Consider the following 55,737-nt stretch of genomic DNA (forward strand, 5'->3'; position numbering starts at 1 on the left):
TCTTTTGGCTCACCACATTTTGCAAGCTTTGCGCGTTAGGAACCTTTGAGAGCGCGGTGGTGATGCTGTTGTAAGTATTCCCTAATTCATTGTATCGGGATTTGAAATTCACCAAAGTGTCAGCGATATTCTCTGCTTGTTCTATTTGCTGCTCTTGAGTGCCAAAATGAGCGATGCTGTTTTTTAAATTCGTTATGGTTTGCCCCACATAGGCGCAACCGGAAGCGAAAGTTTGGGTGGTCACTGTGCCAGGAGCTGAACCTTGTGTGCCACCAGTGCCAGCTGTTGATTTGTTGTTGCATGTGGCTAAAAAGCCTGTAACAAAATTTTTAAAACTCCCGGTAAGATTGTCAGGGTTAATGGTTTGCCCCACTTGATGGGCTAAATTGAGCATTTTGACTTGGGCTTGAGCGTTAGCGAGCATGCCTTGCGCAAAGCTAGCGTCTGTGTAAGGGTTGAAAGGCTTGCCGTTACTACCGCCTACCGGGGTTGATTGTTCATTACTATTGATGACGCTCGTTTGGTTAACTAGCTCTTGCGCGTCCGTGATCATCTTTTGGATCGCGCTGATTTCTTCTGAAAAAGCGCCGCATATTTTCCCAGTAGTAGTAGTGAATTTTGGGGCATTAGCCTCATTACTATTATTAGCATGGAAATATGGGCATGCCGTGTTGATGGTGTTAATGAGCGTGCTCGCTTGCGCTAAGAGCGCTTGAGCGCTATCAGGCACACCGCTCAGACTGTTAGTGATTTCGGTGTAGGACACACCTTGTGTATTACCACTTGCTCCAGCATCAACCACTTTCGAACTGATCATGGTGGTCACGCTTTTGCCGTCTATGGTTTGGGTTTCAGTCTTGGTTCCGCCGTTTCTATTACTAGCTAGCACATCGCAGTTGTTATTGCCTTCCCCTGAACAAGTGTAAGTGTAGGTTACATTGACCGTGCCGTTATTTTCTTTGAGCGTTGGTAAGCCGTTTTTTAAAGCCTCTTGGAGGATTTGATAGGCTTCGTTAAGCTTTTTAAAATTCTCAATACTCATAGGGCCGTAGTATCCAGGATGATATTTGTTCAAAGAACAAGTGATGGAAGCGGATCGATACCCTGGCTCGTTGTTGAAGATGGTGGTTGAAGAGGTGCTTTCTTGGCCATTGGCATTACCCCCGCATTGCGTCACATAGCCTACGACATTCCAAAACCCTACCGCCGCATTAATCGCTAAAAGCACGGCTTGATACGCCGGGGAGTTGGCTTTATCGCCGATCAAATTCTTCGCGCTCGCGCCCAAATTTTCACGCACCGCATTAATCGCACTCGGGTCAGCGGACAATTTGATAAGGGTGTTTAGGGTGCTGTATCGGGTTAAAAGGTTGCTCAAGTTTTCATAACGATCTGAAAGATCTTGAATGCCTTTGGTGTTTGTTACCATTTGAGCGGCTTCACCGATTTGATAGCCCGCACTCATGTAAAAGCCGTCGTCTTCAGCGCTCAAAGTGGAAACTAAAAGCGAGCCTAAAGTTAATGAAAGGATGCGTTTTTTCATGTTTTCTCCTTGAGAAATTAAAATGGTTAGGTAAGTCTTTTAAAAAAATAAGATCTTATCACAAGACTTCGTTAATATAGCATGGATTGATAAGATTTTTGCGCTAATTTGGCGTTTTGTTGTTTCAAAAAAAAAAAAAAAAGGGTTTTTGGGGTGTTTGGAACCATTCTCAATTATTAAAAAGGTTTTAAAATTTGTTTTAATCAAAGATAGCGGTAAAAATTAGTTACTTGGTGGGATCGTTTTGGATTTGGCTACAAGACTCTTAAGGGGGCATTTTAAAATAACATTCCCACTAATGTCCTAATAACGCTTAAGAAACCACCGCTAAAATCAAGCTTTTTCATTTTATCATGAAGCACCCAAACACTAGAGATATTTGGGATTTCTGCTTGGGTGGTTTTAAGGGGGATTTTTATCGTTTTTACCGCTAGCACCCCATAAAAGCCAGGCCAAGATTAAATAAGATTAAATAAGATTAAATAAGATTAAATAAGATTAAATAAGATTAAACAAGATTAAACAAGATTAAACAAGATTAAACAAGATTAAACAAGATTAAACAAGATTAAACAAGATTAAACAAGATTAAACAAGATTAAACAAGATTAAACAAGATTAAACAAGATTAAACAAGATTAAACAAGATTAAAAGGGCGTGCCCCCTATCAGCCCTAAAAAATTTAGTGCTGTTTAAAAGGGCTATCCACGACCTTTTTCCTATCCACAATGTAGGGGATTAAAGCCATGTGGCGGGCTCTTTTGATCGCTACTTCCACCCTCTCTTGCCACTTTTTGCTATTGCCTGTCAGCCTCCTTGGCATGATTTTATAGCGCTCTGATAGCGTGTGCTTGAGCATGTCTAAATCTTTATAGTCAATAAAGCTGATCTTAGCTTCAGTGTATTTGCAATAGCGTTTTGAATAGCGTTTTCTTTCCATAATGTCTCCTTAATTTTCACCCTTAAAAGGGGATTTCTTCTTCATCAATATTGATTTCAGGCACGCTGTTTTGATACTTGGACGGCTGTGCTTGTAAATTCTCTTTAGCGTAAGCGTTTTGCGCATAACTTGGGGCTTGGTTAAAAGGATCTTGGCTGGGAGCGTTATGATTAGCAGGATAAGCGTTGTTGAAATTCTCATGCGTCATGCTATCTTGCATGGCGTTCGCTTGGGGATTGTCTGACTTTTTATCCATAAATTGCAACGAGTCCGCTGTGATAGTGTGGCGGGAATTTTTTTTGCCTGTTTGATCCATCCAGCTCTCATAAGTCAAACGCCCTTCTATCAAAACGCTTGAACCCTTGCTCAAATACTGGTTAGCGATTTCAGCCGTTCGCCCAAACAAACGCACATCTATAAAGCACACCTCTTCGCCTAGCGTGCCGTCTTGCTTTTTGAAACGCCTGCTTGTGGCTAAACCTATTGTAGCCACAGCCGAGCCGCTAGGTAAATATTTCAACTCCACATTCCTAGTCAAACGCCCTACCATAATCACTTTATTAAACATGATAAGCCCTTATTCGCTATGAGATCCTACGCTTTCTGCTTCCTCTGTGTGGTGAGAATGCGTGTGTTCGGTTTTTTCGTGTTTTTCTTTAGCGTGTGGTGGCTTTTTATTAGCCCTATCCACTAACGCATGCCACGCTTCTACCTCTTTTTTGCTTTCGTATTTGATCACAATGAAACGCAACACGTCTTCATTGATGCGATACAATCGTTCAAGCTCTAAAATCATGGACGGCTCTGCTTTGAAATACGCCACATAATAATAGCCTCTTTTGTGCTTTTTGATTTCATAAGCCAAATTACGCATGCCCATATCCAGGCTCGTTTCAATCACGCCGTGATGCTTAGTGATCACTTCTTTATAAAATTCAATTTTGGATTTAATCTCTTCTTCTACTAAAGTAGGTTTGAGAATAAACATTGTTTCATAATGCCTCATCCATTCTCCTTGTGGTTATATAGCCCTTTTTTTACTAAAAAAGAGCAAGGTCTAAAAAACTTTCGATTATACCTTGCTTTCGCTTGTTTTTGGATTAAATTTAGTTTTATTGAAATATTAAAACTCAAAACGAAAAACGCCTTAGGCATTTTTTAAGGGTTAATGATTTTTTGAATGGGGGTCAAATACAAAAAGCCCAATTCCTTTTGCCCTTGCATGCTTTGAATGTGCCATAACCTAAAAATTTCAAAAACCCTCTTATAGCCGGCTTCTTTCAAACGCAGGGCGTTTTTAGCGTAATTTTCAGCAATTTCTTTAGGAGGAGCGTAGCCTAAAACCTCTTTAGCGTCCATTAAACCGGTTGTTTTAATGTGGGCGAAAAATAAAAAAAGCTGGTAAAAATACCGCTCTAACCCCCTTAAAATATCCGCATCCTTTTTGCCCTCTTTTAACAAATAATCATAAATATCAAGCACGCTTTTTTTCAAAAAAAGCCCTAAAATGAGCTTTTGCAAATCCATATCCCCCGCATTGGAGCTTAATTCTTGAATGTCTTCTAAAGTGATGGGTGCATTTAGAATCGCTAGCTTATCTAAATCATTAAACGAAACGCCTAAATCTTCGTTATTAATTTCAAAAAGAGCGTTTAAAAGATGGCCGCTGATGTCTAAATGTAAAAGATTAGCCCTTTCTTGTAAGAATTTCAAACTCTCCCAAGTTTTAGGGGTAAAAAAGCGCACGCAGATCGCTTCATCTTTCAAGGGGCTTTTTTGAAAAGATTTAACGATAATTTCGCTAGTGTATTTGTATTTGGTGGTGTCGCTTTTAGCATTATAAAGCCCTATGATAAGCCTGTTATGGCTAGGCCGCTCTAAAGCTTTTAAAAAAAGATTGATATCATTTTCCTTAAATTTCTTATGCAGCGCAAAATCCAGTTTTAAAATGACTAAACTGCTCCCTCCAAATAAAGAATCCTGCTCTAAAAGGGTCGCAATCTGGCTTTTTTCATAATCGCTCGCATAAAAAAGCGAAGTTTCTGTGTCAGGGTTACTGAGCTTAAAAAGCGAACTAATCGTTTGAATATAATAATGGATAAAAAAATCAAACTCCCCATACAAAAACACCGCTTTAGGGAGTCGTTGTTTTAAATAATGGTCCAAATCTTTACGATACATGCTCTTTAATCCTTTCTGTGATTTCGCCTCTAACTTGCCCTAAAATCAAATCCGCATGCGTGATTGTAACGCGCACCTTTTCTAAAGGCTTAAAAACCTTGTTCGTTTTGACTAAAACTTTAAGCCCTATAAATTCTTTTAACCCCACCACCACCCAATCTTTAACCTCTAAAACAACGCCCAAAAACTCTTTTTCTAAAAACTCTAAAGCCAAGCGGGCGAATTTGCGCTTGATGAAATCCCTTTCAATCAAAGCGGCCTTTTTCTGTAAAGCGTTCAATTCAGTGCATAATTCAGGCGTTTCTTCTAACAAATACGAACAGCCTTTAGCCTGATGGAACAATAATTCTTTTAAAAGCCTGTGTAAGGCTAGATCGCTGTATCGTCTAATGGGCGAAGTGAAATGCGTATAGCTAGCAAACCCCAAACCAAAATGGCTTTCTTGCATGGGGCTATAAAGGGCTAAATTTTGAGATTTAATGATCAAGCGTGAAACTTCTCTTTCTATACTCTTTTCTTTGGCTATCTTTAAGGCATGCTCTAAAAAAGGAAAAAAGCCCATGTTTTTAGGGCGCACGATCTCATAATCAAAAAGCTTAGCGTAGAGGCGTTTTTGCTGCTCCAAACTCGGCTCTTTATGGGTGCGGTATATCCCTTTATTTTGAAAATGCTCATCTAATAACCCTGCGCTAGACTGGTTGGCTAAGAGCATGGCTTCTTCTATGAGGGTGTGCGCATCGCTTTCTTTTTCTGTTTCAATTTTTTCTATACGACCTTCTTCATTCAAATACAGCTTGTTTTCAAATGAATTGAAATTAAACCCCTTTTTTAAACGCTCCTTTTTTAACTTTAAAGCCATTTCTAAAAACCCTAAAAGGCTTTGTTGCAAATCTTTATCTAAAGAGCTTTGTTGGGCGCTTAAAAAATAATTGATTTCTTCATAAGTGCAATTAGCCCTAACTTCAATAACGCCTTGAGATAATCGGGCGTTTTTCAAATCGTCTAAAGGGATTTCATACACTAAAGCCAGGCGTTTTTCAAACGCTTTTAATGAGCATGCCCCTTGAGACAAACTCAAAGGCAGCATGGGATAGACGCTGTTAGGGAAATACACGCTAAAGCCCCTAATCCTAGCTTCTTTATCCAAACTGGAATGTTTCGGCACAAATTCGCTCACATCAGCAACCGCCACAAACAAAACCCTTTTTTCTTGATCATAAAAAATCGCATCGTCAAAATCTTTAGCGTCTTTGGGGTCAATGGTGATAAAAGGGATGTGAGAATAATTGATCCTGTCTTTAAAATCGCTCGCTTTAAGTTGCGCGTAATATTGCGCTAAATTCAAACAATCTTTTGAAAAATCCTTCACCCTATCAAAAAGGCTCAAAGAAAGGTTTTCATCTATTAAAGGGTCTTCTAAAGCCCCTAAAATTTCGCTGATTTCACGCTTTTTAAGATCGATCTTTATCACGCAATGCCTGGGCAATTCTAGTAAGGATTTTTGGCTGTGCTTTAAAGAAATGGGTTTTTTAAAAGGCTCTTTAAAAGGGATAGCTACAATCTGGTTTTTTTCTTTAGCCAAGTAAGCTATCATCGTGTCTTGCGCATCAAAAAGAGCGGCTTTAAAAAAGGCTATGGGGCGTTTTTTAGAACATTCTATTTGGCATAAAATCCAAGCGTCTGTTTTAAAAGATGGGGGTAAGTTTTTGATTAAAGGGTCTTTAGGGTAATTTTTCGCTAAAGAAATGAAAAACGCCTTATTTTTTACCCATTCAATCCTGCCTATATCAAAGCCTTCTTTTAAAAAATGGCGATCCTTGTTTGATTGAAGCGCTTCTTTTAAAACGCCCTTTTCTACTAGGGGAGCGAATCGTTTAGGGATCTTTTTAACCCCAAAAAACAGGCTTCTTAAAAACCCTTGCATCAAAAAACGCTTCGCATGACTTCAAACGCCTTTGAATAAGGGATTTGAGAAGCGCTGAATTTTTCAAAACTTAGAGAGGCTTGATAGATGAGCATGTCTTTCCCGTCTTGAAAAGGGGTTTTTAACTCTTTGGCCAGAGACAAAAAAGGCGTTAAAAACCCATACGCCAAATCATAAGCGAGCTTGCCCTCTTTAAAATACCCTTTCAAAACCTCTTTATTCAAAGGCAATTCGTTATTCAAACTCGCTGAAGTAGCGTTAATGATCAAATCAAAAGCGCTTTTAGGAGGATCCATAAAACAATCACAGCCCAAGCGTTGGAAAAAATCCAATCCCCTAGAAGAGCGGTTTAACACGCTCACCTTTAAGCCTTGTTTTTTTAATTCACACGCTAGGGCTTTAGCGCTCCCCCCAGAGCCTAAAATCAAAGCGTTTTGATAGTTTTTTTGCTTTAAAGAAAGATAAAACCCTAAAGCGTCGGTATTGTAACCCACAAGCTCATCATTTTCTAAAACAAGCGTATTGACCGCTCCGCATTCAAGCGCGATACCTTTGATCTTATCGCAAACTTGAAACGCCCTTTCTTTAAAGGGTAAGGTTACATTAGCCCCACTCAATCCCAAATGCAAAAACTCGTTTTTGATATGGCTTTCTAAAGGGAGCAATATGGGGTGGTAATGCCCCAAAAACCCTAATTCTTTTTGAAAAGTTAAAAAACAAGCGTTATGGATTAAGGGCGATTTGGAATGCTTAATGGGATTTCCAAAAACCCCAAAAGATTTTAATTTCATTATTCTTTCATTCAGCCTTTTTTAGAAGTTTTAAAAACACATAGCCCTTTGTTTTATTAGAAAATTCAATTTCAGCCCAATCGTTTTGGATTTCTAAAACTTTCACGCTTTTATTTTTTAAAAGCAATCCCAAGATTTTACCTTTTGTGCTAGGAAAAGCGCGCACATTCACGCCACTGACTGCGACTTTATACTCTAAAGGTTTTTTTCCCATTGTAGAGATTGTGGGGGCTTTTTGATCATTTTGAACGGGCGGGACGCTGTCTTGTTTAGACTCGTTTTCTTTTTCTTGCTCTTGTTTAGTTTCTTGTTTAGTTTCTTTTTCTTGTGCGGTCGTTTCTAAAGGTGGCGCTGTGTCTTTGGTGGGGCTTTCTTCTGTGGCGGTTGTGGTCGTGTTGGCTTCTTCTTTAGGCGAAAGCGCGCTGTTTTGACGCTCTATCTCGGTTTTTTCTAAATTCTGGTTTATTTGAACGCTGTCTTTTTTCGCATAAAAACCAAGCGCAGCATGCACTAAAGCATACAACAACATAAACCCTAAAACCACCAAAAAAGGCCGCATAAAAAGTTTTAAAGAAGATTTCATCTCAGTTTTCATTCCTACCCTCAACGCTTTTCAAAATCAATCCTAGGGTCAATCACCACGCAGAGCAAATCGCTTATCAAACTCGCTACCAAACCTAAAAGCGTGAAAATATAAAGCGAACCAAACACAACGGGATAATCCCTACTCACAATGCTTTCATACCCTAAAAGCCCTAACCCGTCTAGGCTAAAAACAATCTCTATCAACAAGCTTGAGCTAAAAAACATGCCCAAAAAAGCTTGCGGAAAACCCGCCACCACTAACAAAATCGCATTACGGAACACATGCGCATAAAAAATACGCCCCACTGAACAGCCCTTAGCCTTAGCGCTCAGTACATAAAGTTTGCCCATTTCATCTAAAAAAGAATTTTTCACTAAAAGCGTAAGGCTTGCAAAACCCCCTAAAGAAATGCAAAGAACGGGTAAGGTGATATGCCATAAATAATCCTTGATTTTGCCTAATGCGCTCAAACTTTCAAAATTATCGCTCACTAGCCCCTTTAAAGGGAACCAGTGCCAATAATTCCCTCCAGCAAAAAACACGATCAACACCACCGCAAACAAAAAGGCCGGGATAGCGTTAGCGACAATGATCACCACGCTGCTTAGCACGTCTAAAGGCTCGTTATTGCGTTTGGCTTTAAAAATCCCTAAAGGGATAGAAATAAGATAAATCAAGAGCGTGCTAAAAAGCCCTAACGAAATGGATACGGGCAATTTTTCCTTAATCAAATCTATCACTTTAATCTGGCGATAAAAGCTCTCCCCAAAATCAAATTGTGCGTATTTTTTGAGCATGAGAAGGTAGCGCTCCCCTATAGGCTTGTCAAAACCATAGAGTTTTTTTAAGTTCTCTATCAAATCGCTCTCCAACCCTTGAGACGCCCTATACGAACGCTCTTTAACAACGCCTTGAATCTCTTTGGACTGCGTGTTATTGATTTTAGCCATCATCTGCTCAATAGGGCCTCCAGGAGCGGATTGGATCAGAAAGAAATTAATGGTCATGATGGCTAATAAAGTAGGGATAATCAAAAGCAAGCGTTTAAAAATATAAGCAATCATTGAAGATCCTTTTCTTTTTTTATCCACCACAAATACGGCGAAAATCCATAGCTAGGGCTGACTTCAGGCATGCCAATGTAATTATACGCTGCGATCCTGTAATTAGGCAAATAAAAATGCGGTATCACATAAAACCCCCACAACAGCACCCTATCCATCGCTTGAATGGCGGCTAGTTGTTCCTTATAATCTTTAGCGTTAATGATTTTTTCAATCAAATCATCTACCGCTTTACTAGAGATTCCTGCATAATTCCTTGCGCCTTTTTCTTTAGCGCTCAAAGAGCCAAAATAAAAGCGCTGTTCATTACCCGGGAAAGACGATTGGCCAATCACTCCTACAATCATGTCAAAATCATAGCTTTTGACCCGATTGACATACTGGCTCAAATCCACTCTTTGGATTTTCATTTCAATCCCTAACACCCTTAAGTTTTTAGCAAAGGCTAAGGCTAGTCTTTCAAAGGCCGGGCTGTTTAAAAGCAAAGTGAAACTAAAGGGCTTGTTATTCTTATCCACCAAACGCATGTTTTTGTAAGAAAAGCCCGCGCTTTTTAAAAGGTTTTGGGCGTATTTTAAATTTTCCCTCAAATTATCGCCCAAAACATCAGCCCCATCGGTTCTAGGCACGACATAAGGCTCTTTAAAAACCCTTTCATCTAAACTCTTTTCATAAGGGGCTAACAGAACTTTTTCTTCAGGGCTTGGGAGTGGAGGGGACGCATAAACAGAGTTGCTGAAAAAACTGGTGGTGCGCTTGTATTGCGAAAAAAACAAATTTTTATTCGCCCATTCAAAATCAAACGCATAAAACAAGGCTTCACGCACCCTTTTATCCTTAAAAATTTCCCGGCGCGTGTTGAAGAAAAACCCTTGCATGCCGCTTGGCATTTTATGAGCGATTAAATATTTAGTGATTTTTTTATTGTCTATAGCTTTCCCCACATAGCCCCTAGCCCAAATTTTAGCCGTGCTTTCAATGCGCCAATCATACGCCCCGCTTAAAAAAGCCTGTAAAGCAATGGTTTCGTCTTTGTAATACTCAAATTTGATCTCATCAAAATTGAATTGCCCCTTTCTGCTAGGCAAATTCCTCGCCCAATAATTGGGGTTTCTTTGGTAGGTGATTTTCTTGCCCACATCAAAAGAAGCGATCACATAAGGGCCGCTAGAAACAGGAATGAGTAAGGGGTTTTTTTCAAAATAATCCTTTTGAAACGCTTTTTTGGAAAAGATTTGCAACTGCCCTAAAATGAGAGGCAACTCTTTATTTTCAGTGGTTTTGAAAATGAATTTAACATGGTGTTTGTCTAAAACAACCGCCTTTTTAACATCTTGGTAATACTGCCTATAAATGGGCGATCCTAATTTCATGATCGTATCAAAGCTAAACTTCACATCGCTCGCTAAAATGGGAGCGTTATTGCTGAATCTCGCTCTTTTATCTAAAGTAAAAATCACATAGCTGTTATCCTTAGCCACTTCTGCGTCTTTAGCGATCAAGGGGTATTCGGCAAAAGGTTCGTCTAAACTTTGCACCATTAAAGTGTCATAAATGAGATCCAAGCCTTCAGCTTTAGTGCCTTTAAGTGCAAAAGGGTTAAGGCTATCAAAAGTCCCTATAGCGTCATTTCTTAAGACACCGCCCTTTCTAGCGTTAGGGTTAGCGTATTCAAAATGCGTGAAATTGTCTTTATATTTAGGCTCTTCGCCCAAGTATAAATAAGGCGTAGCCTCAAGGAAACAAAACACCCCTAACCATAAACTTAAAATTTTCATCTAAACCAACCCCATCAATTCTTTAGCCTTTTGGTAAGTCGCCCTCGCTAAAGGCCTGGCTTTTTTGACGCCGTGATTTAAAACGGCTTTCACTTCATCGTCGCTGATTTCTTTGTATCTTTCTTGGATAGGCTTTAAAGATTGGATCACTACTTCAGCTAATTCCTTTTTAAAATCCCCATAGCCTTTATTTTTGAAACGCTCTTCTATGTTTTCTGGGCTTTCATCGCTTAAAAGCATGTAGATATTTAAAAGGTTAAAAATGCCCTCTCTTTTTTCATCAAATGCAATAACGCCCATAGAATCCGTGGCCGCTTTTTTGATTTTTCTTACAATCACATCCGGCTCATCTAAAAGAAAAATCGCATGGTTAGCCCCTTGATGCGATTTACTCATCTTCACTTTTGGATCGTCTAGCCCCATAACCCTTGCCCCCACTTTAGCGATCAAAGGCTCTGGCACTTTAAAGCAGTTCCCAAAATCCCTGTTAAATTTTTCTGCAATGTTTCGCGTGAGCTCTAAATGCTGTTTTTGATCTTCGCCCACTGGCACTAAATCGCTTTGGTATAATAAAATATCTGACGCCATTAAAATAGGGTAATTGAAAAGCCCCACGTTCACGCTTTTAGGGTTTTTTAAAGACTTGTCTTTGAATTGCGTCATTCGTTGCATTTCCCCCATAGACACCTGGCAATTTAATAGCCATGCTAAAGCTGCGTGCTCATCCACTTCACTTTGAATGAATAACCCCGATTGCTTAGGGCTAATCCCGCAAGCTAAAAGCAATTTGACTAACTCATAGGTTTGGGATTTTAAAAATGTAGGATCTATGGGTAGGGTGATCGCATGCGAATTGACGACGCAAAAAAGGTTTTCATATTCATCTTGCATCTCTACCCAATGCTTGATCGCTCCTAAATAGTTGCCCAAATGGATTTGCCCGGTAGGTTGGATGCCTGAAAAGACTCGTTTTTTTTGCATGTTGTTTCTCGCTCATTAGTTTAGCGTTTATTGTAACCACCTAATTTTAATATTTTAATTTATCTTAGTTTTTAAGAATGCTTGATCCCCGAAAAGAGTAACACTTCATAGCTCAATTTTTCAAACGCCATGTTTTGAAAAAAATGTTTTTTTTGCTTGAAACTCAGCGTTGAACCCCCCAAAAGACCGCATTTTTTAAGGTAATTCAAACAATCTTGTTTGCGGTTGAAATAAAGAGTAAAGCGCTTGTTTTCCAATTCTATTTGAAAATGTTTAAAAGCGTTTTTAATCAAAGATTTGAGCGTTTTGAGATCCCTTAAGGGCGAAGGCGTGCCTAAAAACTCATGCACTTCATGCAAACTAAAATCCGTATGGATAGCTAAAGCCACCTCCTTACTAGAAAGAGCGATTTTTTCTAAAACGCTTTTTAAATCCCTTGCCCATTGTAAAGAAGAAGAAGACACAACCAAATCATAATCGCAAAAAACATGCTCTTCAAAATCCGCATGCTCTAAAGAGATTTTTTGAATGTTAATAGATTGCGTGGGGTGTAGTTTGAGCATGTTCATAGAATTATCCAAAGCGATAAAGTCTTCAATCACAATATTTTGCCGCTCTAAAGCGTTAAAAACAGCCCCACTCCCCGATCCGAGATCCAAAACTTTATCGTAATGTTTTTGTTTTAAAAATTGGACAAGACAGATAGCGATTTGCTGTTGGATATGAGCAAAGAGGTGATAAGTTTTGGCATGCTTATTGAATGCATGCTGATTGAATGCATGCTGATTAAATGAATAAAAAGAGTCCAACACCACCGCCTTTAATACGCCACGCTTGAAATTAAAACTAAATTTTAGTGTATTCTTAGCAAATTTTAGATAGGATTAAGGGTAATTTTTTCTAAATTTTAGGCATTTAAGGAATCAGTGTTTATGACAAGCGCTCTGTTAGGCTTACAAATTGTTTTAGCGGTATTGATTGTGGTGGTGGTTTTGTTGCAAAAAAGTTCTAGCATCGGCTTAGGGGCTTATAGCGGGAGTAATGAGTCTTTATTTGGCGCTAAAGGGCCCGCGAGCTTTATGGCGAAATTGACCATGTTTTTAGGGCTGTTATTTGTCATCAACACCATCGCTTTGGGCTATTTTTATAACAAAGAATACGGCAAAAGCATTTTAGATGAAACCAAAACCAATAAAGATCTTTCACCCTTAGTCCCTGCCACCGGCACGCTTAACCCAACGCTCAATCCCACACTAAACCCAACGCTCAACCCTTTAGAGCAAACCCCCACTAACCCTTTAATGCTAAAACAAACGCCCGACGAACTTCCTAAAGAGCCAGCCAAAGCACTTTCTGTTGAAAGCCCCAAACAGAACGAAAAAAATGATGCCAAAGAGAATAATATAAAAGAGAATAGTATAAAGGGTATTGAAAAAACCAAGGAGAGTGCAAAAACGCCCCCAACCACCCACCAAAAGCCTAAAACGCATGCAACGCAAACCAACGCCCATAAAAACCAAAAAAAGGATGAAAAATAATGTTACAAGCCATTTATAGCGAAACCAAAGATCTAATGCAAAAAAGCATTCAAGCTTTAAACAGGGATTTTTCCACTCTAAGGAGCGCGAAAGTTTCAGTCAATATTTTGGATCACATCAAAGTGGATTATTACGGCACGCCCACCGCATTAAATCAAGTCGGATCCGTGATGAGCTTGGATGCGACCACTCTTCAAATCAGCCCATGGGAAAAAAACCTGCTCAAAGAAATTGAAAGATCCATTCAAGAAGCCAATATTGGCGTCAATCCTAATAACGACGGCGAAACGATCAAGCTTTTTTTCCCGCCCATGACAACCGAGCAAAGAAAGCTCATCGCAAAAGACGCCAAAGCGATGGGTGAAAAGGCTAAAGTGGCTGTAAGGAATACCCGCCAAGACGCTAACAACAAGGTAAAAAAATTAGAAAAAGACAAAGAAATCAGCGAAGATGAAAGCAAAAAAGCCCAAGAGCAGATCCAAAAAATCACCGATGAAGCCATTAAAAAAATTGATGAAAGCGTGAAAAACAAAGAAGACGCGATTTTAAAGGTCTAAACCATGGATATTAAGGCATGTTATCAAAACGCTAAAGCGTTGTTAGAGGGGCATTTCTTGCTCAGTAGCGGGTTTCATTCCAATTATTATTTGCAATCCGCTAAGGTTTTAGAAGATCCCAAACTAGCCGAACAATTAGCTAAAGAATTAGCCAAACAAATCCAAGAAGCTCATTTGAATATTGAATGCGTGTGCTCGCCGGCTATTGGGGGGATCTTGGCTGGGTATGAGCTTGCAAGGGCTTTAGGCGTGCGTTTTATCTTCACTGAAAGGGTGGATAATATCATGGCGTTAAGGCGTGGTTTTGAAGTCAAAGAAAACGAAAAAATTTTAGTGTGTGAGGACATTATCACTACGGGAAAATCCGCTATGGAATGCGCTAAAGTTTTAGAAGAAAAGGGCGCTCAAATCGTGGCTTTTGGTGCTCTAGCCAATCGGGGCATTTGCAAACGCGCTCATTCTCATTTAAAAGCCCAAGAGGGCGCGTGTTTACCTAGTCATTTGCCCCTTTTTGCTTTAGAAGATTTTGTTTTTGACATGCATAAGCCTAGCTCTTGCCCTTTATGCACTACTAGCGTCGCTATAAAGCCAGGAAGTCGTGGCAACTAAAAAAACCAAAAAAAATAAAACTCCAGAAAAAAAGCAAGCGTTAGAAAGCCCTTTAAAAGGGCTGTATCTCTCTTTGCGTTTGAAGGCCTTTATCACTGATATTTTTATGATTTATACCCCCATGCTTTATATAATGACTTATGCGATTTTAGGGAGCGCGAAGGATTTTAGGGAAAACCAGAGCGCGATTTTTTTATGCCTGCTTTTTTACGCCCTAACGCACAGCTTTTTTATCGCTTTTAAATCCCAAAGCCCTGGCATGCGTTACGCTCAGTTTAAATTAGTCAAAAATAATGGCGAAAAAGTGGGCTTTTTTTTGGCGTTGTGGCGCTTTGTTTTGTGGGTGTTGAGCATGGGGTTACTTGTAGGGTTTGTTGCACCTTTTATTTTTAAGTTTTTTTTGCATGACAAATTCAGTGGCACTCATATTGAAACCATCAAGGAGGAAACATGAAAAATTTAGTGATCCTAAGCGGGGCTGGTATTTCAGCAGAAAGCGGGATTAAAACCTTTAGAGACGCTGATGGCTTGTGGGAAGGGCATGACATCATGGAAGTTGCCTCGCCTTATGGTTGGAAAAAGAACCCGCAAAAGGTGTTGGATTTTTACAACCAAAGGCGCCGACAGCTTTTTGAAGTCTATCCTAACAAGGCCCATAAGGCTTTAGCGGAATTGGAAAAACACTATCAAGTCCATATCATCACCCAAAATGTAGATGATTTGCATGAAAGGGCGGGTTCTTCTCGCATTTTGCACTTGCATGGGGAGTTGTTGAGCGTTCGCAGCGAAAAAGATCCTAATTTAGTTTATAGGTGGGAAAAGGACTTGAATTTAGGCGACTTGGCCCAAGACAAATCGCAATTACGCCCCAATATTGTGTGGTTTGGCGAAGCGGTGCCTTTGCTTAAAGAAGCGATTTCTTTAGTCAAACAAGCGCATCTTTTAATCATTATTGGCACTTCTTTGCAAGTCTATCCGGCCGCTAGTCTCTACACGCATGCGCATAAAGACGCCCTCATTTATTACATTGACCCTAAGGCTAAAAACGCCCATTTACCCCAGAATGTCCAATGCATTAATGAAAGCGCGGTGCATGCCATGCAAGATTTAATGCCCAAACTCATAGAAATGGCCTCTTAAGAGATGTTGAAATAATTTTTATTTTTTCAGCTAACGATTAGCAAAAACATGGTTTAATTGACTTTGTCATTTGCTAGTAATTAAAGGAGTTTGAGAGTCTGATGCAACAAGCCGCAGAAGCATTGAATCACCCCTATTTTGGCGTTTTTGTTTTGTTGGTATTCACCTTTTGGGTGTTTAACTTAACCTTAAGGATTCAAAGGTTTTTAAGCCGTAAAATGGCTCAAAAAAAGGGCGAAAAGCTCAAGCTCGCTCCCTATGAATGCGGGCCTGTGGCTCTCAAGCAGCCTAATAGAGTGTCGCACCATTTCTATATCATGGCCATGCTTTTTATCTTATTTGATGTAGAAATCGTTTTCATGTTCCCTTGGGCGATTGATTTTAAAAAATTAGGTTTGTTTGGGCTCATTGAAATGCTAGGCTTTGTCTTCTTTTTAACCATTGGTTTTATTTACGCTTTAAAGCGAAACGCTTTGAGTTGGCAAAAATTAGAGGTGAAATAATGCAACAAGCACCGGTTATTCTAAGCACTTTGGATAAATTATTGAATTGGGGGCGTTCTAACTCGCTTTGGCCTTTAACTTACGGCTTGGCGTGTTGCGCGATTGAGATGATGGCGACAGGGGGTTCAAGGTTTGATTTTGACAGATTTGGCACGATTTTTAGAGCGAGCCCTAGGCAATCGGATGTGATGATCATCGCTGGCACGCTCACTAAAAAACATGCCGAATTCATGCGCAGACTTTATGATCAAATGCCTGAACCTAAATGGGTGATTTCTATGGGGAGTTGCGCTAACACAGGCGGGATGTTCAACACTTATGCGACCGTTCAAGGAGCGGACAGGATCGTTCCTGTGGATATTTACTTGCCCGGTTGCGCGCCACGTCCAGAAACTTTACAATACGCTCTTATGGTTTTGCAAGATAAAATCAGACGCTCTAAAGCGATCAAACAAGACGCTCCTAAAAGGTTAGTGTGATGGTAAGAAAACAATCCCCCTATGAAGATGTGCAAAAACAATCGCGCCAGCATGACCCCTATAAAATCATAGAACCCACCCCTAAAAAATATTTAGAAGGCAGCGCTTATGAGGTCATTTATAACCATCTTTCTTACAAGCATGAGATTTTAGACAAATACATAGAGACTAACACGGCGGTGTTTTGGATCAAAAAAGACGATATTTTTTCTGTCGCTACGACTTTAAGGCATTTGGGTTATGAGTGTTTGAGCGAGATGAGCGCGATAGATTTGTGCGCTAAAAAAGGGCATTTTGAATTGTTTTATCAATTCGTGGGTTTTAGCGATAGTTGTAAGAACCGCCGTAGGGTGCGCGTGAAATGCGTTTTGTTGCCTAATGAGAGCGTGGATTCTTTGAGTTTTTTATACCGATCGGCTAATTGGAGCGAGAGGGAAGCGTATGACATGCTTGGTATTGTGTTTGACAAACACCCCTATTTGAAACGCCTTATCATGCCGCATGATTGGGTAGGCCACCCCTTGTTGCGCTCTTACCCGCTCAAAGGCGATGAATTCGCTCAATGGTATGAAGTGGATAAAATTTTTGGCAAAGAATACCGAGAAGTGGTGGGTAAAGAGCAGAGAGACAGCGCGAGAGTGGATGAAAAAGACACTTTCAATTTTGCAAAAATTGGCTATGAGCAGGGCAAGGGTGAAGAATTAAAAGAAGTAGAAGAAAAGCATGCGTTTAAGAAAATCCCTTTTGTCAAAGATTTGCACAAAATCGCCCCCACTATCTTAAAAAAGAGGCTATAAAATGGCTCAAAATTTCACGAAACTCAACCCCCAGTTTGAAAACATCATTTTTGAACATGACGATAACCAAATGATTTTAAACTTTGGCCCTCAACACCCCAGTAGTCATGGGCAATTGCGCTTGATTTTGGAATTAGAGGGCGAAAAAATCATTAAGGCTACCCCTGAAATTGGCTACTTGCATAGAGGCTGTGAAAAATTAGGCGAAAACATGACCTATAACGAATACATGCCCACTACCGATAGATTGGATTACACTTCTTCTACCAGCAATAACTACGCTTACGCTTATGCGGTAGAGACCTTGCTCAATTTAGAAATCCCTCGCCGAGCGCAAGTGATCCGCACGATTTTACTAGAGCTTAACCGCATGATTTCACACATCTTTTTTATCAGCGTGCATGCTTTAGATGTGGGGGCGATGAGCGTGTTTTTGTATGCGTTTAAAACGAGAGAATATGGCTTGGATTTAATGGAGGATTATTGCGGGGCCAGGCTCACGCATAACGCTATAAGGATTGGGGGCGTGCCTTTGGATTTACCCCCTAATTGGCTAGAGGGCTTGAAAAAGTTTTTAGGCGAAATGAGAGAATGCAAAAAACTCATTCAAGGCTTATTGGATAAGAATCGCATTTGGCGGATGCGTTTGGAAAATGTGGGCGTTGTAACGCAAAAAATGGCGCAAAGCTGGGGCATGAGCGGTATCATGTTAAGAGGGACTGGGATCGCTTATGACATTAGAAAAGAAGAGCCTTATGAGCTTTATAAAGAGCTTGATTTTGATGTGCCGGTGGGCAATTATGGCGATAGTTATGATAGGTATTGTTTGTATATGTTAGAAATTGATGAAAGCATTCGCATCATTGAACAACTCATTCCCATGTATGCTAAAACCGATACGCCTATCATGGCCAAAAACCCGCATTATATTTCTGCCCCTAAAGAAGATATAATGACGCAAAACTACGCCTTGATGCAGCATTTTGTTTTAGTGGCTCAAGGCATGCGCCCGCCCGTTGGGGAAGTGTATGCCCCCACAGAAAGCCCTAAAGGGGAATTAGGGTTTTTTATCCATTCAGAGGGCGAGCCTTACCCTCACAGGCTAAAAATCAGAGCCCCTAGTTTTTATCACATTGGGGCTTTAAGCGATATTTTAGTAGGGCAATATTTAGCGGATGCGGTAACCGTGATTGGCTCAACCAATGCGGTGTTTGGCGAGGTGGATAGATGAAACGCTTTGATTTACGCCCCTTAAAAGCGGGTATTTTTGAACGCTTAGAAGAATTGATTGAAAAAGAAATGCAACCTAATGAAGTTGCTATTTTCATGTTTGAAGTGGGGGATTTTTCTAATATCCCTAAGAGCGCTGAATTTATCCAATCTAAAGGGCATGAGCTCCTCAATTCCTTGCGTTTCAATCAAGCGGATTGGACGATTGTCGTGAGAAAAAAGGCTTGATTTTGAGCGGCTTTAACCCCTTAAATTCTCCCTTAATCGCAAGCTCTTCTCTTAGCTTGAAAGAAGCTTATTGCTTAGAAAAATTATCTCTTCAAAAAGGGTTTGAAATCCATTACAAGATGACAAAAGATAGCTTAAGCCTTTTAGAAAAAAGCGATTTGTGCGTTTTGTTTGGGGGGTTTTCAAACGCTTGTTTGAATGAAAACGAACGATTGATTTTAGGAAGCATTAACCAATTAAAACTCCCCTACGCCTTGTTAAGACCCTTACAAGATACAAGAGATTTGCAAGAAAATTGCCTTTTTGCGTCGTATGAAATCCACACGGAAGCGGCGGTTTTGGCTTTGATTTTAAGGGGCATTTTAGAAAAAACTTCCCAATTAAAAGGGCATGTTTTAGAAAATGTTGATGTGGGGTATTTAAGCTCTGAAGCGAACATGAGCGAAGAAGAATTACAAGAACTTATCGCTCTTATCATTAAAGCGAAAAAAAGGGCGCTTGTTTTAAACAGAGAAATCACTAAGCATGCGGATAGTGCTTTTTTATACACCCTTTTAAGCGAGTTGCAAAACTACCTAGAAATTTTACACATCCCTTGCTATGATTCAAACGCAACGGCCACTTTTTATGATTTTAAAGATCAAGAATGGCTGCTAGAAACAGCCCTAAAAGAGGGCATTTTGCCTTTTGAATCAGAGCTTCAATCAAAAGATTTAGAGCTTTTAGAGCGAATAAGTGAGGCTAACGGCTCGTTTGTCTATGTTTCTTACAAGAGCCTTGAAACCCCCAAATTATCTTTTTCCAAGCAATTTAAAATCGCTAATAAGATCCAGCATTCTAAAGCGGGGTTTCAAATCTCAAATAAAACGCTAGAATGCGAATTAGAAGAAAGCCCCCATTTGAAGGGTTTGATTGCGATTTTAGAAGGGGCGTTTTTTGACACCTACCCTTATATCCCTATTTTATCCCACTCTCAAGGAATTTCATGATCACAATGAATATCAATGGCAAAACGATTGAATGCCAAGAGGGACAAAGCGTTTTAGAGGCTGCTAGGAGCGCTGGGATCTACATCCCTACCATTTGCTATTTAAGCGGTTGCTCGCCCACAGTCGCATGCAAAATGTGCATGGTTGAAATGGATGGCAAACGGGTTTATAGCTGCAACACGAAAGCCAAAAACAACGCCACCATTCTCACTAACACCCCAACGCTCATGGATGAAAGAAAAAGCATCATGCAAACTTATGATGTCAACCACCCCCTAGAGTGTGGCGTGTGCGATAAGAGTGGGGAGTGCGAATTGCAAGACATGACGCATTTAACCGGCGTAGAACACCAACCCTATGCGGTGGCTGATGATTTTAAAGCGCTAGATTCATGGGCAAAAGCCTTGTATGATCCTAATTTGTGCATCATGTGCGAAAGGTGCGTAACCACTTGCAAGGACAATGTGGGCGAAAACAACCTTAAAGCCGCTAAAGCCGACTTGCATGCTCCGGATAAATTTAAAGACAGCATGTCCAAAGACGCTTTTAGCGTGTGGAGTCGTAAGCAAAAAGGCATTATTTCTTTTGTGGGCAGCGTGCCTTGTTATGATTGCGGGGAATGCATTGCGGTATGCCCTGTGGGCGCTTTGAGCTATAAAGATTTCGCTTACACGGCTAACGCATGGGAACTCAAAAAGATCCATTCTACTTGTTCGCATTGCTCGGCTGGGTGTTTGATTTCTTATGATGTGCGCCATTTTGATACTCTAGGCGAAGAATCTAAAATTTTTAGAGTGCTTAATGATTTTTATCATAACCCTATTTGTGGGGCAGGCCGGTTTGCTTTTGACGTGAGCTCTAGCCCTAAAGGCAGTGCTAATCTTAAAGAAGCGCAAAACGCCATCAAAGAATGCGAAGCGGTGCGAATAGGTGGGGATATTACGAATGAAGAGGCGTTTTTAATAGAGCGTTTAAGAAAAGAGCTTGATTTTAAAATCTACAATCAAGAAGCGTATCATTTCCAGCAATTCTTAAAAGTATTGGGCGAAGTTAAACGCCCCAGCATTGAAGAGATTAAAACTTCCAATTTGGTCGTTACGATAGGATCTTCTATCAAAACAGAAAACCCTTTGGTGCGCTATGCTATTAATAACGCTCTCAAACTCAATAAAGCTTCTTTAATCGCTATGCACCCTATTAAGGATAATGCGCTAGCGAATTTGTGTCGAAGCTCTTTTTGCATCACCCATGAAGTGGGGGCTGAAGAAATCCTTTTAGGCATGCTTTTAAAAATGCTTAACATTGAAAGCGCGGCTCTAAAAAGCTTAGAAGATTCCAAGCAAAACATTGTGGATGAAGCGGCGCTTAAAGCCTTAGAAGAAGAGCGAAAAAAAGCTTTAGAACAAGCCGAGCAAGGGTGCAGTATTGGAGAAAATAAGGCAGAAAATCAAGAAGAGGATAAAACAGAAGCAGCTGCCCCAAAAGAAAATCAAGAAGAAAACAAGACAGAGGTTAAAGAAGAAAAAATTGAAATCCCTACCAAAACCACTTATTTGTTGCTTGAAGAAGCGGGCATCAATTTAGAAACTTATGAAAAAATTCTCGCTCTTTTACAAAAATCAAATAACACCTTGCTGGTGGTTGGCGAAGAAATTTATAGCCACAAACAAGCCCACAATATCGCTAAAATGTTGCGTTTGTTAGCCCAAAAAAGCGCTATTAAACTCATTCTTATCCCCCCAAGTGCAAACGCTTTAGGCATCGCTTCTATTTGCGAATTGAGCGAAGAAATTTTTGAACATGAAAAAATCGTAGGCATTCGCGCTCAAGGGGATTTCACTATCAATAGCGACGATAGGGTTTTTGGGAAAGACACTGTGAGTAAAGTGGATTTTATTTTGCCCAGTCTCAACCAGCTAGAAGGCACGATCACTAATGTTGAAGGGCGTGTGTTGCCCTTAAAACCGGCTTTGAGGTTTGAGGGATATGACTTGAGCGATATTATGCAAGGCTTTGGCTTTGTGGAAGAAAATCTCACAGAATGCACCCACAAACTCCCTACAGAAGCGGGCTTTAAAGCCATAGAATTTGATCATCTAACCAACTATTTCACTAACGACAGGGTCAATCACAGAGGCTATTTATTAGGAACAAGCCATTTTGAAAAGAGCGCTAAAGAATGCGAAACCATAGAATGCGAGCCTATCAAGCCTTTAAAAGAAAAAATCGCTTTCAACGCGTATTTAAAATACCCAGAAACGCAATTCAATAACGCTACCCATAAAAGCGAGAATTTGCAATTAAAAGCCGGTGTCTATGTGTCTAAAGCTTTCTTAAAGAAATTGAATAAAGAAGTGGGGCAAAACATCACTTTATTTAAAGAAGAAGAGGAATTAACAGGCGTTTTGTATCTTGATGAGAGCTTGGATCAAGATGTGTTTGTCATTTCGCCTTCTCTTTTGAAAAACCATTCTGGCTTTTTTAGAGAGGGCGTGTTTGATAGCGTGGATTTAAAGGAGCAAGCATGAGTGCTTATATCATTGAAACCTTGATTAAAATTTTGATTTTAGTCGCTGTTTTTTCGGCTTTAGGAGGCTTTGCCACTTATATTGAAAGGAAAGTGTTAGCCTATTTCCAACGCCGTTTAGGGCCTTGTTATGTGGGGCCTTTTGGGCTTTTGCAAGTCGCAGCAGACGGCATTAAGCTTTTCACTAAAGAAGACATTATCCCCCAAGGCGCGAATAAGTTTATTTTCACGCTAGCGCCTATTATTGCGATGGTGAGCGCGTTTGTGTCCATGGCGCCTATCCCCTTTTTCCCTAATTTCACTCTGTTTGGCTATGAGATCAAGCCCCTTATTTCTGACATCAACATTGGCTTTTTGTTTTTCTTAGCCGTGGGTTCGGCAGGGATTTATGCGCCTATTTTAGCCGGGCTTGCCTCCAATAACAAATACTCCTTAATTGGCTCCGCAAGAGCGACGATCCAACTGCTCAGCTTTGAAGTGGTCAGCACTTTAACCATTCTAGCCCCCTTAATGGTGGTAGGATCGCTCTCTTTAGTGGAAATCAATCATTACCAAAGCGGAGGGTTTTTAGACTGGCTTGTGTTTAAGCAGCCTCTAGCGTTTGTTTTGTTTTTGATCGCAAGCTACGCTGAATTGAATCGAACCCCCTTTGACTTGTTAGAGCATGAAGCCGAGATCGTGGCGGGGTATTGCACCGAATACAGCGGCTTGAAATGGGGCATGTTCTTTTTAGCGGAATACGCGCATTTATTCGCTTTTTCTTTTGTGATTTCTATTGTGTTTTTTGGCGGGTTTAACGCATGGGGCTTTATCCCTGGAGGCATAGCGATTTTGATTAAAGCGGGCTTTTTTGTCTTTTTATCCATGTGGGTTAGAGCGACTTATCCGCATGTAAGGCCCGATCAACTGATGAACATGTGCTGGAAAATCATGCTGCCTTTAGCGTTATTGAATATCGTGCTAACAGGTATTATCATTTTAATTTAAAGGAGGTTTTATGGCCAAACAAGAATACAAGCAACTTCCTAAACGATCCGAAGTCCATAGCGCGACCGAGCAATTTAAAGACACCGTTAAAACGAGCTTGGGTTTGGATCTATTCAAAGGGTTAGGGCTTACGATCAAGGAATTTTTTAGCCCAAGCGTAACCATCCATTACCCTATGGAACAACTCCCTTTAAGCCCTCGTTATCGCGCAGTACATAATCTGCAACGGCTTTTAGACTCAGGCTCTGAAAGGTGTATTGGTTGTGGGCTGTGCGAAAAGATTTGCACGAGCAATTGCATAAGGATCATCACGCATAAGGGCGAAGACAACCGCAAAAAGATCGATTCTTACACGATCAATTTGGGGCGTTGCATTTATTGCGGATTGTGCGCAGAAGTTTGCCCAGAATTGGCGATCGTTATGGGGAATCGGTTTGAAAACGCTAGCACCCAACGCTCCCAATACGGCTCTAAAAGCGAGTTTCTAACGAGCGAACAAGACGCTAAAAATTGCTCGCATGCCGAGTTTTTAGGCTTTGGTGCGGTAAGCCCTAATTACAATGAACGCATGCAAGCCACCCCTTTAGATTATGTCCAAGAGCCCTCAAAAGAAGAATCGCAAGAAGAAACTCCAACAAACCCAGAAAGCCATAAGGGAGATGAAAATGTTTGAAACCATTGCCTTTTATTTCTTTGCGATCCTTACTTTGAGCATGGCGTTAGTGGTGATCACAACCACGAATATCCTCTATGCCATTACCGCTCTCGCTAGCAGCATGGTTTTTATCTCTGCTTTTTTCTTTTTGCTAGACGCTGAGTTTTTGGGCGTGGTGCAAATCACGGTGTATGTGGGTGCGGTCATTGTGATGTATGCGTTTGGCATGATGTTTTTCAACTCCGCTGCAGAAGTGGTTGAACGCAAGCAAAGCCCTAAAATCTTGTGCGTTCTTTCATTTGGTGTGGCAATATTACTTACCTTGATTTTAAGTGCTCCTAGCATTGGCGAAAACCTTTCTAAGCAAGTCAATTCCAACGCTATTGATGTGCAAATCCCTAACATTAAAGCCATTGGTTATGTGCTTTTCACCAATTACCTCATCCCTTTTGAAGCGGCGGCTTTAATGCTTTTAGTCGCTATGGTTGGAGGCATCGCTACAGGGATTCAAAAAATCCATGGGAAAAATCACACGCAATTTATAAAGGAATCTCTATGATAGGGTTAAACCACTATTTGATTGTTTCAGGGTTGCTCTTTTGCATTGGCTTAGCGGGCATGCTGAAACGCAAAAACATTCTGTTACTCTTTTTTTCTACAGAAATCATGCTCAATGCGATCAATATCGGTTTTGTAGCGATCTCTAAATACACGCACAATTTAGACGGGCAGATGTTCGCGCTCTTTATTATCGCTATTGCCGCTAGTGAGGTGGCTATTGGTTTGGGCTTGGTGATTTTGTGGTTTAAGAAATACAAGAGCTTAGACATTGATTCTTTAAACGCTATGAAAGGTTGAGCATGCAATATTCTTCTTTGCTGTCAGTGGTGTTGTTTTTGCCTTTAATCGGTGCAATTTATGCGGGGCTGTTTGGGGCTAAAGCTAAAGCGTTGCATGTGGGCGTTTTCAATTCTTTGTGCGTGCTGGTTTCTTTCATTGGTGCGGTGGTTCTTTTTATTCAAGCCTGGCATCATCAAAGCTATGAAAAATATTTGTTTGATTGGATCGTGGTAGGGAATTTTAAAGTCGGCTTTTCCCTCATGCTGGATAATATCAATGCAGTCATGATTGTCGTGGTCACTTTAGTTTCTTTCTTAGTGCATGTGTATTCTATAGGCTATATGGAGCATGATACAGGGTTTAACCGCTATTTTTCCTACCTTAGCGGCTTTGTGTTTTCCATGCTGGTGTTGGTGTTGAGCGATAATTTTTTAGGGCTTTTCATTGGCTGGGAAGGGGTGGGGCTATGCTCTTACTTACTCATTGGCTTTTGGTATCATAAAACAAGCGCGAATAACGCTTCCATTGAAGCCTTTGTGATGAATCGAATCACGGATTTAGGCATGCTCATGGGGATTATTTTGATCTTTTGGAATTTTGGCACCCTCCAGTATAAAGAAATCTTTAGCATGCTCAATAACGCCGATTATTCCATGCTCTTTTACATTAGCGTGTTTCTTTTCATTGGCGCTATGGGGAAGAGCGCGCAATTCCCTATGCACACATGGCTAGCCAACGCTATGGAGGGGCCTACGCCGGTGTCCGCTCTCATCCATGCAGCGACAATGGTAACCGCTGGGGTGTATCTGGTCATTAGAGCCAATCCTTTGTATAGTGCGGTGTTTGAAGTGGGTTATTTCATCGCATGTTTAGGGGCGTTTGTGGCTCTTTTTGGAGCGAGCATGGCTTTAGTCAATAAGGATTTAAAACGCATTGTGGCTTATTCCACGCTTTCTCAATTAGGCTATATGTTTGTAGCGGCCGGTCTTGGGGCTTATGCGATCGCGCTTTTCCACCTCTTCACGCATGCGTTTTTCAAATCCCTCCTTTTCTTAGGCTCAGGGAATGTCATGCATGCGATGGAAGACAATCTGGATATTACTAAAATGGGCGCTTTATACAAGCCTATGAGGATCACAGCTGTCTTTATGATTATAGGGTCAGTGGCTTTGTGTGGGATCTACCCCTTTGCGGGCTATTTCTCCAAAGACAAAATTTTAGAAGCGGCTTTTGGGATGCACCACCATATTTTATGGTTTATGCTTCTAATCGGGGCGATCTTTACCGCTTTTTATAGTTTTAGGCTCATCATGCTTGTGTTCTTTGCGCCCAAACAGCACGAAATCAACCACCCCCATGAGGCTCAAAATTTCATGCTTTTAAGCATGCTGCCGTTAGGGGTTTTAGCGGTCATTGCTGGGTTTTTTGAAGAGCCGTTTTTCCATTTCATCTCTCAAGTGATCCCTAGCGTTGAAGAATATCCCGTCCCGCTCGCTCTTTTAATCAGTATCACCACCATAGTGGTATTATTGAGCATCGCCTATGCCATATTTAAATATAAAAATGGTATCACTTCAAAAAAAGAGGGGGGCTTTTTATACAAGCTCTTGCTCAACCAATACTATATCCCAAAGCTCTATCAAGGGATTGCAAAAGTTTTTAGCGCCATCGCTTCATTCTTGCACCAGGTCGTGGAATTAAGGATCATTGATGCGATAGTGGATACCATAGGAAGAAGCGTTTTTGTTATAGGGCGTGTGTTTAGGATCAGTCAAGACGGGAATTTAACTTCCATGTTGCGCTTCATGGTGGCCGGGGTTTTAATCTTGTTAGCGTTTGTAGCTTTTTTTGGGAGATAAACAATGCAGTTTTTACATGCGCATCTTTTAAGCGTGGTGATCTTTTTCCCCATGCTGAGCGCGCTATTAGCGTTCTTTATGAGCGATCAAGCGAGCAGGGCGTATGCGATCGTCATCGCTTTGATTGAATTGTTATTAATCTTGTTGTTGTGGCATGGGTTTGATATTCAAACAGCAGGCATGCAGTTTGAAGAAACAAAGGAATTAGTCTATCAAATTGGCGTGAATTACCATGTGGGCGTTGATGGCATCGCGCTCTTTTTGTTACTCTTAAACGCTATCGTGGTGTTATTGTCCGTGATTTATGTCAAAGAGCGTCGTAAAGACTTTGCGATTTGTCTGTTGTTGTTAGAGGGGATTTTGATGGGCGTGTTTTCTTCTCTTAATGTGATCTTTTTCTACGCTTTTTGGGAAATCTCGCTCTTGCCGGTTTTATACCTCATCGGTCGTTTTGGCCGTAATAACAAAATCTATTCTGGCATGAAGTTTTTCCTCTACACCTTTTTAGCGTCATTATGCATGCTCTTAGGCATTTTATATATTGGGTATTACTACGCTAGCAATTACGGCATGATGAGTTTTGATATTTTAGACTGGTATCAATTGAACTTTTCTGGCGGGGTTAAAACCTGGCTCTTTGTGGCTTTCTTAATAGGGATTGCGGTTAAAATCCCACTCTTTCCCTTACACACATGGTTGCCTTATGCGTATTCTAACGCCCCTACTTTAGGTTCTGTCATGCTTTCAGCCTTGCTTTCTAAAATGGGGACTTACGCCTTATTACGCTTCTTGCTCCCGCTTTTTCCTGAGCTTTCAGAAATCTATTTAACCCCTATAGCCATTGTGGCGCTATGCATGATCATTTATGGAGGTTTTCTAGCCTACGCTCAAAAAGATTTAAAAACTCTCATCGCTTACAGCTCGTTCTCGCACATGGGAGTCGTGGTGCTTGGGGTTTTTTCTTTCAATGTTGAGGGGATTTCAGGGGCGGTGTTTATGATGTTTGCGCATGGAATTATCGTCATGGGATTATTTTTACTCGCTGGAATCTTAGAAGAGCGCTCTAGCAGTTTAGAAATCGCTCGCTTTGGATCCATCGCTAAAAGCGCTCCTGTTTTTGCAGCCTTTTTTATGATCGTTTTAATGGCGAATGTGGGCATGCCTTTAAGCATTGGTTTTGTGGGAGAGTTTTTAAGCTTGTTAGGGTTTTTTGCCACTTACCCTCTTTTGGCTATCATTGCTGGAACAAGCATCATCCTCTCAGCGGTTTACATGCTCACTTCATATAAAGATGTTTTCTTTGGTAATTTGAAAGCCGGGAACAATCAAATCAGCGTGTTTGAAGATTTGAACGCTCGTGAGGTAGGGGTTTTGAGCGTGATTTTAGCTTTGATTTTAATTTTAGGGATTTATCCTAAAATCCTTTTAAAACCGATTGAGCAAGGCTCTAAGCAGCTTTTAGAGGTGATAGAAATCCGCTCGCTCCCTTTTTTAGGTTCATTGGATACTAAGATAAAAGAGGTCTCTTATGTTAATAGATAGTCTGCACATCTCTTTTGATAGCTTTAATTTTGAGAGCATTTTGCCCATGCTGGTGTTGGTGTGTGGGGGGATTTTCACGCTCTTAATCAACGCTTTCACTTCCAGGTTTTCACGCAATTTGAATGTGTTTTTATGCATGCTCTTTTTGGTTTTGGATTTTTTGGTGGTTTTAGGGTTAGAGCAGCAAGAAAACGCCTTTTTTGGGTTTTTGAGCTTGGATACGCTCTCGCTCATCTCTCAAAGCATTGTCTTGATTTCAGCCTTCTTGCTCATTTTCTTAGCCCTTTCCAAAGAGCGCTTCAACGAATTTCAAACCGCTGAATTTTATTCCTTATACTTGTTTATTGTCGCTGGCTTTCAGTTCATGGTTTCAAGCAACCATTTATTGCTAATCCTTATCGGGTTAGAAACAGCGTCCTTACCCCTTTGTGTGTTAATGGCGTTGAGCGATAAACGCTACGGCTTGGAAGCAGGGATCAAATATTTCACTATGGGGGCGATGGCGAGCGCGTTTTTTGCTATGGGGGCTATGGCTTTTTACTTGCTTACAGGGAGCTTGAATCTTGAAGTCATTACCCTATACTTACACACTGAGGGTATCACAAACCCCATGCTCTTTGCGATGGGCACTATTTTTTTGATTGGAGCGATTGGCTTTAAGGTTTCTTTAGTGCCTTTCCATACCTGGATGCCTGATGTGTATGAGGGCAATAACCCGGTCTTTGCGAGTTATATTTCCATTGTGCCTAAAATCGCTGGCTTTGTGGTAGCGACTCGCCTTTTTGGGGCGTTTATAGACACTCGCATCGCTTGGGTAGAAGACATTTTTTACGCCCTCATTCTTATGACTATCACCATCCCTAATTTCATTGCTTTATGGCAAGAAGATGTCAAAAGAATGCTCGCTTACAGCTCCATTTCGCATTCTGGGTTTGCTTTAGCATGCGTGTTTATCCACACTGAAGATAGCCAACAAGCGATGTTTGTTTATTGGTTCATGTTCGCCTTCACTTACATTGGGGCTTTTGGCCTTTTATGGCTCTTAAAAAGCCGGGAAAAAACATGGGATGAACGCTACGATCACCCCTATTCTAAATTCAACGGCCTTATCAAAACCCACCCCTTAGTGGCGATCTTGGGCGCTATTTTTGTTTTTGGGCTTGCAGGGATCCCGCCTTTTAGCGTGTTTTGGGGGAAATTTTTAGCCGTTGAAAGCGCTTTAGAGAGCAATCACATTCTTTTAGCGGTGGTGATGTTAGTTAATAGCGCGGTGGCTGCGTTTTATTATTTCCGTTGGCTCGTAGCAATGTTTTTCAATAAGCCCTTACAAAGCTACGCTCAAAGCGATATTTACACCCAAAACGCTACCATGCCCATTTATGCGGTCATTATTGCCATGGTGTTAGCGTGCTTGTTCTCTGTGTTTATGATGCGAGGGCTTTTAGAGTTTGTGGCTTAAGTCAAAAATCTTTCTTTTAATGGGCTTGCTCTCCCATTCGCTCAACGCTTTAAGTCTCACGCTCACGCAAGGCAAAGAAGGGGGGGAAGATTTTTCGGTTTTAACCTTACGACACAATAAGGCGTTTTCTTGTTTTTATACTAATGAAAAACCGCCAAGCGGGATTGAAGCGTCTTTATCCATTATACACGCTAAACGCCCCATAGAATGCGTGATAGACTCTATCCCTAAGGAGGGCTTTACCCCTTTAGAAAACGCTTTTTTCAATATCACCTATTCTATGCGCCAACAACAATTCATTTTACACATCAAACCCAAAGTGATGCGAAGACTCACCCTTTTTTCTTTTGACAAGGATTATAAAAAAGCGATCCCCCTTTTTGTGGAAAACGATCCTAAAGCCAAAACGTGGCAAATCATAGGCTATGATCAAAAAATCCCTTTTTTGAGCGAAAAAGACAACGCTCAAAAAGGCTTGAATTTTCCCATTGTCATTAAAGACGCTCAAACCCCTATCATTCAAGAACTAGATGTGAATAACAAACCCCTACTCACCACAAAGGGCTATGACTTAAACGCCTATTTAGAGGCTAAAAAACAAATGGATTCGCAAGCCTATTTTGACGCTTTACGCACGATCAGCCGCGCGTTTAAAAACTACCCTCAAACGATGTTTAAAAAAGATTTGTATTTATTAGAAATTATCGCATTAGGCCAATTAGGCATTAAAAAATCCTTACTCATAGATATTGGCACCAAGTGGATTAAAAATTACCCGACTGATCCCAATATCCCTGAAGCGCTATACTATGTCGCCAAAGCTTTAGATGAAAACAACAATTACAAACAGGCCATGCGTTATTACAAACGCATTCTTTTAGAATACAAAAATTCCCGCTACGCGCCCTTAGCCCAAATGCGTTTAGCCATTGAAGCGGCTGAAGGCTCTGATTTGAGCAACGCTAACATGCTTTTTAAAGAAGCTTTTTCTAACGCTAAAGATAAAGAGAGCGCGAGTGAAATCGCTCTTAATTGGGCTGAAGCAGAGATAAACTATCAAAATTTTAATAACGCTAAATACCTCATTGATAAGGTGGTCCAATCCAACCCAGATTATATTTCTACGCATAGCGAATCAGCCCTAGACTTGCTCAAGTTATTGAAAAAAAACCAGATGAATGCAAGCGCAATTGAGATCGCTCACTTGCTCTTTAATCAAGATGATGATGTGAAAGCTAAAGAGCAAGCGCTTTATGATTTAGGGGCGTTGTATGCAAGGATCAAAGACTTTAAAAACGCCCACCTTTACAATCTGCAATATTTACAAGACCATGCGGAATTGGATAAAGCTTCTGTCGTTAGGGCGCGCGATGAAAAAGCCCTTTTTTCCATGGAGGGGAACACGCAAGAAAAAATCGCCCATTATGACAAAATCATTCAAAATTTCCCTAATTCTAATGAAGCCCTAAAAGCTTTAGAGTTGAAAGCCCAACTATTGTTTGAAAACAAGCGTTATGCTGAAGTGTTGAGCATGCAAAAAAATTTGCCTAAAGATTCTCCCTTGATCCAAAAAACGCTCAATGTCCTTGCTAAAACCCCATTAGAGAACCATCGTTGCGAAGAAGCCTTAAAATATTTATCCCAGATCACAGCCTTTGAATTCAACCCCAAAGAAGAAATCCAAGCCTTTGATTGCTTGTATTTCGCATCGCTCAAAGAAAAAGCGCAAATCATTGCCCTAAACGCTTTAAAAGCGGCTAAAACCCCTAGCGAGAAATTGGTATGGCTTTATCGTTTGGGGCGCAATTACTACCGCTTAGGGGATTTTAAAAATTCCACTCTGGCCTCTAAAGACGCTTTAACTCTCGCTCAAAGCTTGAACAAAAAAGAATTTTATGATATTGCTTTTGTGTTATTTTCAGATTACATGCAAAACAATGAAAAAGAATTGGCCCTCAATTTGTATGCGTTTTTAGAAAAGCATTTCAAAGACGATAAACGCATGGCACTAGTTTATTTTAAATTGCTAGAAAATGAAAAAGACCCTAAAAGCGTCAAAATTTATGCCACAAGCTTGCTCAAACTCCAAGACGCTTACAAGGACTATTCTTACACGCCCTTTAGCGAATTTGCTCTCATTGACGCTTACAGAACCACCAAAGACTATTTAAAAGCGTTAGAAACGCTAGACAAACTCTTAAACCGCAGGCTTTCTTTAGAAGATCACCAAAAAGCCTTATACTTGCAATCCAGCTTATTGGATTTAACCCATCAAAAAGCAAAATCTAGAGCCAGTTTAGAAAAATGCGTTCAATTAAAACAAAAAGATCAAACAAACGCATGGCAAAATTTATGCGAACAGGGTTTAAATTTATTCAAAAACAAGGAGTCATGACATGGACATTAGCATTTTTAGAGAATACGATATTAGAGGCATTTACCCCACCACTTTAGACAAAAATACGGCTTTTAGTATCGGCGTGGAGTTGGGGAAAATCATGCGAGAATACGATAAAAGCGTGTTTGTAGGGCATGACGCAAGGGTGCATGGGCGCTTTTTGTTTGAAGCTTTAAGCGCGGGACTGCAATCAAGCGGCTTGAAAGTGTATGATTTAGGGCTAATCCCCACACCGGTAGCGTATTTTGCGGCCTTTAATGAAATCAATGGTATTAAATGCCCTAATTCCATCATGATCACTGGCTCTCACAACCCCAAAGAATACAACGGCTTTAAAATCACGCTCAACCAAAACCCGTTTTATGGCAAGGACATTCAGGCTTTAAAAGACACGCTTTTAAACGCCAAGCATGAAATAAAACCCCTAAAAGAAACACCAGAGAAATCCAATGCCCTAGAAGCGTATCAGCGCTATTTGATCAAGGATTTTAAGCATTTGAAAAACCTTAAATACAAAATCGCCCTGGATTTTGGTAATGGCGTGGGAGCGTTAGGGCTAGAGCCTATTTTAAAGGCTTTAAACATTGATTTTAGCAGTCTTTATAGCGATCCTGATGGGAATTTCCCTAACCACCACCCAGACCCTAGCGAAGCGAAAAACTTAAAAGATTTAGAAAAACACATGCAAGAAAACGCTATTTTGATAGGCTTTGCTTTTGATGGCGATGCGGATAGGATTGCGATGCTAAGCTCTCATCATATCTATGCGGGCGATGAATTAGCGATTTTATTCGCTAAACGCTTGCATGCTCAAGGCATCACCCCTTTTGTGATCGGCGAAGTCAAATGCTCTCAAGTGATGTATAACACGATCAATACTTTTGGTAAGACGCTCATGTATAAAACCGGGCATAGCAATTTAAAAATCAAGCTCAAAGAAACCAACGCGCATTTTGCGGCTGAAATGAGCGGGCATATCTTTTTTAAAGAGCGCTATTTTGGCTATGATGACGCTCTTTATGCATGCTTAAGGGCTTTAGAATTATTGCTTGAACAAAGTCCAAGCGATTTGGAAAACACCATTAAAAACCTCCCTTATTCCTACACCACGCCTGAAGAAAAAATCGCCGTGAGCGAAGAAGAAAAATTTGAAATCATTCATAACCTGCAAAAAGCGCTTAAAAACCCGCCAAGCCATTTCCCTAAAATCAAAGAAATCATCAGCATTGATGGCGTGAGAGTGGTTTTTGAACATGGTTTTGGGCTTATTCGTGCAAGCAACACCACCCCCTATTTAGTCAGCCGCTTTGAAGGCAAGGATGAAACAACGGCATTAGAGTATAAAAGGGCGTTACTCAATTTGCTAGAGAAATAAGGCTCTAAACCAGTCAATACCAATTAAGCCTTATTTGGCTTAATAAACGCTTTAAGTTTTAAAAAAGATCAAAATAACTTAAAGCTAACAGCCATGTCTTTCTAAAAAGATTTGTGAGTAAGCCCCCTAGTTATCCAAAAATTGAACGCTATTTAAGCTAATCCTAAGCTTATTATAATGAAAAGTTTTAAATTAATTGTAAAGGATTTTTATGAATACAAAGGGCAAAAATAAAAATGCTTCTCATCTCACTCACGAAATGAACAAGGAACATGGGGGTCTTGCAAAAGCAAGTGAAAAAGCTGAAATGCAACCAATCTTGGAAGCACTATACTATGTGGCTAAAGAAGAATCTGAAGGATATAAAAAAGCAGCTGAAGGATATAAACAGGTGCTTGAAGCAAAAGAAAAGACAGATAAAATCTTAAATACTTTGAAAGCAATCAGCCATGACAATAACATAATAGACATAGAACCCGAAGACGAAAAGGACTAAACAATCAATAGTTTTTTAGAAGTATTATAAAGAGCTTATGGCTTGGTATGTATGAAACCTTTTTTATTATCAAAATACCTGCGATTTTAAGCCGCTATCAACCACACTACAAGGCTATCTCTTGTTGTTAGGCTTATGGCGGTATTTTCTACGCTAACTCCATAATAACGCGCATGCAATAAAACCTGATGATGATTGTTAGTCTATAATCTTTAATTTTTGACGCAACAAAGCCTAAAAGCCTTAAAGAATAAATTAGTGGCCATAACAAACCAAACCAGCACCATAAAAGGGCAAATTGACAACACAAAAAGAGATTTTGTTGCTATTCTTGGGATCTTTGTTGCTATCTTTATGGCGTTTGATAGCGGGCTTAAAATTAATTTGGCTATTTTTGATAAGAAAGGGTTAGATGGTTTAATTGCCTTATGCTTATTCATGTTCGCATCGTTTTTCACTCTCATTCTGTTACACTCTCTCTATCGTTTTGTAAAAGATATTGCAAACAGCAATCAAAATTTCAATAAAACTGACTCAAAAGAATATAAGGTCTCCATTGTTTTGCTTATCGTAATTTTTATTGCAGTAGCAGTGGTTGTGGGTGTAAAGACTTATAAAGATTTTAGCACAAATAATAATAGCTCCCAAACTAACCACAAGATCTCTTATTGTCATACAGCCATGCTATTTGTTTGACTCTACCTAGCAAAACCCGCTCATAAAAACTTTTGATACACCAACACCACCGATTTAGGTGTAGAGCTAAGGCTAAAAAAATGATCTGTAGCTTCATTGAGCGAGCCAGAAAAGAGCGTTTTTAAACGCAAGTTTTTTAAGGGGTATTTGAGGTTTTTAGAAGTGAATTGGGCTTTAAGATCCAAGCTAAAAAGCGAGATTTGTTCCCCTTTAAAACTAGGTAAAGTAAAAGGGGTTTCTAACACCCTAAAAAGACCATAGTCGCTTATGGCTTGGATTTTTTGGCAAAATTTAAAATACTCCAACAATAAAAAAGTGTTCGCTAAAGCGTGATCTTCTCGCTTGCCATTCAACCCTAAAAAAATAAAATCATCACAGCCCCTATTCAAAGCATAAAAAAAGGCTTTGGATAAATCGTTGCTGTTTTGTTCGCTCACGCATATAGGGTTATACAAGGCTTTCAAATGCGAATCAATGCTATCTAGATCGCCTATAACAACGCTGGGTTTGAATTGAAGCGCATGCAAGGACTGGACAGCCCCATCGCATGCGATTAAAAAGGGAGCGTTTTTTAAAAGGTCTAAGCATTTTTGAGATTTAGGAAACTCCCCATTCGCTAAAATCACTGCTTGCATGACTTATTCCAGCGGTTAAAATAATACAAACCAATAAAAAGATATAGGATCGTTGTGAAGAGTTGCACCAAGCTCTCTGTAGAAATTTGAAAAATACAAAACCACACGATAATGGACACGATATTCCCTAAAGTTACTAGCGCATAATTTTCTATATAGCGCAAAACCTGTAAAATAAAAGCAACAATAAAGATAACGAAATTAAAACTCTCTGCCCATAAAAAATTCGTTTTAATCTCTTTAAAAAACAAAGCGCTCACACAAGTTAAAACCCCTATGCCTAAAACGAGCGCAAAACGCCAATTTTTGGAAAGTTTTTGAGCCTTAATAACGCCTTCATGCTGCTGTGTCTTTTTCCATGCGAATAGCCCATAAATCGTTACCGGCATATACAAAAAAAGGCATAAAATCACATCAGCGTTTAATTTCCACTGATAAGCGACATAAGCGTAACTCAAATTATAAACAAGACCAAATATAAAGCAAATCGTTTGCCTTTCTCCGGCAAAAAACGCATACAAAACCCCACTAAGCCCCGCTAGTAGGTTAATAAACGAGCCTTTGACAAGAATATTAGTGATGGTTAAAAACACGCAAGAAAGAATGAGCGTGGCGTAAAATCGTTTGGATAGTTGGGTGGTTATTAACATGCTATTTCCTTACGCAAGAATTACCTTGACAAGTTCTACGGGTTTGATCTCAGCCTTTTAAAAACTTGAGCGTTTTAAAAAGCACCCCTTAAATGCTCCTTATTGTAACACAAATCAGTGAGAACGCACTTTAAAGCTTCTTTAATTTTTTACTCCCCCCTCCATTTAATGCCATTTGGGTTAAATCACCACCCTAATTTAGCGCAAAGCCTAGAACAAATCCCAAAACACACAAGAAAGCCAAGCATAACCAAACCCTCTATAAGGAGATTGCTAGGATGCCCACAATACGCCGAGATCTCATGGATAGCGGCAATAAAGGGCATCGTTAAAAGCATCACATAAAAATCCCTTAGTCTTGATCCTAACACAGCGTTATAAAACGCGCCAAAAAACCTAGCCTTAAAAATGGCTTTGAGAAACCTAGGGTATCTTACTTGGAAAGATTTATAACAATCCCTACCTCGTGGGTCAAATAAAAGGTTAGATAATAGAGCCGCTATTAAAAGCGTTAGCCATGCGTAATAGCTATCTTTAGGGTTAAAAAGGATATCGCCTTGGCTCCAAGGAAATGTAGACAGACATCCCGCATAGACTATGGCCACCGCCCATTGATATTCCCAGTCGCTCAAACGCTTTTTGACATTCATGCTCTCTCCTTTCTCCCCCAAAACTACCTATCATACACGAAATGACGATCATAGGTGGGTTCTCTTGGGGCTTGCGGTTCTCTATCAACGCCACGGATACAATCTTCTACCCTATCGCCTATTTCACGACCAAATTCTCTCCCTACTCCACCACCAAAAGCTCCACCAATGCGACCACCCCAAGTGCTACCAGCAGGACCACCAACGGCTCCACCCACTGCACCTCCGACAGCTACTCCCATTGCACCACCCACTGCACCCCCAACAGCTCCTCCTAAAAATCTGTCTAATTCACCCCTTGCCTCTATTTTAGGACTAGCTATAGCCGCATTAACCATTACACCGCATAAAACCACTACACAACTAAATGTTCTTAATCCACTCATAACAAATCCTTTCATCAATTGAGACTCAAGGCATGTTTGGCACACCTTGATAAGAATATTTATACCACAATCGCATTCAAAGCATTGTTACAAATCAGCGAAAGATCACAAGAAGCTCAATAAATGTTTTGTTTATTCACAAATTACAAGATTAAAGTAAATAATTGGTTTTATGGTTTTAGTATTTTTTAAGCGTTTTAGAGTGTTAAGTTTCAAGCATTAAAGCCTTTAATTGCGTTTTTACACCAACCGCTTAAAAATTGAACGCCTATTTTGAATATATTAGACGCTTTTTTATTTTTATGCTAAACTATTTTGAGTTTTGGCCGATATGACTTCATACAGAGGTTAAACCAATCATAAATAGTAGGGTTAATTCCATCTCGCTCTGTAATAGGTTTGAAACCATGCATCTAAGATTGACTCCTATCTTGTAAGTGCCATACTACAAGTTCCCATAATAAAAACTTCTAAAAATCAAAACCTACAGAGCGAGATGGAATTAACTTTTTATGATCACAAATGATAGCCAGTCTTAAACAACCAATACAAGCTCTATAATATCATTAACCGCTATTCAAAATCACAGATATTTTAATACAGCGTTCAATTTTTGAAAGCAAGAGCCTACTCACCAATCTTTTTAAAAACAAATTTTTATACCATGTTGCGAGCTTTCGTGTTAGAATGCGTATTGAATTGATTTTAGGAGTGTAAAAATGCAAGTTTCACAATATCTGTATCAAAATGCGCAATCTATTTGGGGGGATTGTATTTCCCATCCGTTCGTTCAAGGCATAGGGCGTGGGACTTTAAAAAGAGATAAATTCCGTTTTTATATCATTCAGGATTATTTGTTTCTTTTAGAATACGCTAAGGTGTTTGCTTTGGGCGTAGTTAAAGCTTATGATGAAGCGGTGATGAGAGAGTTTTCTAACGCTATACAAGATATTTTAAATAACGAGATGAGTATCCATAACCATTACATTAGAGAACTTCAAATCACTCAAAAAGAATTGCAAAACGCGCACCCCACTCTAGCGAATAAATCCTATACAAGCTACATGCTCGCTGAAGGGTTTAAGGGCTCTATTAAAGAAGTTACGGCGGCTGTTCTATCCTGTGGTTGGAGCTATTTAGTGATCGCGCAAAATTTAAGCCAAATCCCCAACGCTTTAGAACATGCCTTTTATGGGCATTGGATTAAGGGCTATAGCTCAAAAGAATTTCAAGCGTGTGTGTCGTGGAATATTAATTTGCTTGATTCTCTCACCCTCGCTTCTTCAAAACAAGAAATTGAAAAATTAAAGGAGATTTTTATCACTACAAGTAAATATGAATACATGTTTTGGGATATGGCGTATCAAAGTTGAATAAAAGTTTTTGTGCTGTTAGAAAAACGCAAGAGAAGAAAACATCTATCTCTTGCAAAACGATTATTGAGCGTAAGCTTCTAGTTTGAGCTCAATCTTTACCTCATCTCCAACGACAGCATCGCTAAAGGTTTTACCGATACCGAAATCCTTGCGGTTGATTTTGCCTTCAGCTTGTAGCACCATGAATTCTTTTTTATTCATGGGGTTTTGTAAGGGGGCTTGGATTTTGGCTTCCAATACGACAGGTTTGGTTACGCCACGAAGAGTCAAATCCCCATGGATTTTACCATCTTCGTATTTTGTCATCTTAAAGCTCCCTTTGGGGTATTTCATGGCATCAAAAAACTCTGCTGTCCTTAAGTGGTCGTCTCTTTTTTTGTTCCTGGTGTTAATGCTTTTAATATCAATTTTACCTTCAAAAACATTGAGAGCCTTGGTATTAGGATCGGCATCAATTTTGCCATCAAAACTATCAAACACGCCTCTTGTTTCATTGAATTTGAAGTGCTTAACCTCAAACCACACGCTAGAGTTTGCCTTATCAATCGTATAAGGTTTTGCAAACGCCAGACTAACGCCCAAAAGGGTGAACATTAACGCTTTTTTCATTGTTTCCTCGCTTCATTTTGAATTAAAAACGCCAACACTATACAACAAATTGGTTAATGGTAAAATACTCCTAATCATCTGTTTTAAGGTATAATACAAAAAATCCCCATTAGGTAGGTGTTGTTATGATAAAAAAGACCTTTGCATCAGTTTTATTAGGATTGAGTTTGATGAGTGTTTTAAATGCTAAAGAATGCGTTTCGCCCCTAACAAGAAGCGTTAAGTATCATCAGCAAAGCGCTGAAATTAGGGCCTTGCAATTGCAAAGTTACAAAATGGCGAAAATGGCGTTAGACAATAATCTCAAGCTCGTTAAAGACAAAAAGCCAGCCGTCATCTTGGATTTAGATGAAACCGTTTTAAACACTTTTGATTATGCGGGCTATTTGACCAAACATTGCATTAAATACACCCCAGAAACTTGGGATAAATTTGAAAAAGAAGGCTCTCTTACGCTCATTCCTGGAGCGCTAGACTTTTTAGAATACGCTAATTCTAAGGGCGTTAAGATTTTTTACATTTCTAACCGCACGCAAAAAAATAAGGCATTCACCTTAAAAACGCTCAAAAGTTTTAAACTCCCCCAAGTGAGCGAAGAATCCGTTTTATTAAAAGAAAAAGGCAAGCCTAAAGCCGTTAGGCGAGAATTAGTCGCTAAGGATTATGAGATTGTTTTACAAGTGGGCGACACTTTGCATGATTTTGACGCACTTTTTGCTAAAGACGCTAAAAACAGCCAAGAACAACGAGCTAAAGTCTTGCAAAACGCTCAAAAATTTGGCACAGAGTGGATCATTTTACCCAACTCTCTTTATGGCACATGGGAAGATGAGCCCATAAAAGCATGGCAGAATAAAAAATAAAATTTATCCATTGAATAAGAACGATTTTTGCTAACATGACAAAAAATTTGATCTCTTAGGCGGAGTCATGGATTTTGTAGGGTTTGAAGATTTAAAATGCAAAGATAAAGAAAACTCTCAAAAAGTTTTTGTGATCCGTAACGATAAGTTAGGCGATTTTATTTTAGCCATACCCGCTTTAATCGCTCTAAAGCATGCTTTTTTAGAAAAAGGCAAGGAAGTGTATTTGGGCGTGGTTGTGCCTAGCTACACCACCCCGATAGCCTTAGAATTCCCTTTCATTGATGAAGTCATTATAGAAGATAACCATTTGAGCGCCACTCTCAAAAGTAAACCCATTGACGCTCTTATCTTTTTATTTTCTAATTTTAAAAACGCCAGACTCGCTTTTAGACTAAGGAAATCCATTCCTTATATCCTAGCCCCAAAGACTAAAATCTATTCTTGGCTGTATCAAAAGAGCGTGCGCCAAAGCCGATCGCTGTGTTTAAAAACCGAATACGAATACAATTTGGATCTCATCCATGTTTTTTGTGAAGATCACCATCTCCCTAACGCTCCACTTAAAAAAATCGCATGGAAGCTTAAAGACAAATCCAAAGAGCGATCCATTATCGCTTCAAAACTCAACGCTGATGTTGGTTTGTTGTGGATTGGCGTGCATATGCATAGCGGAGGCAGTTCGCCCGTATTGCCCGATTCGCATTTTATCAAACTGATTGGTTTTTTACGCAAAAATTTAAGTTGTGAGATCATTCTTATTTGCGGGCCAGGCGAGAGGAAAGCCACAGAAGAACTCCTTAAAAAAGTCCCTTTCGCTCACCTTTATGATACGAGCCATAGTCTAGTGGATTTAGCCAAATTGTGCGCAAATCTGTCCGTCTATATCGGGAACGCTTCAGGCCCTTTGCATGTGAACGCTTTATTTGACAACCACTCTATTGGGTTTTATCCTAACGAACTCAGCGCTTCTATTGCCAGATGGCGGCCTTTCAATGAGCGTTTTTTAGGCATCACCCCGCCTAATGGCTCAAACGATATGGGTTTGATTGACATTGAAAAAGAGGGTGAAACCATCCTTGAATTTATCGCACCAAATCTTTCTTGCCACACACAAGAAAGATAACGGCAACAAGCTTTCTCGTAAAGGGTGAAACCATCCTTGAATTTATCGCACCTAATCTTTCTTGCCACACACAAGAAAGATAACGGCAACAAGCTTTCTCGTAAAGGGTGAAACCATCCTTGAATTTATCGCACCTAATCTTTCTTGCCACACACAAGAAAGATAACGGCAACAAGCTTTCTCGTAAATTGAGCCTTGAAAAATCCAATTTGAGTTTGAATTAGATTAGACCTTGCAGACTCTATAAGGCTATTAATTTACTGCCCATTTATCTATTTCTTGTAGAATACGAGTTTATTTTTAGCGTAAAGAAATTGATGATCAGTCTAATAGAAAAAGCCCCTTACATTCCCTACCCCCTAGCTCTTTATGAAAAAATAGAGCAACCACACACTTTGCTTTTTGAAAGCGCTGAGATTGAGAGCAAAGCGCACACCAAATCCCTTTTAATGGCTAAAGCCTGTTTGAAGCTCATTTGCAACCACGATATCGTAACCATCACTAGCCTGACGCCTAATGGCGAGGCGTTTTTGCAAAAATTGAGTGCGTTTTTTAAAACGCCTATACAAGACAATGCCCTAATTTTAACCTACACCAAAAATAAAAAAACGCAAGATGAGTTTTTAAAACTCTTTGAGCCTAGCCCTTTTGACGCTTTAAGGGGGCTTTTTAAAAGCGTTAAAACAAAACCCAAGCACCCCTTTACGCTTTTAAGCGCGGGCGTTTTTTCTTTTGAAATGCTCAATTTTTTTGAAGATTTGCCCCACTTGAAAGCGCAAGACAACACAGTGCATGACTTTATTTTTTTCGTCGCGCAAAATTTGATCATCATAGACCATAAAGAAAAAAGCGCTGAAATCTTGGGGGCGTGTTTTGATGAGTGCTTTAAAACAGAGATAGCCCAAGAATTACAGGATTTAAAAGAGTTGGCTAAAAACATCAAAAGCGATTTTATCCCTAAAAAATCCAAGCAAAGTAGAGAAGTTAGCGTTAGTTGTGATGATAGCGAGTTTGAAAAAAGAGTGCTATCCTTACAAGAAGAAATCAAAAAAGGCGAGATTTTTCAAGCGGTGTTGTCGCGCAGCTTTTATATGGAGTGCTTGGAGGGTTTGAGCGCGTATTATCATTTAAAACTAACTAACCCTAGCCCCTATATGTTCTATATCAAAGACAGCGATTTTATCCTTTTTGGGGCAAGCCCTGAGAGCGCTTTAAAATACAACGCCTTAACGAATACGGCTGAAATTTATCCCATTGCTGGCACTCGTTTAAGGGGTAAGGACAAACAAGGGAATATTGATTACGATTTAGATAGTAAAATGGAATTTGATTTGCAACACGACTATAAAGAAAGGGCTGAACACATCATGCTAGTGGATTTAGCCAGAAACGACATGGCCAGGGTTTCAAAAAAACGCTATTGCGACAAGCTTTTAAAAGTGGATAAATATTCCAATGTCATGCATTTAGTCTCAAGGGTTGTGGGGGAATTGAAAAAAGGGTGCGATAGTTTGCATGCTTACAGGAGTTTTATGAACGCCGGCACGCTCAGCGGGGCGCCTAAAATCTCTGCGATCAGGCTCATTTACCAATTAGAAAAGCAAAGGAGAGGCTCTTATGGGGGGAGCGTGGGGTATTTAAACAGCGAGGGTTCTATGGATTCTTGCATCACTATCCGTTCATGTTTTGTCAAAAACAATAGAGCCGTGATCCAAGCAGGAGCCGGTATCGTGTTAGACAGCGTGCCGCAAAACGAAGCGAATGAAACAAGAGCCAAAGCGCAAGCCCTTATTGATGCGATCAGGAAAACAAGCTTATGAAAATCTTTTTTATAGATAATTTTGATTCTTTCTCTTATAACTTGGTGTATGAATTAGAGTGTTTGGGTTATGAAGTGGCTGTTTATCAAAACGATATTGATCCGAATTATCTTATGGGTTTGATGAATACAGAATCAAAAACGCCTTTATTGTTCATTTCACCCGGGCCAGGTAATCCTAGCAGTTCAGGCAATCTTTTAAAAATCATTGAAATGGCTAAAAAGAAATTCCCTATTTTAGGGGTTTGTTTGGGCTTACAGGCTTTAGCGCAAAGCTATGGGGCTAAAATCATAAGGAGTAAAGAAATCGTGCATGGCAAAGCAACCACTATCGCGCTCAAAAAGCATGCTGTTTTTAAAGGCTTAGGCGAGAGCATGGTGGTGGGGCGTTACCATTCTTTAATGGCGAGCGGGTTGCCTAAAAATTTAGAAGTGATCGCTGAGCATGACAATATCCCTATGGCTATTGTCAATGAAGAAGATAAAATTTTAGCCTATCAATTCCACCCTGAAAGCATCATGACTTTACAAGGGAGAGCGTTGTTAGAGCAAAGCGTTGGGTTTTTAGAAGGGTTATCATGAAAGAGATTTTAAACGCTCTGTATCATCAAAAAGACTTAAACGATGAAGAAGTCAAAAAGTTATTCACCCTCATTATCAACGAAAAAGTAAGCCCAGTGCAACTTGGGGCCATTTTGTGCGCTTTAAAAATCAAGGGCGAGAGCTTTAAAGAGATTAGCGTTGCTGCAACCACGCTTTTAGAGCATGCCCCTAAGCCTTTTAACAGCGGATTGGATTTAATAGACAATTGCGGCACAGGGGGCGATGGGTTAAAAACGATTAATATTAGCACGATTGCTGCACTCATCGCCAGCTCTATGGGATTATCTATGGCTAAACACGGATCAAGGAGCGTTTCCAGTCATAGCGGGAGCGCTGATTTGTTGGAAAATTTGGGCGTGAATATTGAAATGAACCCCACGCAATTAGAGAATTGCTTCAAACAAACGCATTTTGGGTTTTTATTCGCGCCTTTATACCATCAAAGTTTTAAAAAATCCGCCCCTTTAAGAAAAGAGCTTTTCACTAAAACGATTTTTAATTGCTTAGGGCCTTTAATCAACCCCTTAAGGCCAAAAATCCAGCTTTTAGGCGTGTATGACAAATTTTTGTGCAAGACCATGGCGCTAGCGTTGAAGGCTTTAGGCGTTAAAAGGGCGATGGTGGTTAATGGAGGGGGGACAGATGAAATCGTGTTGCATGACATTACGCATGCATGTGAATTGAAAAATAACGAAATTTTAGAGTATGACTTGAGCGCTAAAGATTTTGATTTGCCCCCCTATGATTTGAAAGAATTGCAGATTGAAAACGCACAAGAAAGCGTTCAAGCGTGTTTAGATATTTTAGAAAATAAAGGCAAGGATTCGCATACAATGGTGGTTGTGGCGAATGTGGCGAGTTTGTTGTATTTAAGCCATAAAGCTAAAGATTTAAAAGAGGGCGTGAGCATGACTTTAGAGCATTTAAAAACCAAAGCGCCTTATGTGCATTTGCAAAAAATCATAAGGTTAAGCCATGCCTAGCGTGTTAGAAAACATCCTTAAAGACAAGCTCCTAGAAGTCTCTGATCTCAAAAAAAACCACGCTTTACCGATCAATATAAACCCAAGCGACAGGGATTTTAAAAAGGCGCTACTAGAAAAAAAAACCAGCTTTATTTTAGAATGCAAAAAAGCATCGCCCTCTAAAGGTTTAATAAGAAAAGATTTTGATCTGTTAAAAATAGCCAAGACTTATGAAAAATTCGCCTCTTGCATTTCAGTCTTGGCGGATTCTAAACATTTTTTAGGCTCTTATGAAAACATTAAGATCGTTTCGCAGCATTCCACCAAGCCCATTTTATGCAAAGACTTTATCATTGATGCTTTTCAAATCAAACTCGCTAGGGTTATGGGGGCTAATGCGGTGCTTTTAATGTTAAGCGTGTTAGATGATAAGAATTATTTAGAGCTTTTCAATCTCGCTAAATCCTTAAACATGAGTGTGCTAACTGAAGTTTCCAATAAGCAAGAAATCAAGCGCTTGCTCAAACTCCAATACGACATTATAGGCATCAATAACAGGGATTTACACACCTTAAAAACCGATATTAACCACACGCTAGAATTACGCCCCCTATTGCCTAAAGACGCGCTCATTATCAGTGAGTCCGGTATTTATTCGCATGCGCAAATCAAAGCCCTAGCCCCTTATGTGAATGGCTTTTTAGTGGGCAGCTCTTTAATGAAAGAAAAGGATTTAAAAAAAGCGTGCGCTAAATTGATTTTAGGCGAAAATAAAGTGTGCGGGCTTACAAGGATTAAAGACGCTAAAGCCGTTTATAAAAACCATTTCATTTATGGGGGTTTGATTTTTGAAAAATCTTCGCCCCGATACATCAAGCCTAAAGAAGCCCTAAAGATCACAAAAGCGGTTAAAAAACTGGATTTTGTGGGCGTGTTTGTAAAAGATAAAATTAAAAAAATTCAAAAAATCGCTCAAAAGCTTGATTTAAAAGCGGTGCAGCTTTATGGCTATTCGCCTAAAGAAATCGCTCAATTGAAAAAAGCGCTCCCTAAAACTTGCGCGATCTGGCAAGTAATAAGCGTGAGGAGCGCTAAAGATTTAGTGCCTAAAACTAAAGAGGCCTCTCTAATCTTATACGACACTAAGGGGGATAAAATGGGAGGCAATGGCGTGAGTTTTGATTGGGAAATTTTAGAAAATGTCAAAACGCCTTTCATGTTAGCTGGTGGGCTTAATTTGGATAATATTCAAAAAGCCTTGAAAATTAAAGCGTTGGGTTTGGATTTCAATTCGGGTTTAGAAATAAGCCCTGGGATTAAAAATAAGGATAAAATCAAGCGATTAGCCCGCATTTTAAGAGAGTATTAAATGAATAAAAAAGCGTATTTTGGGGAGTTTGGAGGGAGTTTTGTTTCAGAATTGTTAGTGCCTGCATTAAGAGAGTTAGAACAGGCGTTTGATGCGTGTTTGAAAGATGAAAAATTCCAAGAAGAATATTTTCATCTTTTAAAAGATTTTGTGGGCCGTCCTAGCCCTTTAACCTTGTGTCAAAATATCGTTTCTAACCCTAAAGTTAAGCTTTATCTAAAACGAGAAGATTTAATCCATGGTGGGGCGCACAAGACTAATCAGGCTTTAGGGCAAGCCCTTTTAGCGAAAAAAATGGGTAAAACAAGGATTATTGCTGAAACAGGCGCCGGTCAGCATGGCGTTGCAACGGCTATCGCTTGCGCGTTATTGAATTTAAAATGCGTGATTTTTATGGGAGAAAAAGACATCAAGCGCCAAGAAATGAATGTTTTTAGAATGCGCTTATTGGGTGCTGAAGTGAAAGAAGTTAATTCAGGGAGCGCGACGCTTAAAGACGCCGTGAATGAGGCCTTAAGAGATTGGGCGAGCAGTTACAAGGACACGCATTATTTGCTAGGCACAGCCGCCGGGCCACACCCTTACCCCACAATGGTTAAAACCTTTCAAAAAATGATAGGCAATGAGGTTAAAAGCCAGATTTTAGAAAAAGAAAACCGCTTGCCTGATTACGTGATCGCATGCGTTGGAGGGGGGTCTAACGCTATAGGGATATTCAGCGCGTTTTTAAACGATAAAGAGGTTAAACTCATAGGCGTAGAGCCAGCCGGTTTAGGGCTAGAAACCAATAAGCATGGGGCGACTTTGAATAAGGGGCGTGTGGGGATTTTGCATGGGAATAAAACCTATCTTTTACAAGATGATGAAGGCCAGATTGCAGAAAGCCATAGCATTAGCGCCGGGCTTGATTATCCAGGAGTGGGGCCAGAACACAGCTATTTAAAAGAGATTGGGCGTGCGGTTTATGAAAGCGCAAGCGATGCTGAAGCGCTAGAAGCTTTCAGTTTGCTATGCCAAAAAGAAGGCATTATCCCAGCGCTAGAAAGCTCACACGCCTTAGCGTATGCCTTAAAGCTCGCTCAAAAATGCGAAGAAGAAAGTATCATCGTAGTGAATTTAAGCGGTCGGGGGGATAAGGATTTAAGCACCGCTTATAACGCTTTAAAAGGAGGTTTGAAATGAGGTATCAAAACATGTTTGAAACCTTAAAAAAACAAGACAAAATGGCGTTTATCCCGTTTGTAACCTTGGGCGATCCTAATTATGAATTGAGTTTTGAAATCATTAAAACCCTAATTATTAGCGGGGTGAGCGCTTTAGAATTGGGGTTTGCTTTCTCAGATCCGATAGCGGATGGCGTTACCATACAAGCGAGCCATTTAAGGGCGTTAAAACACGCTAGCATGGCTAAAAATTTCCAGCTTTTAAGGGCGCTCAGAGATTACAATCCCCACATTCCCATAGGGCTTTTAGCGTATGCGAATCTCATTTTTTCTTACGGCGTTGATGGCTTTTACGCTCAAATCAAAGAATGCGACGTGGATAGCGTTTTAATAGCGGACATGCCCCTAATAGAGAAAGAATTAGTCATCAAATCCGCTCAAAAACACCACATCAAACAAATCTTTATCGCCAGCCCTAATGCGAGTGATAAAGATTTAGAACAAGCCGCTATGCATTCGCAAGGCTATATCTACACTTTAGCCAGGAGTGGGGTTACAGGGATAAGCCATGCTCTAGAGAACGATGCAAGCACGATCATCAAGACCCTAAAGACTTTTAGCCCCACCCCCGCCTTACTGGGCTTTGGCATTTCTAAAAAAGAACACATCACAAACGCTAAAGGCATGGGCGCTGATGGCGTGATTTGCGGCTCAGCGTTAGTCAAAATCATAGAAGAAAATTTAAACAATGAAAACACCATGCTAGAAAAAATTAAAGGGTTTATAGGAGAAATGATTTTTTAAGGGCTTTTAGGTTTTGTTGCGTCAAAAAATTAAAGATCACAGACTAACAATCATCATCAGGTTTTATTGCATGCGCGTTATTATGGCGTTAGTGCAGAAAATACCGCCATAAGCCTAACAACAATATAAAGGCAGCCTTGTAGTGTGGTTGATAGCAGCTTAAAATCGCAGGTATTTTGATAATAAAAAAGCTAATTTTGATATATTAAGCCATAAGCGACTATGGTCTTTTTAGGGCGCTAGAAACCCCTTTTACTTTGCCCAGTTTTAAAGGGGAACAAATCTCGCTTTTTAGCTTAGATCTTAAAGCCCAATTCACTTCCAAAAATCTCAAATACCCCTTAAAAAACTTGCGTTTAAAAACGCTCTTTTCTGGCTCGCTCAATGAAGCCACAGATAGTTTTTTTAGCCTTAGCTCTGAACCTAAATCGGTGGTGTTGGTGTATCAAAAATTCTTATAAGCGGGTTTTGTTAGGCAAGTTTTTGCTTGCATATTATGTCAAGTTAAGGAGCGTTTGAGTTAGCAAGTAGAGAAAGATTGATTCAGTCCCGCTTTGGCGTGGTGGCGGTTCGGTTTATAGTCTTTAGTGTATCTTGTGTGGCGGACAAAATAATAGGAGTTCATAATTTTTTAACAAAACCACTACAGAGCGAACAAATCAACCCACTGCCCATATCGGCTAAAATCCAAAGCAGTTTAGTATAGAGGAATAGCCAATATCTAGCGTGTCTCAAAATACGCTTGAATCCATCTGGCTCAATTTCTAGCAGTTGGATTTCTTAAAATCATCAAACCAATTAGAAGCCTTAATAAAAATGTAAGGAATACCGCTCAATTAAAGACAGAAAAATCTATTTGAACGATGAAGTTTAGGCGATTCAAGAATACAACAGGGTCATTAAAGGGTGGGATAAAAGCCAGTGTGAGTTTTGAGTTTATTTTGATTTTTTAAACAATTACACAAATTCTGACCATATTTTTTCACACAAAAAACTTCCACTTTTGAAGCAAGTTCTGTGAACAATTCTTTACCAAATTCCATTTTTTTCTCCAAATTTAAAAATTAAAATTGGGGTTTTAGTTACTTTATTTTTGCAGTTTGGAGGTTATCGCTTAACTAACGCCAAGCTCTTTTATATTTTGATTACAGAAAACGCTTTTTAGCATTTTAAATTTTATCACCAATACTCAATAGGAGCAAAGTCAAAGCTTTTGAGTGCTTCTTTTAAAATAAGATCAAATCAAGGCGATAAACCACCAACCAAGACTAAATCTTGGCTAGCAGTTCATCAAATTTCATACAAATTCAATGGTGGCTAGAGTGGAAGCGTCCCCTCTTCTAAAAGTGGTGCGTTGGATCCTAGTATATCCGCCATTCCTTTGCGCGTATTTGGGCGCAATTTCAGTTACAAGCTTGTGGGTGGCTTCTTTGTTTTGCAAATACGCAAAAACATGGCGGTGCGCATTAAAATCGCCCACACGAGCCGCTGTCGTTAATTTCTCAATGTAACTGCGCAACTCCTTAGCTTTATAAATCCCTGTTTCAATTTTGTTATGCTCAATCAAAGCGATCGCTAAATTCTTTAATAATGCCTTTCTGTGCGAGCTGGTTCTCCCAAGCTTGCGGTATCCGTGTTTGTGTCTCATCAGTCGTTACCTCCTTTATCTTCTAATTTTTCTAATCTTTTCTTTAAACTTTCTCTTTGTTCAGGGCTTAATTCTGTGCCTACCGGATAGCCCAAATCATTCAATTTTTCAGCGATTTCATCATAGGATTTTTTACCCATGTTCTTCACGCCCTTAAGCTCTTCTTCGCTCATCAACACGAGTTCACCCACATACTTGATGCCGATTTTATCCAAGCAATTAAAACACCTAGCGCTCAAATTCATGCTTTCAATCTTAGTGCTCAAATCTTTAGCGTCATCTCTTTGGGCGTAATCGCCTGAATACTCCGCATTGGCGATGGGTCTTTCGCCAAAAACGCCTAGTTGCTTGCTCATCACTTTCACCGCTGACAAAAACGCTTTATAAGGGTCAATCTGCCCGTCTGTTTCAATATCAAAAATGATTTTCTCATAGTTGGGATCGCCCTCAACCAAAACATTTTCAATCTCATAAACGACCTTTTTAATCGGCGTGAAAGAGCCGTCTAGCGGCATGTAGCCCTCAGGCATCAATTCCCTTGTGTTTTCGCTTGGGACATACCCCATCCCTTTATAGATAATGAGCGAAAAATTCAATTGAGCGTCTTCGTTGATTGTGGCTAGAGGCATTTCCGGATTGACGATTTCTATATGCTCAGAATTCAAATCCCTAGCCCTAAGCTCCATAGGCCCTTTAAAAGAATAATCCACCACAACCGATTGGTTTTCTAAAGAACTATCTTGCCCCACTAACGCCTTGGCTATAAAGCGGATATTCTTTAAATTCATGATAAAAAGCGACACATCTTCAGTAACCCCCCTTAATGAGTCAAACTCATGATGAACGCCTTCAATCTTTAAACCCACAGGAGCATACCCCACAGAGCTTAAAAGCAAGAGTCTTCTAATAGGATGAGCGAGCGTAACAGCGTAACCAAACTCAAATGGAGCCAGAGAAATCTTAACCCGATTGCCCTCTTTCTCTAGCACCTTAATTTCTGATGGGATCAAAGGTGCTGTTTTGATAACTTTCATGCTCTAACCCCTTACTTAGAATACAACTCTACAATGAGTCTTTCTTCAATAGGGACAACCACTTCTTCTCTTTCAGGGTAGCGGGTGAAGATGCCGTATTTTTTATCTTTTTCCACATCAATCCATGGCACAATCCCTGTTTGAGCCGTCAATTCCATCGCGCGCACCACTTGAGAGTTGCTCTTGGTTTTTTCTTTGATCTCAATTTTTTGCCCTGAACGCACGAAATAAGAGGGAATATCCAAACGCTTACCATCCACAAGCACATGCCCATGCGTTACCAATTGCCTAGCAGAGCTTCTAGTGGTCGCAAACCCCATGCGATAGACAACATTGTCCAATCTTCTTTCAATCAAGCGGATAAGGTTTTCACCCGTATTGCCGTCCAAGCGATTGGCTTCCACAAAAATACTCCTGAATTGCTTTTCAGAAATGCCATACATCATTTTAGCTTTTTGCTTTTCTTTCAATTGCAACCCGTAATCAGAAGTCTTAGCGCGCCTTTGCCCATGCTGACCTGGCCCATAAGCCCTTTTATCTAGCGCACTCTTCCCGCTCAATCGCCTTTCACCTTTTAAAGCTAAAGAAACCCCAAAACGCCTTTCTAGTCTTTCTACTGCACCTCTATATCTTGCCATAAAGCCTCCTTACACTCTTCTTCTTTTAGGGGGTCTGCAACCATTATGAGGGAGCGGGGTGATGTCTTTAATCCAAAGCACTTTAACGCCCTCTGTCGCGCCCACGCTCTTAATGGCGGTCTCACGCCCACTGCCTGGCCCTTGAACCTTAATGCCCACTTCTTTAACGCCATGCTCTTTAGCCTTGCTTAGAGCGCTTTCTACAGCTTGTTGGGCCGCATAAGGGGTGGATTTTTTAGAGCCTTTAAACCCTAAACCGCCCGCTGTGCTCCAACAAATCACATTGCCCATTTCATCAGTGATAGTGATGTTGGTGTTGTTAAAGGTCGCTGAAATATAAACAACCCCTCTAGCAATATTTTTTTTGACTACTTTCTTTTTAGCCACTACATTTCTCTTAGCCATTAAATCATCATCTCCTTATCCTCTACTTGCTACCCACGGTTTTTTTCTTACCCTTACGAGTCCTAGCGTTATTTTTAGTGGTTTGGCCTCTCACAGGAAGACCCTTACGATGCCTGATCCCACGATAATTCCCTAAGTCCATTAAAGATTTAATATCCATTTGAACTTTTTTACGCAAATCGCCCTCTACTAAGTAGCTTTGCTGGATTTTTTTAGCGATACTAGACACTTCATCTTCGCTCAATTCATGCACGCGTTTGTCAAAAGAAATGCCTACCGCTTCTAAAATCTCTCTAGAACTCTTAAGCCCAATCCCATAAATATAGGTAAGGGCATACTCTACTCTCTTCTTTTTTGGTAAATCCACACCAGCAATCCTTGCCATGCTTTATCCTTGTCTTTGTTTGTGTTTGGGGGTAGTGCAGATCACTCTAATAACACCCCTTCTTTTAATAATTTTGCACTTATCGCACATCTTTTTCACTGATGGCCTGACTTTCATGATTTTTCTCCTTTGAAAAAATTAGGCACTACTAAAAACTTTTATACTAACATATTTTCATTGAAATAACCCTTAAATTATTTATATCTAAAAGTTATCCGACCTTTGTCTAAGCTATAGGGCGTAAGCTCTAGCTTAACCCTATCGCCTAAAGCAATCCTAATATAGTGCATGCGCATCTTTCCAGAAATACGGCACAACACCACATGCTTGTTGTCTAATTCCACCTTAAAAGTGGCGTTAGGCAACGCCTCAATCACTTTCCCATCCACTTCTATAACATCATCTCTTGCCATTAACGCTCCGTAAGAATCACTGCTTTATTGCCAACTATAGCGATAGTATGCTCATGGTGGCTTGTGTTAAGCCCATCCACTGAAACCACGCTCCACTTATCCGCTAGTATTTTAGGCTCGCCCTGTTTTTGACACACCATAGGCTCTAAGCAAAATACCATGCCCTCTTTGATTTTAGGGCCGCTATTAGCTTTGACGCCTTTTTCTAGGTAGTTGGGGATTTCTGGCTCTTCATGGGGTTTTTTACCAATGCCATGCCCGCAAAATCCCTTCAAAGGCACAAAGCCCCTTTCTACAATAGCACTCTCTAAAATCTGACTCAACTCCTTAAAATGCATGCCCACTCTAATGGAGCTAATGGCATGCATCAAGCTCTCTTTAGAGCAAGCGAGCAATTTTTCATCTTGCGGGCTTATCGCGCCTATGGGAAGCGTGAGGGCCGAATCGCCATAATAACCATCCACCTCCACCCCCAAATCCAAGCCTATAATATCCCCCTCTTGTAAAACATAATCCGTAGGAATGCCATGAATAACCACCTCATTTAAGGACATGCACACAGAATTAGGGAAACCATAGAGCCCCTTAAAAGCGGGTCTAGCATGAGAGGATTTGATAAAATCTTCAGCCATTTTATCCAGCTCTAAAAGTGAAACCCCAGGCCTTACTTCTCGCTCTAAAAGGGCTAACGCTTGAGCAGTTAATTCCCCGGCTTTTCTTAGAGCTTTGATTTCTTTTGGGCTTTTAATAGAGATTGCCATTAAAAGCCTACCGCGCTTAAAGTTTTATACTTGCTCATATAAATTTGCGCTTCAATCTTTTTCATGGTATCAATAGCGACTTGAACCACAATCAGCACCGCCGTGCCTCCAAAGTAAAAAGGCACGCCCATAGCCTTAACCAAAATCCAAGGCACGGTAGAAATGAGCGCTAAATACAACGAACCCCACAAAGTGAGCTTGCTCGCTACAGAATTTAAAAACGATGAAGTCCCCTCTCCAGGCCTAAGACCTGGAATATACCCGCCATTACGCCTCAAATTATCCGCAATATCCTTAGAATTGAACACGATAGAAGAATAAAAGTAAGCAAAAAAGATAATGAGTAAAAACATCAAAATATTATACGCATACCCTTGTGGGCTTAAAAAATCCGCAATCGCTTGCAAGGTTTTGTTGCTTGTGGCTTGCTGCAAAATCGTAGAAGGGAACACGAGCAAAGCTGAAGCGAAAATAGGGGGGATCACCCCGCTTAAATTCAACTTAATAGGAATGTAATTCATGATGCGCTTGTTTTGGTTTTGCATCACCACTTTACGCGCATAAGAAATGGGGATCCTACGCTCAGCTAATTCCACATAAATAATCGCAAAAATAGTCGCTAAAACAATCAGCACAATACCAATGAGCATTAAAATGTTAATCACGCCCGTATTGACCAAATTGAATGTGCCTGAAATGGCTGATGGGATCCCTGAAACAATCCCGGCAAAAATAATGAGACTGATCCCATTCCCCACGCCCCTTTGCGTGATTTGCTCCCCTATCCACATGAGCAGCATCGTCCCTGTAAGCATAGAAAACGCTGAAACGATCATAAAGACTTGCATATCAATCATGATCGCTCCATTGGCTCCTCCACTAATACTCCTTAAACCCACTGAAACGCTCACCGCTTGGATTAGGGTGATTAAAATGGTTAAATAGCGCACAATTTGCATGTATTTTTGCATGCCGTCTCGCTCTTTTTTCATTTTAGCCAGGTTAGGGAAAGTCGCGCTCAAAAGCTCCATGATAATGGAAGAAGTGATATAGGGCATGATACCCAAAGAGATGATGCTCAAGCGAGAAACCGCATTCCCGCTAAACATGTTAAACAACCCCAAAGCGTTGTTGGAATTGCTGTCAAAAAAAGCCTTGATCGCTGCTAAATCTACGCCAGGAATGGGGATATAAGCTAAGACTCTGTAGAGAAATAAAAAACCCAAAGTGATGAGTATCTTACTAGCAATGGCTTTATTCATAACCTATTCCTCTTAAATCAAGCTGATAGGGGCATTACTTCTGCCCGCTTGTTTTGATTCTCTCATCTTTAATTTTAGAAGCCAAGTTTTTAGCGTCTTTACCGATCAATTTCACGCCTTCAATATAAAGGGGGAAATGGTGTAAAGCGCGCAAGCTTGAAAAAGTGATTTCTTCTAAATTTTTAATCGCTTCATTCTTTTCTACATTGATAGAATAGATATGAGAGTCTTTAGTCCTAAAACCTATTTTAGGCAAACGGCGTTGTAAGGGTTGTTGCCCTCCTTCAAAGCCTCTTTTAGCCTTATAGCCTGTCCTTGCGGTTTGGCCTTTACCGCCTCTTGTGGCTGTCTTTCCCATGCCGCTTCCTTGACCACGGCCCACTCGTTTGATTTTTTTAACGCTACCTTTAGCGGGTTTTAAATTTTCTAATCCCATTATCATATCTCCTTTTTAACTACGCCTTGATTTTCGCTAAAGCGTCAAAAGTCGCGCGCACCACATTATAGGGGTTGTTGGAGCCTAAAGATTTGGTTAGAATATCCTTAATGCCTGCTAATTCCACGATAGGGCGCGTTGAACCCCCAGCAATCACTCCCGTTCCCTCACTTGCCGGTTTGAGTAAAATACGGCTTGCGTTGTATTTATGCTCAATGTCATGAGCGATAGTCGTGCCTTTAATGGTTACATAAATTAAGTTTTTAAACGCATCATCTACCGCTTTTTTAATCGCATCAGGGACTTCTTTAGCCTTGCCTAAACCAAAGCCTACAAGCCCATTTTTATTGCCCACAACCACTAAAGCGTTAAAACGAAACCGCCTACCGCCCTTAACCACTTTGGTTACACGGCCAATATTCACAACGACTTCTTGAAACTCTTCTCTGTTAATCTCTTCCATACCTTTCCTTTCTGTCATAGAGCGATCCCATTCTCTCTCAAGCTTTCAGCAAACGCTGCCACCACGCCATGATAGAGGTAACCATTCCTGTCATAAACCGCTCGCTCAATCCCTGCTTTTTTCAATTCTTCAGCAAAGAGAGTGCCTAATTTTTTAGCGTCTTCTTGCGTGTTCTTAAAGCCCATTTTCCTACCGTCAATATGCGTTATGGTGCTTTGTTTAACATCATCAATCGCTTGCGCATAGAAATAGCGGTTGGAACGAAAAACGCTCACCCTAGGCCTTAAATTATCGCCCAAAAGTTTGCTTTTAATCCTTAATTTTCGGCGATCCCTTAAGGCTTTCTTTTTATACAATGCTTTTGCGTTCATCACTTCACCTTATTTATTTTTTAGCTGTCTTACCAGCTTTTCTAATAATGACTTCATCGCTGTATTTCACGCCCTTGCCCTTGTATGGCTCTGGGGGTCTGAAGCTCCTGATTTCAGCGGCGACTTGCCCTACTTTTTGCTTATCGCTCCCTTTGATAGTGATCGTGTTTTTTTCCACCACCATTTCAATCCCTGCTGGAATGGGGTATT

General features: G+C 40.2%; 62 protein-coding genes and 1 pseudogene (1 of these 63 only partly in view). 33 read left to right on the forward strand and 30 right to left on the reverse strand.

Annotation, left to right across the window (positions count from 1 at the left end):
* From CXY28_RS02255 to CXY28_RS02310, 12 genes are all read right to left on the reverse strand, one after another.
* Positions 1-1,543, reverse strand: a 1,543-nt coding sequence (locus CXY28_RS02255; RefSeq protein ID WP_100979326.1) for a SabA family sialic acid-binding adhesin, incomplete at its 3' end; no start/stop codon positions are given.
* 683 nt (positions 1,544-2,226) lie between these two features.
* Positions 2,227-2,484 (reverse strand): 30S ribosomal protein S18, encoded by a 258-nt coding sequence (gene rpsR, locus CXY28_RS02260; protein ID WP_000440196.1) that lies wholly within the window; start codon positions 2,482-2,484, stop codon positions 2,227-2,229.
* A gap of 22 nt (positions 2,485-2,506) precedes the next feature.
* Complete coding sequence (locus CXY28_RS02265; protein ID WP_100979327.1) at positions 2,507-3,052, reverse strand: single-stranded DNA-binding protein; 546 nt, start codon at positions 3,050-3,052, stop codon at positions 2,507-2,509.
* Positions 3,053-3,061: 9 nt separating this feature from the next.
* A complete protein-coding gene (gene rpsF, locus CXY28_RS02270) occupies positions 3,062-3,490 on the reverse strand; it encodes a 30S ribosomal protein S6 (RefSeq protein WP_015643804.1) in 429 nt (142 codons plus the stop codon).
* 152 nt (positions 3,491-3,642) lie between these two features.
* Positions 3,643-4,665 (reverse strand): DNA polymerase III subunit delta, encoded by a 1,023-nt coding sequence (gene holA / locus CXY28_RS02275; protein ID WP_050826502.1) that lies wholly within the window; start codon positions 4,663-4,665, stop codon positions 3,643-3,645.
* Positions 4,655-6,589, reverse strand: a complete 1,935-nt coding sequence (locus CXY28_RS02280; protein WP_100979328.1) for an RNB domain-containing ribonuclease — start codon at positions 6,587-6,589, stop codon at positions 4,655-4,657. Before CXY28_RS02280 ends, holA begins: the two co-directional genes overlap by 11 nt.
* The gene (locus tag CXY28_RS02285) at positions 6,589-7,380 is read right to left on the reverse strand and encodes a shikimate dehydrogenase (RefSeq protein WP_100979329.1); all 792 of its coding nucleotides are present in this window, start codon (positions 7,378-7,380) and stop codon (positions 6,589-6,591) included. The genes CXY28_RS02280 and CXY28_RS02285 overlap by 1 nt, the downstream gene beginning before the upstream one ends.
* A gap of 7 nt (positions 7,381-7,387) precedes the next feature.
* Positions 7,388-7,975 carry an SH3 domain-containing protein gene (locus CXY28_RS02290; RefSeq protein WP_100971656.1) on the reverse strand — a complete coding sequence of 196 codons (588 nt, stop codon included), beginning with the start codon at positions 7,973-7,975 and terminating at the stop codon, positions 7,388-7,390.
* Between the two features lie 8 nt (positions 7,976-7,983).
* On the reverse strand, positions 7,984-9,030 hold the full coding sequence (locus tag CXY28_RS02295) for a microcin C ABC transporter permease YejB (RefSeq protein WP_100979330.1): 1,047 nt from the start codon (positions 9,028-9,030) through the stop codon (positions 7,984-7,986).
* On the reverse strand, positions 9,027-10,808 hold the full coding sequence (locus CXY28_RS02300; protein ID WP_100979331.1) for an extracellular solute-binding protein: 1,782 nt from the start codon (positions 10,806-10,808) through the stop codon (positions 9,027-9,029). The genes CXY28_RS02295 and CXY28_RS02300 overlap by 4 nt, the downstream gene beginning before the upstream one ends.
* Positions 10,809-11,789, reverse strand: coding sequence for a tryptophan--tRNA ligase (trpS, locus tag CXY28_RS02305; RefSeq protein ID WP_100977630.1), 981 nt, complete (start codon positions 11,787-11,789; stop codon positions 10,809-10,811).
* Positions 11,790-11,860: 71 nt separating this feature from the next.
* Entirely contained in the window at positions 11,861-12,598 is a 738-nt protein-coding gene (locus CXY28_RS02310; protein ID WP_100979332.1) for a methyltransferase domain-containing protein, read from the reverse strand.
* A gap of 123 nt (positions 12,599-12,721) precedes the next feature.
* Between CXY28_RS02310 and secG the strand changes: the two genes are divergently transcribed.
* From secG to CXY28_RS02425, 23 genes are all read left to right on the forward strand, one after another.
* Positions 12,722-13,327, forward strand: coding sequence for a preprotein translocase subunit SecG (gene secG, locus CXY28_RS02315; protein ID WP_050826494.1), 606 nt, complete (start codon positions 12,722-12,724; stop codon positions 13,325-13,327).
* Complete coding sequence (gene frr, locus CXY28_RS02320) at positions 13,327-13,884, forward strand: ribosome recycling factor (protein ID WP_100979333.1); 558 nt, start codon at positions 13,327-13,329, stop codon at positions 13,882-13,884. The genes secG and frr overlap by 1 nt, the downstream gene beginning before the upstream one ends.
* 3 nt (positions 13,885-13,887) lie before the next feature.
* On the forward strand, positions 13,888-14,493 hold the full coding sequence (gene pyrE / locus CXY28_RS02325; protein ID WP_100979334.1) for an orotate phosphoribosyltransferase: 606 nt from the start codon (positions 13,888-13,890) through the stop codon (positions 14,491-14,493).
* Positions 14,483-14,947: an RDD family protein gene (locus tag CXY28_RS02330; RefSeq protein WP_100979335.1), complete on the forward strand. Its 465-nt coding sequence runs from the start codon at positions 14,483-14,485 to the stop codon at positions 14,945-14,947. Before pyrE ends, CXY28_RS02330 begins: the two co-directional genes overlap by 11 nt.
* Complete coding sequence (locus CXY28_RS02335) at positions 14,944-15,633, forward strand: SIR2 family NAD-dependent protein deacylase (RefSeq protein ID WP_100979336.1); 690 nt, start codon at positions 14,944-14,946, stop codon at positions 15,631-15,633. Before CXY28_RS02330 ends, CXY28_RS02335 begins: the two co-directional genes overlap by 4 nt.
* Before the next feature lie 101 nt (positions 15,634-15,734).
* A complete protein-coding gene (locus CXY28_RS02340; RefSeq protein ID WP_001183383.1) occupies positions 15,735-16,136 on the forward strand; it encodes an NAD(P)H-quinone oxidoreductase subunit 3 in 402 nt (133 codons plus the stop codon).
* On the forward strand, positions 16,136-16,615 hold the full coding sequence (locus CXY28_RS02345) for a NuoB/complex I 20 kDa subunit family protein (protein WP_001183502.1): 480 nt from the start codon (positions 16,136-16,138) through the stop codon (positions 16,613-16,615). The genes CXY28_RS02340 and CXY28_RS02345 overlap by 1 nt, the downstream gene beginning before the upstream one ends.
* Positions 16,615-17,412 (forward strand): NADH-quinone oxidoreductase subunit C, encoded by a 798-nt coding sequence (locus CXY28_RS02350; protein WP_001875866.1) that lies wholly within the window; start codon positions 16,615-16,617, stop codon positions 17,410-17,412. The genes CXY28_RS02345 and CXY28_RS02350 overlap by 1 nt, the downstream gene beginning before the upstream one ends.
* Position 17,413: 1 nt before the next feature.
* Entirely contained in the window at positions 17,414-18,643 is a 1,230-nt protein-coding gene (gene nuoD / locus CXY28_RS02355; RefSeq protein WP_100979337.1) for an NADH dehydrogenase (quinone) subunit D, read from the forward strand.
* Positions 18,640-18,870 carry an NADH-ubiquinone oxidoreductase subunit E family protein gene (locus CXY28_RS02360; protein WP_000819168.1) on the forward strand — a complete coding sequence of 77 codons (231 nt, stop codon included), beginning with the start codon at positions 18,640-18,642 and terminating at the stop codon, positions 18,868-18,870. The genes nuoD and CXY28_RS02360 overlap by 4 nt, the downstream gene beginning before the upstream one ends.
* A gap of 2 nt (positions 18,871-18,872) precedes the next feature.
* Positions 18,873-19,859, forward strand: coding sequence for a hypothetical protein (locus CXY28_RS02365; protein WP_100979338.1), 987 nt, complete (start codon positions 18,873-18,875; stop codon positions 19,857-19,859).
* Positions 19,856-22,387 (forward strand): NADH-quinone oxidoreductase subunit G, encoded by a 2,532-nt coding sequence (locus CXY28_RS02370; protein WP_100979339.1) that lies wholly within the window; start codon positions 19,856-19,858, stop codon positions 22,385-22,387. Before CXY28_RS02365 ends, CXY28_RS02370 begins: the two co-directional genes overlap by 4 nt.
* On the forward strand, positions 22,384-23,373 hold the full coding sequence (gene nuoH, locus CXY28_RS02375) for an NADH-quinone oxidoreductase subunit NuoH (protein WP_001277309.1): 990 nt from the start codon (positions 22,384-22,386) through the stop codon (positions 23,371-23,373). The genes CXY28_RS02370 and nuoH overlap by 4 nt, the downstream gene beginning before the upstream one ends.
* Before the next feature lie 10 nt (positions 23,374-23,383).
* The gene (gene nuoI / locus CXY28_RS02380; RefSeq protein ID WP_024118641.1) at positions 23,384-24,046 is read left to right on the forward strand and encodes an NADH-quinone oxidoreductase subunit NuoI; all 663 of its coding nucleotides are present in this window, start codon (positions 23,384-23,386) and stop codon (positions 24,044-24,046) included.
* Positions 24,039-24,587 carry an NADH-quinone oxidoreductase subunit J gene (locus CXY28_RS02385; protein WP_039089225.1) on the forward strand — a complete coding sequence of 183 codons (549 nt, stop codon included), beginning with the start codon at positions 24,039-24,041 and terminating at the stop codon, positions 24,585-24,587. The genes nuoI and CXY28_RS02385 overlap by 8 nt, the downstream gene beginning before the upstream one ends.
* On the forward strand, positions 24,584-24,886 hold the full coding sequence (gene nuoK, locus CXY28_RS02390; RefSeq protein ID WP_000579759.1) for an NADH-quinone oxidoreductase subunit NuoK: 303 nt from the start codon (positions 24,584-24,586) through the stop codon (positions 24,884-24,886). Before CXY28_RS02385 ends, nuoK begins: the two co-directional genes overlap by 4 nt.
* A gap of 2 nt (positions 24,887-24,888) precedes the next feature.
* Entirely contained in the window at positions 24,889-26,727 is a 1,839-nt protein-coding gene (nuoL, locus tag CXY28_RS02395; RefSeq protein ID WP_100979340.1) for an NADH-quinone oxidoreductase subunit L, read from the forward strand.
* Between the two features lie 3 nt (positions 26,728-26,730).
* Positions 26,731-28,269, forward strand: a complete 1,539-nt coding sequence (locus CXY28_RS02400; protein ID WP_100979341.1) for an NADH-quinone oxidoreductase subunit M — start codon at positions 26,731-26,733, stop codon at positions 28,267-28,269.
* On the forward strand, positions 28,256-29,728 hold the full coding sequence (gene nuoN / locus CXY28_RS02405; RefSeq protein ID WP_100979342.1) for an NADH-quinone oxidoreductase subunit NuoN: 1,473 nt from the start codon (positions 28,256-28,258) through the stop codon (positions 29,726-29,728). The genes CXY28_RS02400 and nuoN overlap by 14 nt, the downstream gene beginning before the upstream one ends.
* On the forward strand, positions 29,718-32,123 hold the full coding sequence (locus tag CXY28_RS02410) for a DUF7494 domain-containing protein (RefSeq protein WP_100979343.1): 2,406 nt from the start codon (positions 29,718-29,720) through the stop codon (positions 32,121-32,123). The genes nuoN and CXY28_RS02410 overlap by 11 nt, the downstream gene beginning before the upstream one ends.
* Before the next feature lies 1 nt (position 32,124).
* Entirely contained in the window at positions 32,125-33,501 is a 1,377-nt protein-coding gene (locus tag CXY28_RS02415) for a phosphomannomutase/phosphoglucomutase (RefSeq protein WP_100979344.1), read from the forward strand.
* 211 nt (positions 33,502-33,712) lie between these two features.
* On the forward strand, positions 33,713-33,997 hold the full coding sequence (locus CXY28_RS02420) for a hypothetical protein (RefSeq protein WP_100979345.1): 285 nt from the start codon (positions 33,713-33,715) through the stop codon (positions 33,995-33,997).
* 258 nt (positions 33,998-34,255) lie between these two features.
* Positions 34,256-34,693 carry a hypothetical protein gene (locus tag CXY28_RS02425; protein WP_229763326.1) on the forward strand — a complete coding sequence of 146 codons (438 nt, stop codon included), beginning with the start codon at positions 34,256-34,258 and terminating at the stop codon, positions 34,691-34,693.
* 20 nt (positions 34,694-34,713) lie between these two features.
* On the opposite strand, the gene CXY28_RS02430 is transcribed toward CXY28_RS02425, so the two are convergent.
* The 4 genes from CXY28_RS02430 to CXY28_RS02445 all read right to left on the reverse strand — a co-directional run bounded on the left by CXY28_RS02430 (position 34,714) and on the right by CXY28_RS02445 (position 37,014).
* Complete coding sequence (locus tag CXY28_RS02430) at positions 34,714-35,328, reverse strand: thiamine diphosphokinase (protein WP_100979346.1); 615 nt, start codon at positions 35,326-35,328, stop codon at positions 34,714-34,716.
* The gene (pnuC, locus tag CXY28_RS02435) at positions 35,316-35,978 is read right to left on the reverse strand and encodes a nicotinamide riboside transporter PnuC (protein WP_100979347.1); all 663 of its coding nucleotides are present in this window, start codon (positions 35,976-35,978) and stop codon (positions 35,316-35,318) included. The genes CXY28_RS02430 and pnuC overlap by 13 nt, the downstream gene beginning before the upstream one ends.
* 185 nt (positions 35,979-36,163) lie before the next feature.
* The gene (locus CXY28_RS02440) at positions 36,164-36,628 is read right to left on the reverse strand and encodes a hypothetical protein (protein ID WP_100979348.1); all 465 of its coding nucleotides are present in this window, start codon (positions 36,626-36,628) and stop codon (positions 36,164-36,166) included.
* Positions 36,629-36,651: 23 nt separating this feature from the next.
* Entirely contained in the window at positions 36,652-37,014 is a 363-nt protein-coding gene (locus CXY28_RS02445) for a pantothenate kinase (RefSeq protein ID WP_198542589.1), read from the reverse strand.
* Positions 37,015-37,733: 719 nt separating this feature from the next.
* Here CXY28_RS02445 and tenA point away from each other — a divergent pair.
* On the forward strand, positions 37,734-38,387 hold the full coding sequence (gene tenA, locus CXY28_RS02450; protein ID WP_100979350.1) for a thiaminase II: 654 nt from the start codon (positions 37,734-37,736) through the stop codon (positions 38,385-38,387).
* 63 nt (positions 38,388-38,450) lie between these two features.
* Here tenA and CXY28_RS02455 read toward each other — a convergent pair whose 3' ends face one another.
* Positions 38,451-38,999 (reverse strand): YceI family protein, encoded by a 549-nt coding sequence (locus tag CXY28_RS02455; protein ID WP_000709825.1) that lies wholly within the window; start codon positions 38,997-38,999, stop codon positions 38,451-38,453.
* Between the two features lie 125 nt (positions 39,000-39,124).
* Between CXY28_RS02455 and CXY28_RS02460 the strand changes: the two genes are divergently transcribed.
* The 9 genes and pseudogenes from CXY28_RS02460 to CXY28_RS02500 form a co-directional block, all read left to right on the forward strand.
* Positions 39,125-39,862 carry a 5'-nucleotidase, lipoprotein e(P4) family gene (locus tag CXY28_RS02460; protein ID WP_033759315.1) on the forward strand — a complete coding sequence of 246 codons (738 nt, stop codon included), beginning with the start codon at positions 39,125-39,127 and terminating at the stop codon, positions 39,860-39,862.
* Positions 39,863-39,929: 67 nt separating this feature from the next.
* Complete coding sequence (locus CXY28_RS02465) at positions 39,930-40,988, forward strand: glycosyltransferase family 9 protein (protein ID WP_100979351.1); 1,059 nt, start codon at positions 39,930-39,932, stop codon at positions 40,986-40,988.
* Between the two features lie 317 nt (positions 40,989-41,305).
* Positions 41,306-42,808, forward strand: a complete 1,503-nt coding sequence (gene trpE, locus CXY28_RS02470; RefSeq protein ID WP_100979352.1) for an anthranilate synthase component I — start codon at positions 41,306-41,308, stop codon at positions 42,806-42,808.
* Positions 42,805-43,389 (forward strand): aminodeoxychorismate/anthranilate synthase component II, encoded by a 585-nt coding sequence (locus tag CXY28_RS02475; RefSeq protein WP_100979353.1) that lies wholly within the window; start codon positions 42,805-42,807, stop codon positions 43,387-43,389. Before trpE ends, CXY28_RS02475 begins: the two co-directional genes overlap by 4 nt.
* A complete protein-coding gene (gene trpD, locus CXY28_RS02480) occupies positions 43,386-44,393 on the forward strand; it encodes an anthranilate phosphoribosyltransferase (protein ID WP_100979354.1) in 1,008 nt (335 codons plus the stop codon). The genes CXY28_RS02475 and trpD overlap by 4 nt, the downstream gene beginning before the upstream one ends.
* On the forward strand, positions 44,386-45,744 hold the full coding sequence (gene trpCF / locus CXY28_RS02485; RefSeq protein WP_100979355.1) for a bifunctional indole-3-glycerol-phosphate synthase TrpC/phosphoribosylanthranilate isomerase TrpF: 1,359 nt from the start codon (positions 44,386-44,388) through the stop codon (positions 45,742-45,744). The genes trpD and trpCF overlap by 8 nt, the downstream gene beginning before the upstream one ends.
* Positions 45,745-46,926, forward strand: coding sequence for a tryptophan synthase subunit beta (gene trpB, locus CXY28_RS02490; RefSeq protein ID WP_100979356.1), 1,182 nt, complete (start codon positions 45,745-45,747; stop codon positions 46,924-46,926).
* Entirely contained in the window at positions 46,923-47,711 is a 789-nt protein-coding gene (gene trpA, locus CXY28_RS02495; protein ID WP_100979357.1) for a tryptophan synthase subunit alpha, read from the forward strand. The genes trpB and trpA overlap by 4 nt, the downstream gene beginning before the upstream one ends.
* Before the next feature lie 209 nt (positions 47,712-47,920).
* Positions 47,921-48,172 (forward strand): annotated as a pseudogene (locus CXY28_RS02500) (hypothetical protein); the annotation flags it as partial.
* Positions 48,173-49,008: 836 nt separating this feature from the next.
* Here the strand turns inward: CXY28_RS02500 and rplQ are convergent.
* The 13 genes from rplQ to rplF form a co-directional block, all read right to left on the reverse strand.
* Complete coding sequence (rplQ, locus tag CXY28_RS02505; RefSeq protein ID WP_001216119.1) at positions 49,009-49,359, reverse strand: 50S ribosomal protein L17; 351 nt, start codon at positions 49,357-49,359, stop codon at positions 49,009-49,011.
* Positions 49,359-50,393 (reverse strand): DNA-directed RNA polymerase subunit alpha, encoded by a 1,035-nt coding sequence (locus tag CXY28_RS02510; RefSeq protein ID WP_100979358.1) that lies wholly within the window; start codon positions 50,391-50,393, stop codon positions 49,359-49,361. The genes rplQ and CXY28_RS02510 overlap by 1 nt, the downstream gene beginning before the upstream one ends.
* A gap of 11 nt (positions 50,394-50,404) precedes the next feature.
* The gene (gene rpsD, locus CXY28_RS02515) at positions 50,405-51,031 is read right to left on the reverse strand and encodes a 30S ribosomal protein S4 (RefSeq protein WP_000135250.1); all 627 of its coding nucleotides are present in this window, start codon (positions 51,029-51,031) and stop codon (positions 50,405-50,407) included.
* Between the two features lie 9 nt (positions 51,032-51,040).
* A complete protein-coding gene (gene rpsK / locus CXY28_RS02520) occupies positions 51,041-51,436 on the reverse strand; it encodes a 30S ribosomal protein S11 (protein WP_001129297.1) in 396 nt (131 codons plus the stop codon).
* A gap of 22 nt (positions 51,437-51,458) precedes the next feature.
* On the reverse strand, positions 51,459-51,821 hold the full coding sequence (gene rpsM / locus CXY28_RS02525) for a 30S ribosomal protein S13 (RefSeq protein ID WP_000090809.1): 363 nt from the start codon (positions 51,819-51,821) through the stop codon (positions 51,459-51,461).
* Between the two features lie 3 nt (positions 51,822-51,824).
* Complete coding sequence (rpmJ, locus tag CXY28_RS02530; protein WP_000868340.1) at positions 51,825-51,938, reverse strand: 50S ribosomal protein L36; 114 nt, start codon at positions 51,936-51,938, stop codon at positions 51,825-51,827.
* 77 nt (positions 51,939-52,015) lie between these two features.
* Positions 52,016-52,234, reverse strand: coding sequence for a translation initiation factor IF-1 (infA, locus tag CXY28_RS02535; RefSeq protein ID WP_000090248.1), 219 nt, complete (start codon positions 52,232-52,234; stop codon positions 52,016-52,018).
* Positions 52,234-52,995: a type I methionyl aminopeptidase gene (map, locus tag CXY28_RS02540; protein ID WP_015643767.1), complete on the reverse strand. Its 762-nt coding sequence runs from the start codon at positions 52,993-52,995 to the stop codon at positions 52,234-52,236. Before map ends, infA begins: the two co-directional genes overlap by 1 nt.
* Positions 52,995-54,257 (reverse strand): preprotein translocase subunit SecY, encoded by a 1,263-nt coding sequence (secY, locus tag CXY28_RS02545; protein ID WP_001030183.1) that lies wholly within the window; start codon positions 54,255-54,257, stop codon positions 52,995-52,997. Before secY ends, map begins: the two co-directional genes overlap by 1 nt.
* Before the next feature lie 34 nt (positions 54,258-54,291).
* The gene (gene rplO / locus CXY28_RS02550; protein WP_000522167.1) at positions 54,292-54,693 is read right to left on the reverse strand and encodes a 50S ribosomal protein L15; all 402 of its coding nucleotides are present in this window, start codon (positions 54,691-54,693) and stop codon (positions 54,292-54,294) included.
* A 19-nt stretch (positions 54,694-54,712) separates the two neighbouring features.
* A complete protein-coding gene (rpsE, locus tag CXY28_RS02555) occupies positions 54,713-55,156 on the reverse strand; it encodes a 30S ribosomal protein S5 (RefSeq protein ID WP_100979359.1) in 444 nt (147 codons plus the stop codon).
* 14 nt (positions 55,157-55,170) lie between these two features.
* A complete protein-coding gene (gene rplR, locus CXY28_RS02560) occupies positions 55,171-55,527 on the reverse strand; it encodes a 50S ribosomal protein L18 (RefSeq protein WP_015643766.1) in 357 nt (118 codons plus the stop codon).
* A gap of 13 nt (positions 55,528-55,540) precedes the next feature.
* Positions 55,541-55,737, reverse strand: the 3' portion of a protein-coding gene (gene rplF, locus CXY28_RS02565) for a 50S ribosomal protein L6 (protein WP_000086570.1). The gene runs 340 nt beyond the window's last position; the window shows 197 of its 537 coding nt (coding positions 341-537); its start codon lies off the right edge, out of view; the stop codon is at positions 55,541-55,543.

The organism is Helicobacter pylori (assembly GCF_002832345.1).
GTDB classification, from domain to species: domain Bacteria; phylum Campylobacterota; class Campylobacteria; order Campylobacterales; family Helicobacteraceae; genus Helicobacter; species Helicobacter pylori_CP.

Excerpts from the sequence above, each read along its gene's own strand:
- CXY28_RS02295 (WP_100979330.1), bottom strand. The coding sequence starts at position 9,030 with ATGATTGCTTATATTTTTAAACGCTTGCTTTTGATTATCCCTACTTTA.
- CXY28_RS02415 (WP_100979344.1), top strand. The coding sequence starts at position 32,125 with ATGGACATTAGCATTTTTAGAGAATACGATATTAGAGGCATTTACCCC.
- rpsM (WP_000090809.1), bottom strand. The coding sequence starts at position 51,821 with ATGGCAAGGATTGCTGGTGTGGATTTACCAAAAAAGAAGAGAGTAGAG.
- trpB (WP_100979356.1), top strand. The coding sequence starts at position 45,745 with ATGAATAAAAAAGCGTATTTTGGGGAGTTTGGAGGGAGTTTTGTTTCA.
- CXY28_RS02280 (WP_100979328.1), bottom strand. The coding sequence starts at position 6,589 with ATGCAAGGGTTTTTAAGAAGCCTGTTTTTTGGGGTTAAAAAGATCCCT.
- map (WP_015643767.1), bottom strand. The coding sequence starts at position 52,995 with ATGGCAATCTCTATTAAAAGCCCAAAAGAAATCAAAGCTCTAAGAAAA.
- pnuC (WP_100979347.1), bottom strand. The coding sequence starts at position 35,978 with ATGTTAATAACCACCCAACTATCCAAACGATTTTACGCCACGCTCATT.
- nuoK (WP_000579759.1), top strand. The coding sequence starts at position 24,584 with ATGATAGGGTTAAACCACTATTTGATTGTTTCAGGGTTGCTCTTTTGC.
- rplR (WP_015643766.1), bottom strand. The coding sequence starts at position 55,527 with ATGAACGCAAAAGCATTGTATAAAAAGAAAGCCTTAAGGGATCGCCGA.
- rplQ (WP_001216119.1), bottom strand. The coding sequence starts at position 49,359 with ATGAGACACAAACACGGATACCGCAAGCTTGGGAGAACCAGCTCGCAC.
- CXY28_RS02400 (WP_100979341.1), top strand. The coding sequence starts at position 26,731 with ATGCAGTTTTTACATGCGCATCTTTTAAGCGTGGTGATCTTTTTCCCC.
- rpsK (WP_001129297.1), bottom strand. The coding sequence starts at position 51,436 with ATGGCTAAGAGAAATGTAGTGGCTAAAAAGAAAGTAGTCAAAAAAAAT.
- trpA (WP_100979357.1), top strand. The coding sequence starts at position 46,923 with ATGAGGTATCAAAACATGTTTGAAACCTTAAAAAAACAAGACAAAATG.
- rpmJ (WP_000868340.1), bottom strand. The coding sequence starts at position 51,938 with ATGAAAGTCAGGCCATCAGTGAAAAAGATGTGCGATAAGTGCAAAATT.
- holA (WP_050826502.1), bottom strand. The coding sequence starts at position 4,665 with ATGTATCGTAAAGATTTGGACCATTATTTAAAACAACGACTCCCTAAA.
- CXY28_RS02445 (WP_198542589.1), bottom strand. The coding sequence starts at position 37,014 with ATGAGTGGATTAAGAACATTTAGTTGTGTAGTGGTTTTATGCGGTGTA.
- CXY28_RS02440 (WP_100979348.1), bottom strand. The coding sequence starts at position 36,628 with ATGAATGTCAAAAAGCGTTTGAGCGACTGGGAATATCAATGGGCGGTG.
- secY (WP_001030183.1), bottom strand. The coding sequence starts at position 54,257 with ATGAATAAAGCCATTGCTAGTAAGATACTCATCACTTTGGGTTTTTTA.
- nuoL (WP_100979340.1), top strand. The coding sequence starts at position 24,889 with ATGCAATATTCTTCTTTGCTGTCAGTGGTGTTGTTTTTGCCTTTAATC.
- CXY28_RS02350 (WP_001875866.1), top strand. The coding sequence starts at position 16,615 with ATGGTAAGAAAACAATCCCCCTATGAAGATGTGCAAAAACAATCGCGC.
- rpsE (WP_100979359.1), bottom strand. The coding sequence starts at position 55,156 with ATGGAAGAGATTAACAGAGAAGAGTTTCAAGAAGTCGTTGTGAATATT.
- CXY28_RS02290 (WP_100971656.1), bottom strand. The coding sequence starts at position 7,975 with ATGAAAACTGAGATGAAATCTTCTTTAAAACTTTTTATGCGGCCTTTT.
- nuoI (WP_024118641.1), top strand. The coding sequence starts at position 23,384 with ATGGCCAAACAAGAATACAAGCAACTTCCTAAACGATCCGAAGTCCAT.
- rpsF (WP_015643804.1), bottom strand. The coding sequence starts at position 3,490 with ATGAGGCATTATGAAACAATGTTTATTCTCAAACCTACTTTAGTAGAA.
- trpCF (WP_100979355.1), top strand. The coding sequence starts at position 44,386 with ATGCCTAGCGTGTTAGAAAACATCCTTAAAGACAAGCTCCTAGAAGTC.
- rpsD (WP_000135250.1), bottom strand. The coding sequence starts at position 51,031 with ATGGCAAGATATAGAGGTGCAGTAGAAAGACTAGAAAGGCGTTTTGGG.
- nuoN (WP_100979342.1), top strand. The coding sequence starts at position 28,256 with ATGTTAATAGATAGTCTGCACATCTCTTTTGATAGCTTTAATTTTGAG.
- CXY28_RS02360 (WP_000819168.1), top strand. The coding sequence starts at position 18,640 with ATGAAACGCTTTGATTTACGCCCCTTAAAAGCGGGTATTTTTGAACGC.
- trpS (WP_100977630.1), bottom strand. The coding sequence starts at position 11,789 with ATGCAAAAAAAACGAGTCTTTTCAGGCATCCAACCTACCGGGCAAATC.
- trpD (WP_100979354.1), top strand. The coding sequence starts at position 43,386 with ATGAAAGAGATTTTAAACGCTCTGTATCATCAAAAAGACTTAAACGAT.
- pyrE (WP_100979334.1), top strand. The coding sequence starts at position 13,888 with ATGGATATTAAGGCATGTTATCAAAACGCTAAAGCGTTGTTAGAGGGG.
- CXY28_RS02420 (WP_100979345.1), top strand. The coding sequence starts at position 33,713 with ATGAATACAAAGGGCAAAAATAAAAATGCTTCTCATCTCACTCACGAA.
- CXY28_RS02385 (WP_039089225.1), top strand. The coding sequence starts at position 24,039 with ATGTTTGAAACCATTGCCTTTTATTTCTTTGCGATCCTTACTTTGAGC.
- CXY28_RS02335 (WP_100979336.1), top strand. The coding sequence starts at position 14,944 with ATGAAAAATTTAGTGATCCTAAGCGGGGCTGGTATTTCAGCAGAAAGC.
- CXY28_RS02430 (WP_100979346.1), bottom strand. The coding sequence starts at position 35,328 with ATGCAAGCAGTGATTTTAGCGAATGGGGAGTTTCCTAAATCTCAAAAA.
- CXY28_RS02475 (WP_100979353.1), top strand. The coding sequence starts at position 42,805 with ATGAAAATCTTTTTTATAGATAATTTTGATTCTTTCTCTTATAACTTG.
- tenA (WP_100979350.1), top strand. The coding sequence starts at position 37,734 with ATGCAAGTTTCACAATATCTGTATCAAAATGCGCAATCTATTTGGGGG.
- rpsR (WP_000440196.1), bottom strand. The coding sequence starts at position 2,484 with ATGGAAAGAAAACGCTATTCAAAACGCTATTGCAAATACACTGAAGCT.
- CXY28_RS02265 (WP_100979327.1), bottom strand. The coding sequence starts at position 3,052 with ATGTTTAATAAAGTGATTATGGTAGGGCGTTTGACTAGGAATGTGGAG.
- nuoD (WP_100979337.1), top strand. The coding sequence starts at position 17,414 with ATGGCTCAAAATTTCACGAAACTCAACCCCCAGTTTGAAAACATCATT.
- CXY28_RS02370 (WP_100979339.1), top strand. The coding sequence starts at position 19,856 with ATGATCACAATGAATATCAATGGCAAAACGATTGAATGCCAAGAGGGA.
- CXY28_RS02285 (WP_100979329.1), bottom strand. The coding sequence starts at position 7,380 with ATGAAATTAAAATCTTTTGGGGTTTTTGGAAATCCCATTAAGCATTCC.
- nuoH (WP_001277309.1), top strand. The coding sequence starts at position 22,384 with ATGAGTGCTTATATCATTGAAACCTTGATTAAAATTTTGATTTTAGTC.
- CXY28_RS02300 (WP_100979331.1), bottom strand. The coding sequence starts at position 10,808 with ATGAAAATTTTAAGTTTATGGTTAGGGGTGTTTTGTTTCCTTGAGGCT.
- trpE (WP_100979352.1), top strand. The coding sequence starts at position 41,306 with ATGATCAGTCTAATAGAAAAAGCCCCTTACATTCCCTACCCCCTAGCT.
- rplO (WP_000522167.1), bottom strand. The coding sequence starts at position 54,693 with ATGGGATTAGAAAATTTAAAACCCGCTAAAGGTAGCGTTAAAAAAATC.
- CXY28_RS02510 (WP_100979358.1), bottom strand. The coding sequence starts at position 50,393 with ATGAAAGTTATCAAAACAGCACCTTTGATCCCATCAGAAATTAAGGTG.
- CXY28_RS02455 (WP_000709825.1), bottom strand. The coding sequence starts at position 38,999 with ATGAAAAAAGCGTTAATGTTCACCCTTTTGGGCGTTAGTCTGGCGTTT.
- frr (WP_100979333.1), top strand. The coding sequence starts at position 13,327 with ATGTTACAAGCCATTTATAGCGAAACCAAAGATCTAATGCAAAAAAGC.
- secG (WP_050826494.1), top strand. The coding sequence starts at position 12,722 with ATGACAAGCGCTCTGTTAGGCTTACAAATTGTTTTAGCGGTATTGATT.
- infA (WP_000090248.1), bottom strand. The coding sequence starts at position 52,234 with ATGGCAAGAGATGATGTTATAGAAGTGGATGGGAAAGTGATTGAGGCG.
- CXY28_RS02465 (WP_100979351.1), top strand. The coding sequence starts at position 39,930 with ATGGATTTTGTAGGGTTTGAAGATTTAAAATGCAAAGATAAAGAAAAC.
- CXY28_RS02345 (WP_001183502.1), top strand. The coding sequence starts at position 16,136 with ATGCAACAAGCACCGGTTATTCTAAGCACTTTGGATAAATTATTGAAT.
- CXY28_RS02340 (WP_001183383.1), top strand. The coding sequence starts at position 15,735 with ATGCAACAAGCCGCAGAAGCATTGAATCACCCCTATTTTGGCGTTTTT.
- CXY28_RS02460 (WP_033759315.1), top strand. The coding sequence starts at position 39,125 with ATGATAAAAAAGACCTTTGCATCAGTTTTATTAGGATTGAGTTTGATG.